General features: G+C 74.3%; 52 protein-coding genes and 1 pseudogene (1 of these 53 cut by a window edge). 23 read left to right on the top strand and 30 right to left on the bottom strand.

The features are described from left to right. Window positions 1-352: 352 nt before the first annotated feature. Entirely contained in the window at window positions 353-1,537 is a 1,185-nt protein-coding gene (locus IE287_RS23240; RefSeq protein ID WP_189851083.1) for a DUF3370 family protein, read from the top strand. A 967-nt stretch (window positions 1,538-2,504) separates the two neighbouring features. Continuing rightward, a complete protein-coding gene (locus IE287_RS23235; protein ID WP_189851082.1) occupies window positions 2,505-3,881 on the top strand; it encodes an alpha-amylase in 1,377 nt (458 codons plus the stop codon). A 137-nt stretch (window positions 3,882-4,018) separates the two neighbouring features. On the opposite strand, the pseudogene IE287_RS39490 reads toward IE287_RS23235, so the two are convergent. The 8 genes and pseudogenes from IE287_RS39490 to IE287_RS23195 form a co-directional block, all read right to left on the bottom strand. Then, window positions 4,019-4,207, bottom strand: a pseudogene (locus IE287_RS39490) (TetR family transcriptional regulator); the annotation flags it as partial. Between the two features lie 1,150 nt (window positions 4,208-5,357). Further along, window positions 5,358-5,558 carry a hypothetical protein gene (locus IE287_RS23225; protein ID WP_189851081.1) on the bottom strand — a complete coding sequence of 67 codons (201 nt, stop codon included), beginning with the start codon at window positions 5,556-5,558 and terminating at the stop codon, window positions 5,358-5,360. Next, on the bottom strand, window positions 5,555-6,526 hold the full coding sequence (locus tag IE287_RS23220) for a TerC family protein (RefSeq protein ID WP_189851080.1): 972 nt from the start codon (window positions 6,524-6,526) through the stop codon (window positions 5,555-5,557). Before IE287_RS23220 ends, IE287_RS23225 begins: the two co-directional genes overlap by 4 nt. 130 nt (window positions 6,527-6,656) lie before the next feature. Next, window positions 6,657-7,211 carry a hypothetical protein gene (locus IE287_RS23215; RefSeq protein ID WP_189851079.1) on the bottom strand — a complete coding sequence of 185 codons (555 nt, stop codon included), beginning with the start codon at window positions 7,209-7,211 and terminating at the stop codon, window positions 6,657-6,659. A 744-nt stretch (window positions 7,212-7,955) separates the two neighbouring features. Further along, window positions 7,956-8,744: an HTTM domain-containing protein gene (locus tag IE287_RS23210; protein WP_189851078.1), complete on the bottom strand. Its 789-nt coding sequence runs from the start codon at window positions 8,742-8,744 to the stop codon at window positions 7,956-7,958. A 77-nt stretch (window positions 8,745-8,821) separates the two neighbouring features. Next, window positions 8,822-9,304 (bottom strand): hypothetical protein, encoded by a 483-nt coding sequence (locus IE287_RS23205; protein WP_189851077.1) that lies wholly within the window; start codon window positions 9,302-9,304, stop codon window positions 8,822-8,824. Window positions 9,305-9,355: 51 nt separating this feature from the next. After that, window positions 9,356-10,126: a hypothetical protein gene (locus IE287_RS23200; protein WP_189851076.1), complete on the bottom strand. Its 771-nt coding sequence runs from the start codon at window positions 10,124-10,126 to the stop codon at window positions 9,356-9,358. A 240-nt stretch (window positions 10,127-10,366) separates the two neighbouring features. Beyond that, complete coding sequence (locus tag IE287_RS23195; RefSeq protein WP_189851075.1) at window positions 10,367-11,107, bottom strand: translation initiation factor IF-2; 741 nt, start codon at window positions 11,105-11,107, stop codon at window positions 10,367-10,369. 127 nt (window positions 11,108-11,234) lie between these two features. Between IE287_RS23195 and IE287_RS23190 the strand changes: the two genes are divergently transcribed. Beyond that, entirely contained in the window at window positions 11,235-12,071 is an 837-nt protein-coding gene (locus tag IE287_RS23190; protein ID WP_189851074.1) for an NAD-dependent epimerase/dehydratase family protein, read from the top strand. 46 nt (window positions 12,072-12,117) lie between these two features. On the opposite strand, the gene IE287_RS23185 is transcribed toward IE287_RS23190, so the two are convergent. After that, entirely contained in the window at window positions 12,118-12,663 is a 546-nt protein-coding gene (locus IE287_RS23185; protein WP_189851073.1) for a GNAT family N-acetyltransferase, read from the bottom strand. A 134-nt stretch (window positions 12,664-12,797) separates the two neighbouring features. Here IE287_RS23185 and IE287_RS23180 point away from each other — a divergent pair, with 134 nt between their 5' ends. After that, window positions 12,798-13,292 (top strand): MarR family winged helix-turn-helix transcriptional regulator, encoded by a 495-nt coding sequence (locus IE287_RS23180; RefSeq protein ID WP_189851072.1) that lies wholly within the window; start codon window positions 12,798-12,800, stop codon window positions 13,290-13,292. An 884-nt stretch (window positions 13,293-14,176) separates the two neighbouring features. On the opposite strand, the gene IE287_RS23175 is transcribed toward IE287_RS23180, so the two are convergent. Beyond that, complete coding sequence (locus IE287_RS23175) at window positions 14,177-15,109, bottom strand: NADP-dependent oxidoreductase (protein WP_189851130.1); 933 nt, start codon at window positions 15,107-15,109, stop codon at window positions 14,177-14,179. An 89-nt stretch (window positions 15,110-15,198) separates the two neighbouring features. On the opposite strand from IE287_RS23175, the gene IE287_RS23170 reads away from it, so the two are divergent. Then, complete coding sequence (locus IE287_RS23170; protein ID WP_189851071.1) at window positions 15,199-16,155, top strand: GlxA family transcriptional regulator; 957 nt, start codon at window positions 15,199-15,201, stop codon at window positions 16,153-16,155. A 67-nt stretch (window positions 16,156-16,222) separates the two neighbouring features. Here the strand turns inward: IE287_RS23170 and IE287_RS23165 are convergent, their stop codons facing one another. Next, complete coding sequence (locus IE287_RS23165) at window positions 16,223-16,930, bottom strand: substrate-binding domain-containing protein (RefSeq protein ID WP_189851070.1); 708 nt, start codon at window positions 16,928-16,930, stop codon at window positions 16,223-16,225. A 79-nt stretch (window positions 16,931-17,009) separates the two neighbouring features. Here IE287_RS23165 and IE287_RS23160 point away from each other — a divergent pair, with 79 nt between their 5' ends. From IE287_RS23160 to IE287_RS23120, 9 genes are all read left to right on the top strand, one after another. Continuing rightward, window positions 17,010-17,777: an IclR family transcriptional regulator gene (locus IE287_RS23160; protein ID WP_189851069.1), complete on the top strand. Its 768-nt coding sequence runs from the start codon at window positions 17,010-17,012 to the stop codon at window positions 17,775-17,777. Window positions 17,778-17,987: 210 nt separating this feature from the next. Continuing rightward, the gene (locus IE287_RS23155; RefSeq protein ID WP_189851068.1) at window positions 17,988-19,196 is read left to right on the top strand and encodes a 4-hydroxybenzoate 3-monooxygenase; all 1,209 of its coding nucleotides are present in this window, start codon (window positions 17,988-17,990) and stop codon (window positions 19,194-19,196) included. A gap of 53 nt (window positions 19,197-19,249) precedes the next feature. Beyond that, window positions 19,250-20,275: an amidohydrolase family protein gene (locus tag IE287_RS23150; protein WP_189851067.1), complete on the top strand. Its 1,026-nt coding sequence runs from the start codon at window positions 19,250-19,252 to the stop codon at window positions 20,273-20,275. 28 nt (window positions 20,276-20,303) lie between these two features. Continuing rightward, entirely contained in the window at window positions 20,304-20,993 is a 690-nt protein-coding gene (gene ligK / locus IE287_RS23145; protein WP_189851066.1) for a 4-carboxy-4-hydroxy-2-oxoadipate aldolase/oxaloacetate decarboxylase, read from the top strand. A 9-nt stretch (window positions 20,994-21,002) separates the two neighbouring features. Beyond that, on the top strand, window positions 21,003-21,923 hold the full coding sequence (locus tag IE287_RS23140; RefSeq protein ID WP_189851065.1) for an amidohydrolase family protein: 921 nt from the start codon (window positions 21,003-21,005) through the stop codon (window positions 21,921-21,923). 25 nt (window positions 21,924-21,948) lie between these two features. Next, entirely contained in the window at window positions 21,949-23,253 is a 1,305-nt protein-coding gene (gene ligA / locus IE287_RS23135) for a protocatechuate 4,5-dioxygenase subunit alpha (RefSeq protein WP_189851064.1), read from the top strand. Window positions 23,254-23,255: 2 nt separating this feature from the next. Continuing rightward, a complete protein-coding gene (locus IE287_RS23130) occupies window positions 23,256-24,230 on the top strand; it encodes a Gfo/Idh/MocA family oxidoreductase (protein ID WP_189851063.1) in 975 nt (324 codons plus the stop codon). A 183-nt stretch (window positions 24,231-24,413) separates the two neighbouring features. Further along, the gene (locus IE287_RS23125) at window positions 24,414-24,803 is read left to right on the top strand and encodes a VOC family protein (RefSeq protein WP_189851062.1); all 390 of its coding nucleotides are present in this window, start codon (window positions 24,414-24,416) and stop codon (window positions 24,801-24,803) included. Window positions 24,804-24,915: 112 nt separating this feature from the next. Further along, window positions 24,916-26,022 carry an amidinotransferase gene (locus IE287_RS23120; protein ID WP_189851061.1) on the top strand — a complete coding sequence of 369 codons (1,107 nt, stop codon included), beginning with the start codon at window positions 24,916-24,918 and terminating at the stop codon, window positions 26,020-26,022. A gap of 54 nt (window positions 26,023-26,076) precedes the next feature. On the opposite strand, the gene IE287_RS23115 is transcribed toward IE287_RS23120, so the two are convergent. The 4 genes from IE287_RS23115 to IE287_RS23100 all read right to left on the bottom strand — a co-directional run bounded on the left by IE287_RS23115 (window position 26,077) and on the right by IE287_RS23100 (window position 29,705). Continuing rightward, window positions 26,077-26,850 carry a glycosyltransferase family 2 protein gene (locus IE287_RS23115; RefSeq protein WP_189851060.1) on the bottom strand — a complete coding sequence of 258 codons (774 nt, stop codon included), beginning with the start codon at window positions 26,848-26,850 and terminating at the stop codon, window positions 26,077-26,079. An 84-nt stretch (window positions 26,851-26,934) separates the two neighbouring features. Next, window positions 26,935-27,333 carry an SH3 domain-containing protein gene (locus IE287_RS23110; protein ID WP_189851059.1) on the bottom strand — a complete coding sequence of 133 codons (399 nt, stop codon included), beginning with the start codon at window positions 27,331-27,333 and terminating at the stop codon, window positions 26,935-26,937. 91 nt (window positions 27,334-27,424) lie between these two features. Next, complete coding sequence (locus tag IE287_RS23105; protein ID WP_189851058.1) at window positions 27,425-28,906, bottom strand: chlorohydrolase family protein; 1,482 nt, start codon at window positions 28,904-28,906, stop codon at window positions 27,425-27,427. Between the two features lie 130 nt (window positions 28,907-29,036). Continuing rightward, window positions 29,037-29,705 carry an aspartate/glutamate racemase family protein gene (locus tag IE287_RS23100; protein ID WP_189851057.1) on the bottom strand — a complete coding sequence of 223 codons (669 nt, stop codon included), beginning with the start codon at window positions 29,703-29,705 and terminating at the stop codon, window positions 29,037-29,039. 384 nt (window positions 29,706-30,089) lie between these two features. Here IE287_RS23100 and IE287_RS23095 point away from each other — a divergent pair, with 384 nt between their 5' ends. Beyond that, window positions 30,090-30,692 carry an ankyrin repeat domain-containing protein gene (locus IE287_RS23095; RefSeq protein WP_189851056.1) on the top strand — a complete coding sequence of 201 codons (603 nt, stop codon included), beginning with the start codon at window positions 30,090-30,092 and terminating at the stop codon, window positions 30,690-30,692. A 12-nt stretch (window positions 30,693-30,704) separates the two neighbouring features. Here the strand turns inward: IE287_RS23095 and IE287_RS23090 are convergent, their stop codons facing one another. Beyond that, entirely contained in the window at window positions 30,705-31,346 is a 642-nt protein-coding gene (locus IE287_RS23090) for a TetR/AcrR family transcriptional regulator (RefSeq protein WP_189851055.1), read from the bottom strand. Window positions 31,347-31,447: 101 nt separating this feature from the next. Between IE287_RS23090 and IE287_RS23085 the strand changes: the two genes are divergently transcribed. From IE287_RS23085 to IE287_RS23075, 3 genes are read left to right on the top strand one after another with little or no spacing between them, the layout of a single operon-like run. Then, entirely contained in the window at window positions 31,448-32,851 is a 1,404-nt protein-coding gene (locus IE287_RS23085) for a flavin-containing monooxygenase (protein WP_229883663.1), read from the top strand. After that, on the top strand, window positions 32,848-33,693 hold the full coding sequence (locus IE287_RS23080) for an SDR family NAD(P)-dependent oxidoreductase (protein ID WP_189851054.1): 846 nt from the start codon (window positions 32,848-32,850) through the stop codon (window positions 33,691-33,693). Before IE287_RS23085 ends, IE287_RS23080 begins: the two co-directional genes overlap by 4 nt. Further along, window positions 33,690-35,063, top strand: a complete 1,374-nt coding sequence (locus IE287_RS23075) for an MFS transporter (RefSeq protein ID WP_229883662.1) — start codon at window positions 33,690-33,692, stop codon at window positions 35,061-35,063. Before IE287_RS23080 ends, IE287_RS23075 begins: the two co-directional genes overlap by 4 nt. A 6-nt stretch (window positions 35,064-35,069) precedes the next feature. On the opposite strand, the gene IE287_RS23070 is transcribed toward IE287_RS23075, so the two are convergent. Beyond that, entirely contained in the window at window positions 35,070-36,545 is a 1,476-nt protein-coding gene (locus IE287_RS23070; protein WP_189851053.1) for an MFS transporter, read from the bottom strand. Continuing rightward, window positions 36,542-37,750: a M20 metallopeptidase family protein gene (locus IE287_RS23065; protein WP_189851052.1), complete on the bottom strand. Its 1,209-nt coding sequence runs from the start codon at window positions 37,748-37,750 to the stop codon at window positions 36,542-36,544. The genes IE287_RS23070 and IE287_RS23065 overlap by 4 nt, the downstream gene beginning before the upstream one ends. Window positions 37,751-37,858: 108 nt before the next feature. Between IE287_RS23065 and IE287_RS23060 the strand changes: the two genes are divergently transcribed. After that, a complete protein-coding gene (locus IE287_RS23060) occupies window positions 37,859-38,986 on the top strand; it encodes an Lrp/AsnC family transcriptional regulator (protein WP_189851051.1) in 1,128 nt (375 codons plus the stop codon). Window positions 38,987-39,198: 212 nt separating this feature from the next. Next, window positions 39,199-39,735: a maleylpyruvate isomerase N-terminal domain-containing protein gene (locus IE287_RS23055; RefSeq protein WP_189851050.1), complete on the top strand. Its 537-nt coding sequence runs from the start codon at window positions 39,199-39,201 to the stop codon at window positions 39,733-39,735. On the opposite strand, the gene thpR is transcribed toward IE287_RS23055, so the two are convergent. Then, the gene (thpR, locus tag IE287_RS23050) at window positions 39,722-40,303 is read right to left on the bottom strand and encodes an RNA 2',3'-cyclic phosphodiesterase (RefSeq protein WP_189851049.1); all 582 of its coding nucleotides are present in this window, start codon (window positions 40,301-40,303) and stop codon (window positions 39,722-39,724) included. The two genes, IE287_RS23055 and thpR, sit on opposite strands and share 14 nt — an antisense overlap. 100 nt (window positions 40,304-40,403) lie before the next feature. Next, window positions 40,404-41,483: a hypothetical protein gene (locus IE287_RS23045; protein WP_189851048.1), complete on the bottom strand. Its 1,080-nt coding sequence runs from the start codon at window positions 41,481-41,483 to the stop codon at window positions 40,404-40,406. Window positions 41,484-41,627: 144 nt separating this feature from the next. Between IE287_RS23045 and IE287_RS23040 the strand changes: the two genes are divergently transcribed. Both IE287_RS23040 and IE287_RS23035 read left to right on the top strand, forming a co-directional pair. Further along, the gene (locus tag IE287_RS23040) at window positions 41,628-41,999 is read left to right on the top strand and encodes a PadR family transcriptional regulator (protein ID WP_189851047.1); all 372 of its coding nucleotides are present in this window, start codon (window positions 41,628-41,630) and stop codon (window positions 41,997-41,999) included. Further along, a complete protein-coding gene (locus tag IE287_RS23035; protein ID WP_189851046.1) occupies window positions 41,996-42,580 on the top strand; it encodes an HAAS signaling domain-containing protein in 585 nt (194 codons plus the stop codon). The genes IE287_RS23040 and IE287_RS23035 overlap by 4 nt, the downstream gene beginning before the upstream one ends. A 17-nt stretch (window positions 42,581-42,597) precedes the next feature. Here IE287_RS23035 and IE287_RS23030 read toward each other — a convergent pair whose 3' ends face one another. The 5 genes from IE287_RS23030 to IE287_RS23010 all read right to left on the bottom strand — a co-directional run bounded on the left by IE287_RS23030 (window position 42,598) and on the right by IE287_RS23010 (window position 50,130). Next, the gene (locus IE287_RS23030; protein WP_189851045.1) at window positions 42,598-42,768 is read right to left on the bottom strand and encodes a hypothetical protein; all 171 of its coding nucleotides are present in this window, start codon (window positions 42,766-42,768) and stop codon (window positions 42,598-42,600) included. Between the two features lie 130 nt (window positions 42,769-42,898). Then, entirely contained in the window at window positions 42,899-44,305 is a 1,407-nt protein-coding gene (locus tag IE287_RS23025) for a GH1 family beta-glucosidase (protein WP_229883661.1), read from the bottom strand. An 88-nt stretch (window positions 44,306-44,393) separates the two neighbouring features. Further along, complete coding sequence (locus IE287_RS23020; protein WP_189851044.1) at window positions 44,394-45,485, bottom strand: DUF1996 domain-containing protein; 1,092 nt, start codon at window positions 45,483-45,485, stop codon at window positions 44,394-44,396. Between the two features lie 144 nt (window positions 45,486-45,629). Continuing rightward, window positions 45,630-47,810, bottom strand: coding sequence for a discoidin domain-containing protein (locus IE287_RS23015; RefSeq protein WP_189851043.1), 2,181 nt, complete (start codon window positions 47,808-47,810; stop codon window positions 45,630-45,632). A gap of 127 nt (window positions 47,811-47,937) precedes the next feature. Then, on the bottom strand, window positions 47,938-50,130 hold the full coding sequence (locus tag IE287_RS23010) for a discoidin domain-containing protein (RefSeq protein WP_189851042.1): 2,193 nt from the start codon (window positions 50,128-50,130) through the stop codon (window positions 47,938-47,940). Window positions 50,131-50,321: 191 nt separating this feature from the next. On the opposite strand from IE287_RS23010, the gene IE287_RS23005 reads away from it, so the two are divergent. Then, entirely contained in the window at window positions 50,322-51,341 is a 1,020-nt protein-coding gene (locus IE287_RS23005) for a LacI family DNA-binding transcriptional regulator (RefSeq protein WP_189851041.1), read from the top strand. A 61-nt stretch (window positions 51,342-51,402) separates the two neighbouring features. Here the strand turns inward: IE287_RS23005 and IE287_RS23000 are convergent, their stop codons facing one another. From IE287_RS23000 to IE287_RS22980, 5 genes are all read right to left on the bottom strand, one after another. Beyond that, window positions 51,403-52,419: a phosphotransferase family protein gene (locus tag IE287_RS23000; RefSeq protein ID WP_229883660.1), complete on the bottom strand. Its 1,017-nt coding sequence runs from the start codon at window positions 52,417-52,419 to the stop codon at window positions 51,403-51,405. A 101-nt stretch (window positions 52,420-52,520) separates the two neighbouring features. Continuing rightward, on the bottom strand, window positions 52,521-53,888 hold the full coding sequence (locus IE287_RS22995) for a GH1 family beta-glucosidase (RefSeq protein WP_189851040.1): 1,368 nt from the start codon (window positions 53,886-53,888) through the stop codon (window positions 52,521-52,523). A gap of 35 nt (window positions 53,889-53,923) precedes the next feature. Beyond that, the gene (locus IE287_RS22990; protein WP_189851125.1) at window positions 53,924-54,763 is read right to left on the bottom strand and encodes a carbohydrate ABC transporter permease; all 840 of its coding nucleotides are present in this window, start codon (window positions 54,761-54,763) and stop codon (window positions 53,924-53,926) included. 37 nt (window positions 54,764-54,800) lie between these two features. Continuing rightward, window positions 54,801-55,793: a carbohydrate ABC transporter permease gene (locus tag IE287_RS22985; protein WP_189851039.1), complete on the bottom strand. Its 993-nt coding sequence runs from the start codon at window positions 55,791-55,793 to the stop codon at window positions 54,801-54,803. A gap of 11 nt (window positions 55,794-55,804) precedes the next feature. After that, a protein-coding gene (locus IE287_RS22980; RefSeq protein WP_189851038.1) for an ABC transporter substrate-binding protein crosses the window boundary here: on the bottom strand, window positions 55,805-56,226 show its end. Its footprint extends 889 nt past the window's final position; 422 of the gene's 1,311 nt are visible here — the last part of the coding sequence; its start codon lies off the right edge, out of view; the stop codon is at window positions 55,805-55,807.

Here is a 56,226-nt window from a genome sequence, read left to right as displayed (position 1 = left end):
GAGAGGCCGGGGCGAGGGCCACAGCGCGAGCAAGTGGTCCGTACCACTTGCGAGCTAGAGTTTGCTGAGGGTCGGCCTGCGCGTCAAGAGGCCGCAGCACGTTCTTCTTGCGGCCCGTGCCTTCGGAGCCTTCGCCCCCTCCCGCCGACCGGCGGGAGAACGTGACCGCAGGTCTTGCCTTTCCACACCGGGCCATGGGTTGATGTGCGCCGTCACCCCACCGAAGGGAACACTCCGCATGCCTCTCGTCCCCGGTCGACGACGTCTGCTGCTCGCCGCGCCGGCCGCTTTGGCCGCCGCGCTCACGGCCCGTACCACTGCCCTCGCAGCACCTTCTTCAGGTACGAACCACTTGTCGGGCGCTTCCGTGCCGGGCACCACCATCACCGAAGGCCAGTGGACGCCGGGCACGCCCACGGCCCCCGGCCCGACGGTCGTCAGGGAACTGCTGCGGCCGCTGCCCGGCTCCATGGCGGGCCCGGAACTCGTGGTGTCCAACAACCCGGAGACCGTCACAGGACCCGGCTGGCTCATGCAGCACGCACGCACCACCAGCACCCGCGGCGGCAGCGCCCGCGCCCTCTCCGGAACGTTCCCGCTGTACCTGTACCACCAGAACAGCACGGGCGGCACGGCATGGCTGCACGTCCTGGTCTCCAACCCCGGAACCTCCACCGTCACCGTGAGCGCCCGGGGTTCGGCGTGGACGAACGCCGACAAACCCCTGGTCCAGGATCCGGCGGAGCGCGCCGGTACGGGCCCCTACTACGCCACGTCGGCCGACTGGGTCACGGGGAGCCTGCGGAGCTACCTCTCCCCCACCTCGGTCGGGCCCAAGAAGGTGGTGCAGGCGGCGCGGATCCCGATGACCGGTTCGATCCTGGACGGGCTCCTGGAGATCACCGCGAGCGGCGGGGTGTACACGTACACCGTGGTCACCACCGACGGCAGCCTCACGACGGCGATCAACCTCTCCCAGACCGACGGCGCCGCCGCGCCGGGCAACATCATCGGCCAAACGGAGACGACGTACGGTCGTGAGGCCGGCGTCTACGGCGGCTCGCACTGGTCCACCGGTCGCACGACGATCGACGTCCCCGCGGCCGGCAGCCATCTGGGGCTGGCCCTGAACACCACCGTCCGCCAGGTCGCCGCCCTGGACCAGACGGTCCCGGCCACCGCCGCGCTGCGCGACTCCTCCCAGCGCAGCTGGGGCAATTACGGCGCCCGGTACTCCATCGAGCTGGCCCTGCGCAATCCGTCGGCGCAGCCGCGCACCGCGCGCCTCGTCTTCGGCTCCAACGTCACGGGCTCCGCCGACGTGCCCGGCAACACCTGGAACGGGGCGATGGCCGTCTCCGTCGACGGCGCCGCGCCCGGGATCCAGACGGTGTACGTACGCCCGACCGTCCCGCGCGACACGATCGGTACGTACGCACTGCCCGCCGGCACGACCCGGACCGTCACCCTCGACTTCGTCGTCCCCGGCCTGATCACCGCGGGTTCGCAGTTGCTGCTGGAGAGCGTGGCGGGGTAGCGCGCCGGAACGGGACGGCGCGCGACGAGGTGACCCCCGGCGCGCGCCGTCCCGTTCTGTTCCGTGCGTCGCCCGCAGCTCGTGACCGGGGTCCCGTTGTGGAGGTTGTCGTCGGGGACGCCGCTCACGACGCTGCGCCGGTAGCCGCATGCGAGGCGGGTTCCGGCAAGAGAACCGCGGTGCCGAAGGCCCACCCGCCTTTCGAGCGGGTGACCCCGATCCGTGCGGCCGAGCCGGGAGCGGCGGCCGCGGCGGGGACCGCCGCGTGCAGGCGGGCGAAGACGGCCTCGTTCGGTGTCGGCCGGACCGCGGACACGGCGCGGGCGGGTGCGGCGAAGACGAGCGCAGTCCGTGACCGCCCGTCCGGCCCGTCGGGAGGCGAACGGAGAAGCACCGAACGGCACCGGCCCCGACGTGCCGTGCTGCTGCCGGCGCACCGGCCCAAGGCCGTCGACCAGGCACGACGCCGGAATCGCGAAGCGGGCGGACAGGTTCACGAACCGCCCGCCCAGCGCTCTTCGGGAACACAGAGCGCACGCCTCACGAACGGCAGGGTCCGCCGGACGGCAGCACTGCGCGGAGCACGCACGGAACGAGCCGCCTGACAACACATCACCACAGGCTGTCGCACGGGGAAGAGGGCCGCTACGTCCGAGAAGCCCGCGGCGCGACCCGCGAACGGTCGGAGGTCAGGCGCGCGCCACCGGCAAGGCGTCCGTGCACACCAGCACGGGACGTGAACCCCTCCCCGGGGAGGTCGCCTCACGGGGCTGCGGAACGATGGACAACCGCGTCAGCGGAGATCTCGCTCGATACGTCCTCGCAGGCAGCAAACCCCTTTCGGATCAGTCGCCTTGAGGGCTCCAGAGGGTTGACCGACCCCTGGGGCACTCGTACGGTCACGACTGAAAATAGTTGCTGTCATTTTCGGCAACATCTTGCTCCATCGAAGCAAGCAGGAGGAAGCATGGCCCGAAAGCTCGTGGCCGCTGCACTCGCCCTCGTGGCGGGAGCCGCTGTGGCCGTCACGGGACCCGCCCCGGCCCAGGCCGCGCCGCCGGGGGTCAAGGACGTCACCGCGGTCCTCTTCGAGTGGAAGTTCAGCTCGGTCGCCAAGGAGTGCACCCATGTCCTCGGCCCCGCCGGCTACGGACTCGTGCAGGTCTCCCCGCCGCAGGAGCACATACAGGGCACCCAGTGGTGGACCTCGTACCAGCCCGTCAGCTACAAGATCGCCGGACGGCTCGGCAGCCGCACCGACTTCCAGAACATGGTCAACGCGTGCCACACCGCCGGAGTCAAGGTCATCGTCGACTCCGTGATCAACCACATGTCCGCGGGCTCCGGCACCGGCACCGGTGGCTCTTCGTACAGCAAGTACGCCTACCCCGGGGTCTACTCGACCCCCGACTTCGACAACTGCACGTCCCAGATCAGCAACTACCAGGACCGCTGGAACGTCCAGAACTGCGAGCTCGTCGGACTCGCCGACCTCGACACCGGCGAAGACTACGTCCGCGGCCGCATCGCCGCCTATCTGAACGATCTGCTCTCCCTCGGTGTCGACGGCTTCCGTATCGACGCCTCCAAGCACATGGCATCCGCCGACCTCGACAACATCAAGTCCCGGCTGAGCAACCCGAACATCTACTGGAAGCACGAGGCCATCCACGGAGCCGGCGAGGCTGTGCAGCCCAGCGAGTACCTGGGCTCCGGTGACGTGCAGGAGTTCCGCTACGCGTACGACCTCAAGCGCGTCTTCAACAACGAGCGCCTCGCCTACCTGAACAACTTCGGCGAGAGCTGGGGCTACATGTCCTCCGGCAAGTCCTCCGTGTTCGTCGACAACCACGACACCGAGCGCAACGGCTCCACTCTCAACTACAAGTCCGGCGCCGACTACACCCTCGCCAACGTCTTCATGCTGGCCTGGCCCTACGGCTCCCCGGACATCCACTCCGGCTACGAGTGGAGCAACATCGACGCCGGGCCGCCCAACGGGGGCACCGTCAACGCCTGCTGGCAGGACGGCTGGAAGTGCCAGCACGCCTGGCAAGAGATCAAGACCATGGTGGCTTTCCGCAACACCACCCGCGGCCAGGCAGTGGTCAACTGGTGGGACAACGGCTACCAGGCCATCGCCTTCGGCCGTGGCACCAAGGGCTACGTCGTGATCAACCACGAGTCCTACGGCATCAACAGGACCTTCGACAGCCAGCTCCCCGCAGGCAACTACCGCAACCTCCAGAACGGTGCCTGCGTCGCGGTGAACAGCAACGGCGACTTCACGGCCACCATCGCACCCCGGACAGCACTCGCGCTGCGCGCCGGCGCCACCTGCTGAACAACCACGGATCACCTTCCGACCCCCACCCCGAAGCGGCCGCCCGGGCTCCTCACCGGGCGGTCATCGTGCCTCTGCACGGCGATCACGCCCCTGGCCCCCCACGGGCAAGGGACAAACCCGCTGGACCCTGCGCCGGAAGACGACACGGCGCGGGTGAGCGCCTCGCCGGAGCGCCGGAAGACCTCCTCCGTGAGGGTCGACAGGAGGGCCGGTGAGGAGTCGAAGTACCGGTAGACGCTGGAGCGGGCCAGGCACGCGCGGGCGCCAACCGCCGCCGGCGTGACGGCGGCGGCGCCCTCGTCGACCAGGATGTCGGTCGCCGCCTCCTCGGAAAGGGCGGTCCGGCTCCCTTCACACCGCGCCGGACCCGTCGACGGTCCGACCACCGTGAATCCCGCAGATCCGGGCGACGCCCCTCACACCACGGCGACGCAAGGGGTGGGGCCGAGAATCACACGAGGCCCCGTCCTTCCTCTGGATGAGCGGCACGGCCGTCCAGGTCCGGTGGCCGCCGCTCGCCCGTCGCACCCGGGCCGCGGTTCCGCGCGACCCGCACGACGTCCTGGCGGAACCCTTGCGGATAAGGCTTCGGCACAACGGCGTCCTTCCCGCCTGCCCTACCAGGCAAGCCGGTTCAGATGCCACCCGATCGTGCGGCAGACCCGACATCAGGATTGCAGGCGACGAGCATGACGAAGAGGCTGGGAGGGAGCTTTCCCGGCGGGCCGAGTCCGTCGGCCCCGCGGCACTCGACACCACGGATTCGCGGATGAGGTCGGCGCGGCCGACCTGGCGGCCGTACTCCTCGACGAGGTCCGGGGGATGCGGCTGAGGTGGGGGCGTTCGCCTCCGCGGGTGGCGTGGGCGCCGGGCTGGTCGGGGCCGCCCGTGCGGAGCGCTTCGCCGACGGGGGCACGGGAGCGGGCCGTCGCCTCCTGCCAGAGGGCGAACAGTTCCCCGGGGGTGTCGTCGGGGGTGGACCTGTGGTCCCGGTCCGGGTCGCTCTCCCGGTCGGCGGTCGGCCGGGGGCACCGGCGGAGGTGCGGGGCCGGAGGCGCGCGAAGTCGCCGTCCTCGACGTGAGCGAGGTGCTTGAGCAGTCCGCCCGGAGTGACGGCGGACGCGCCGGCCGTCGCCCGGGACCCGGTCGCGTCCGGGCCGGAGCGCTTCCACGCCGGTGCCGCCCGCCGGCGTCGAGGCCGCCGAGGACGGCTGCCGCCTCGGTTCCGGCGAGCGGGGGGTTCGGGCCGGGCCTCCGCCGTGGACCCGATCATGGGCCCGGACCTCAGGGGCGCACGGCCGACGGGCGCCTGTCGCCCCCACGCGGATCCGCACGGGGCGGCGCGGGGCGGGTACGCGCGTACCCGCACGGGGCGGCTTGCACGGCGGGGCTCGCCGGGTCGCGGGGCTCGCCGGACAGCGCGGTCCGCCGGGTCGCGCGGTTCGCCCGCGCCGTGCCGTTCGGCCGTGCGCCTCAGCGCTCCCGCTTCCCCGTCTCCTCGGGGTTCACCAGATAGGCGGAGCAGTCGGGGTTGTGGCAGGGGCCGGGGGCCCACACGGGCACGAAGACGCCGAGCGTCTTGTGCCGCTTCTTCACGCTTCCGGTCAGGGGCTCTGCGCAGACCGGGCAGACGGCAGCCGCCCGAGGGCTCGTCTCGTGCTCGGTTTTACTCATTCTTTAATGATAGGGGGTGCCGGGTCTCCCTGGGCGGGCGGCGGCCGGCGGATGCTGAGGATCACGGAACCCGCGAGGACGACGACGATGACGGCGAGGCTGACCGGCGAGGGGATCTCGGGGACGGAATCGCTGATCATCTTGTGGGACGCCTGGAGGACGAGCTTCACGCCGATGAAGGCGAGGATGAACGCGAGGCCCTTGCTCAGGTAGTGGAAGCGGTCCAGGAGCCCGGCGAGCATGAAGTACAGCGCGCGCAGGCCGAGGATGGCGAAGGCGTTGCTGGTGTAGACGATGAAGGCGTCGTCGCTGACGGCGAGGACGGCGGGGACGCTGTCCACGGCGAAGATCAGGTCGGCCGCCTCGATCGCGGCCACCACCGCCAGGAGCGGGGTGGCCACCCGCCGGCCGGCTTCCTTGACGAAGAACTTCGTCCCCGCGTACTCGTCGCGGACCGGCACGACCTTGCGGAGCATCCGCACCGCGAAGCTCTTGCCCGGATCGAAGCTCTCCTCGTCGCCCTTGAGGAGTTTGTACGTGCTGTAGAAGAGAACGGCGGCGAAGACGAACAGCACGGCGGTGAAGCGGCTGACCACGGCCACGCCGAGGGAGAGGAAGATCCCCCGGAAGACGAGCGCGCCCATGACGCCGAAGAACAGCACCCGGTGCTGGTAGGCGCGCGGCACCCTGAAATAGGCGAAGATCACCGCGAAGACGAAGAGGTTGTCGACCGACAGGCTCTTCTCCAGCAGCCAGGCGGTGGTGTACTCCGTGCCCGCCGTGGTGCCCAGGACGAGGAAGACGACCCCGCCGAAGACCAGGGCCAGACCCACCCACAGGCCGCTCCAGGCCGCGGCCTCCTTGAAGCCGATGACGTGCGCGGTGCGGTGGGCGAGCAGGTCCACCGTCAGCGACACGACCACCGTCGCGGCGAACGCTCCCCACAGCCAGAGCGGGACTTCGGGCACACCTCTCCCTTCCCGGCAGTCGTCACCGGCGGATGCACGCCCCTCTATGGAATTCTGTGTCCTTTTCCTCCCCGCGGCGATCCGGAGGGGAGGACCGGTCCCGGCCGGGAGGACCGGCCGGGACGGAGGATCAGCCCCGGCGGGGCGGGCCGCCCCGCCCGCGGCGGCCGCGCGGAGGACGCTGGCTGCGGCGCGCGGCGGAGACGTCGTCGGCGTCGGTCGGCTGCGGGGAGGAGAAGGTGGCCTGCATGATCGCGGGCGGCACGGCGCGGGCCGGCGCGGGGGCGGCGCCCCCGGCCGGCGGAGCGGCGCCGGGGACGATCGTGGCGTGCGGGATGTGGGGGGCGCAGGCCTGGCAGACCTCGGTCAGGGTCCAGACGTCGCCCACCGCGCGGTTGTGGAGGAGGACGAGCAGGGTCCGGCCCATGCAGGTCACCCGGGTGCTGTGGTGGCGGCACTCGGCCGCGCCGCAGGCGCAGACGGCGTCGGGGCGCGGGGTGGCGGAGCGCGCGTGGGCCCGGACGTGCTGGTGCGCGAAGTCGCGCAGGGCGTTGAGGTCCTTGGAGCGCGGGGGCATCCGGCACGCGGTGGTGCTGCACACCACGGTGGCGGAGCGGTCGGGGTGTCCGGTGAGGCGGACGGTCCAGGTCCTGCCCGGTGGGCGAGATCCGGGGAGACTGCTCACTTCGCAAGTCCGTTCGATCGGTCGAGGAGTGACGGTTCTGTCCGCCCTCCGGGGTACGGGGTGGGGTGGCACCTGCGGTCGTACGGGCCCCCGGCCGAGCCTCCTGCGCGCTCGCCGCCGGACTCCGACGCCCCGCCGGCCGGGCTCGTCGCTGCCGTACCGGCCGGGGTCCAGACTACGGCCCGGCCCGGCCCCCGCCTAAGGGGGCGTCCCCATCGGTCCGGCCGCGCGCCCGTACGCGGGCGGCACGAGGGGACGGCTCTGCCGCGGGTTCACGTCGTGACGCGTCCTGCCGCCTTCCGGCTTCGGGCACCCGTTCCACGGGGCGGCGTGCCGCACGACGGCGTCGCGCGCACCCGAGCCCTGTCGCCTCGGGAGGGCATGCACCCGTAGGGGCGGACGGGGGTGCGGGCCGTGCCGGCGAGGGCCGGAAAGCGTCGGGGTTCGCGTTCGTGGCACCGGTGGAGACTCCGGCGGCCGGCACCGCGGCGGGACCGGATCGCCGGGGGAAGCAGCTCCGGCCGGAGCCCGATCTCCGTGTCGTCACCCGGCACGGAGGGGAGAACGGGTTCTGCCGATTCACCCGAATCGGCGGAGGAGCCGTCCCCTTCGACCACCTCGGACTCCGGTGGTTCCGTGCGTGCCGTTCCGACCGCGACATGATGACGCGCTCCGTCGGGAGGAGCTCACCGGTGCAGGGGCTCGATGATGCCGCCGCGGGCCGAGGAGGGGATCCCGGCCTTCTCAGTACAGCGTGCAGTAGACGACGCTCGGATAGGTCGCGGTGAACGCCCAGACGAAGGTGTTCAGCCTCATGGTGACCAGGATTCCGAGATGCATCACCAGCGCGAGCGCCAGGAGCCCGTACGTGACGCGCGGCTCGCCCACGAGGACGAGGGGGAAGGCGCACTCCAGCGCGATCACCCCCCACCCCGCGAGCCATGCCGCCCTGGGACGGGAGGCGACGACCGGACCGAGGCGGCGGTTTCCGTAGATCTTGGTGCCCAGGATCCCGCCGAGCGCCCGGCCGCTTCGCCACACCGGTGAGATCAGTTTGGCGAAGCCCGCGACGAAGTACGCGCAGCACGCCTGTGCCGTCACGAACCAGAGGAAGGAGCGCTGCGAGCCGTCGGTGCCGATCACCGCGGCGCAGAACGCCGCGACGAAGATGATCAACGAGAGCTGGTCCGCACCGTCGCTGCCGTACGGGGAGCGCGCACCGAGAAGAACCGAGGTCACCGCCACGACGCCGAGGGACAGAACGGCCGGAACCAGATCCCCGATCACCGTCGCCGTCGCCGCCGCCAGCCGCAGCACCACCAGCACGAGGACGTTCGGGTACCGGAAGACCAGATCCACGGCTCGCTCGGTGCGACGGGTCAACCGCCACGTCCGGCAGGATCGGCCGACCGGCCAGCCCGCGATCGCGTGGTCGGCCAGCAGGGCGGGGCGCGTGAGGTACTCCCAGGAAGAGATCACCACGCCCACGCCACCGATCGCGAGGGTGAGGCGTACCGCCAGTTCAGGGTTCACGAGGTCCGCTCCACGAATCGTCCTGGTGCTTGCGCCGAGGGAACATGCGTCTTCCGCCACGGGGATCCGACGGGGGATCAGTCGATCTCGTGCAGGGAAGAGACGAAGGCCACCGCGGGAACGGCCTCCTCGTAGGCAGAGCTCTTCTGGATGACGAGAGCGAACTGGGTGGCACACGCCTCCTCGGAACAGGGCTGCGCCGACACGTGCGCCAGGAGCGCCAGGTAGGGCGCCGACAGCTCGATCTCCTCCGGCCGGCCCACCCGGGACGCCAGCTCCAAGAGGCTCTGGGCCGCGTCGAGCAAGGCTTTGGCGTGCCGCCGGGCGGGATTCCAGACGGTGCACAGCGGCTGGCCGGTGGCATCGGCCCCGCCCAGCTCCCGCCACTGCGTGAGCCGGCCGTCGGCCGTACGGCAACGGCGGAGCAGTACGTAGTCCTGCGTACCGGGAGTCGGGGCGAAGAAGGTCCACAGCGGGATGAGACCGAACACGTCGTGCCTGCGGATCGCCGCCGCCACCCGCGACCGCCCCTGGCACACCAGGGTCAGGACGATCCACACGGAGCACACTGCCGCGAACCCGAGGCCGGCTGCCTCACGCATTCCGGTGCCTCACGCGTGGTGGTGGCCGAGCAGCTCGCGGCGCCGGTTCAGGAGCTTGCGGGCCGAGGCGGTGGGGCCGAGCTTCTCGATCTCCTCGGCCGACAGCGGAGCGTCCTGTTCGCTCGCACCCATCACCAGGCAGTAGTACGTCGCGTGAGTGATCTGTGCGAGCTGCTCCACGAATCCGGTCCAGGTGTCGCAGCAGTCGGCTCGGAGCGTGAGGTTCATTTCCAGCTGGTCGTCGGGCACCTGGTCCACCGCGGCGCGCTCGGCTTCGGTGAGCGGGGGCATGTGGCGAACCGCCACGGCGGCCAGACGGGCCGTGGTCCCCGGGACCAGGTGCTCGACCAGAGTCAGTTCGCCGGGTGACAGGCGGCCGCCGTTGTAGGGGTTCTCGATCGCCACCAGGCCCGCCTGGGGCGAGGGGAAGACGTGTGTGGCGAGCGTCCGGGCGCCATAGCGGATCGTGGCGAAGCTCTCCGCTTCGCGGAGCAGCCGGTAGGCACGGTAATAGCTCACCTTCTCGCGGGCGCGGAAGAGATCGGAGATCTCCTGCGCGAGCCGGAGGTCCTCCCCGGTGCGCTCCAGGACGGCCCCCCTGATCCGATCGAGCAGGGGCGCGCCCTCCCGGTCCAGGAACACCATGACGGATCCCGGTGGCGTCAGCATGCGCCGGGTGGGATCGCTCGGGACGTAATCGATGATCTCGATGCTGCTGGTCCGGAGTTCCCGCTCCTCCAGTTCGTCGGCTGCGAGTTGCAACGCCGTTGACCTGTCCATACGAGCAATCCGTTCTCCGAGGGCGTGGTGGGGACCAGTCTCGGCTCCCGGGGCCCGTCGTCCCTGCCCGGCGTACGCCGCCCGCACGGAAATTCACTTCACCGGACCACTTCGGCGGGCCACGGGGGCGTCATCGGCGGAGCCGCGCGGCAGGGAGCCGGCGGGGGGCGTGGAGTGCGAGGAGCGCCTCCCCCTCCTTCTGCGCCCTCTCCTCCTCTCCCCTCCCCTCCCCTCCGTCGCTCAGTGCGGTGCGGGCTGCGGGTGGAGGGCGTTGCCGGTGCCGCAGCCGCCCTCGCCGGGCATGCGCTGGATGCGGGGCGGGACCCACGCCTCGGCGGCGCCGGGGCCCACGCTGCCGAGGAGGCAGTCCTGCGGGTCGAAGCCGTTGCCCGGCAGCGACAGCACGACGCCGACCCGGTCGCCCTCCGCCTCGACCTCGGTGCGGACCGCGGGATCGAGGTCCAGGGCGGCGACCGCCCGCCGCACCTCGTCCTCGTCCACCCGCCCGTCCCGGGCCGCACCCGCCAGTTTCGCCTCGACCGCGCCGCTCGGCGGCAGTTCGGGCGGCGGGGGCGGCGGGGCGAAGCGCAGCGGGGAACCGTCCGGGCAGTCCACGTCGCGGGGTTCCTCGCGCCACTCCGACGCGGGCGAGACCCGCACCTCGAAGCAGCGGCGCACGATCACCTCGTCGACGTCGAACCAGGGGTCGTAGGCGGAGCCCGAGGTGCGGACGACCACGTGGACGCCGTCCCCGGCGTGCGTCTCGGTGCCGGTCACCCGCATCACCTCCACCCCGTCGAGGAGGGACGCGGACCGGCCGACCTCCTCCGCGGTGCGCGGGCGCTGCCCGTAGAGCCGCTCACCGGCCTTCCGTGCCGCCTCGCGCGCGGCGCCGGTCGCGTCGTCCTCGGAGTTCTGCAGCGCTCCGCAGCCGACGGCGAGCGTCAACAGCGGCGCGAGCAGGAGCAGTCGGCGCCTCACGTGTCCCCCCGTCGTCCGGCCCCGCGTCGGCGGACGGCCGTCCGCTCACCCGGGCCGGAGGGGTGAGCGTACTCACCCGCTCCGACGGCCGGCCGGGCGGGCGGGCGGATCTTCTACGCTGGTCCGCATGCGGGTACTCGTAGCGGGCGCCACGGGCGCCGTGGGCCGTCAGCTCGTCCCCCGTCTGGAGGCGGCGGGGCACGAGGTCGTGGGCGTCTCGCGGCGCGGTCCGCACCCGGTGGACGTCCTGGACGCCGGGGCGGTGCGGCGGGTGGTCGCCGAGGTGGCGCCCGACGCGGTGGTGCACCAGCTGACGGACCTGGGGGCGGCGGACGGCGCCGCGAACGACCGGCTGCGGACCGAGGGGACCCGGAACCTGGTCGACGCGGCGCGTGCGGCCGGCGTCCGCCGGATCGTCGCGCAGTCGATCGGCTGGGCGTACGCACCGGGCGAGGGCCCCGCCGACGAGTCCGTCCCGCTCGACGGGACCCGGGAGTTCCCCAGGGCCCGGATCGTCGCGGGGGTGCGGGCCCTGGAGAGCACGGCCGCCGAGCTCCCGGAGGCCGTCGTCCTGCGGTACGGCATCCTCTACGGTCCGGGCACCTGGTACGCACCCGGTGGCGCCGTCGCCGCCGCGCTCGCCGGGGCGGCGGACGCCCGGTTCCTGGGCAGCACCACGGCCGACGCCTCGGTGAGTTCCTTCGTCCACGTCGCGGACGCGGCCGACGCGGCGGTACGGGCCCTGGCGTGGCCCGTCGGCGCGTACAACGTCGTGGACGACGACCCGGCCCCCGCCCACGACTGGCTGCCGGTCCTGGCGGGCGCCCTGGGCGTCCCGTCCCCGCCGCGCCGGCCGGGCCGGACGCCGTGGGCCCGCGGTGCCCTGAACGCCCGCGCGCGGGAGGCCGGCTGGTCCCCGTCCCACCCGTCCTGGCGGACCGGCTTCGCACACCAGGGCACGTAGGGGCCCCGGCCCGGTCCGAGGCCTCCGCCCCGCTCCGGGGCCCGTGTCACGCGGGGAGCGGCTTCACCATCGTGTCGGAGTCCACCCCCGACTCCACGGTCTCGAAGCCCTCGTCGGCGTAGAGGCGGTGGGCGTGGTTCGCCCGCTCGACGCTCAGGCTGAGCCGCGTGTGGCCGTGCTCCGCCGCCCGCCGGGCCGCCTCGGCCAGCAGGGCCCGGCCGACTCCCCTGCGGCGCCAGGCGGCGGCGACGCCCAGCGTCAGTTCCGGCACGTCGGGGGCCACGAAGCCGTATCCGGGATCGTCGTGCGGGAACAGGCGCAGCCAGACCGCGCCGATCGGCCGTCCGTCCGGGGCGACCGCGACGAGCCCGAGGTCTCCGGCCCTGGGCCACCCCTCGACGTAGTGCGCCGTCCTGCGTTCCGCCAGGACCCGGGCGCGGGTGACCGCCTCGCGCCCGGGATCCCAGTTGGTCGCCTCCATCAGCATGTCGACGAGGAACTCCGCGTCGCCGCCCGTGGCCTTCCGCAGCGAGAATCCCGCGCCGTCGCCGTCGCCCGTTCCGATGCCGTTGTCGCTTCCGTTGTCGCTCATGGCCGCGATCCTCGCCGAGAGGCTTCCGTCCGCACCGCTCGGCCGCAGCTTTCCGGACAGGGCGCGCGCGTGCCGTCCGCGCCGCCCCCGGCGGGGAACCCCTCGTGCCTCAAGGGGGTTGTACCTTCATGATCATGGAACCGCCGCAGGGCACCCCCACCGACCAGGCCCCCGCCGACCCGGCCGTCACGGACGACATGCCGGCCAGCCAGCCGATCGGTTACTGGAGCGGCCTCGTCCACTCCGCCGTCACCAGGCACCTGCGGGACGTCCTGGCGCGCGTCGACGTGACGCAGCCCCAGTACTGGGTGCTGAACCGCGTCCACGGCGGTGCGGCGGCGCCGAGCCGCGAGGAGGTGGCCGCCCAGCTGACTCCCCTCGCCGACGGACCGCACGACATCCCCCGGGTGGTCGACCAGCTGCTCCACCGCGGCTGGCTCCGCGTCGACGCCGGGTCGCGCCTCCGCCTCACCGACGAGGGGGAGGCCGCCAGGGTGCGGCTGCGGGCGCTGGTGACCGAGCTGCGGTCCGTGATCCACGAGGGCGTCACCGACGAGGAGTACGTGGCCGCGCTCACGGTGCTGCGCACGATGGCGGCCAACGCCGAGCGCGCGTCGTCCGCCGGCTGACCCCGACGCCGGGACCGCCGCCCCGGCGCGAACGGCACGCCGGGTCCGCGCCGGGGCGTGGCGCCCGGGTCCGGACGGGCCTGCGGTGCGCCGGGGGGCCGCTCGGCCCACGGGAACGGGATCCTCTCCCGGCCGCCCGGCGGCATCGCCCTCCCGCCCCCCCGCCCATGGCGGCCGGCGCCCGGCGCCCGGGCGGGAACGCCGGCCACGGCCCTCGGGCACCGGAGCACCGGGCCGGGCCGCACGGGACCGCGCCGATGGGAAGCACGACGGCCCGGCCGGGCCCGGCGTGCGCGGTCTCGCCCTCTCTCTTGACCGCGGACTCGCCCGGCGGCGGCATCCGCACCTGTTCGCGGGCGACGGCGTGCGCCGGCGCGGCGCGGTCCGCGTCGAGCTCCACCCTCCAGGTGCCGCTCTCGGCACCGCCCCGACCGGCCGGTCCCGGGGCCGTCCGGACCCCGGCGGCCTCCGCCCCGCGCACGGCCCCGCCCTCCAGGCCCTGCGCGGCTCCGGCGCGACCGGCGGCGAGCCGGCCGAACGCCCCGGGGTCACCCGGCAGGCCGCCGGCCGGATCGTCGGCCGCCCGGAGGAGCGGGGGCGCGCCGGGCGCCGCCCCGCGCGCGGAGGGCGCGAGCTCGTCGTCCCGACCGGCAGGGCGCGGGAGCACCTCGCCGCGGCCGGAAGGATCCGGCACGGGGCGGAGGCGCGGCCGGCCGGGCTGCCCCGCGAGGGCGGCCGCCGGGTCCCGCGCGCCGAACGCGCGGCGCCGATCCGCGCCCCGGCCGAGGACGCGCTCCCTCGTGGCGCCCCCTCCGGCGAGGTGGCACGGGGGGCGGGGAGCGGGGGCCGCGGGGACGGCACCCCCGCGCGGCCGCCCGCCCGGCTCACGTCATCGTCAGGACGATCTTGCCGGTGGTCCGGTTCGTCTCTCCCAGGGCGTGCGCCTCGGCCGCTTCCTCGAGCGGGAAGACGGCCTCGACGTGGGCGCGCAGGGCGCCGGCCGCGACCAGCCCGGCGACGGCGTCCATCCCGGCGTGGTCGGCCTCGACGAGGAGGGTCTCCACGCGCACCCCGCGCGCCGCCGCCTTCGCGGCCTCGTCGGTGTCGCCGCCCGGCAGGATCGAGACGAGGACGCCACCGGGGCGCAGGACCTCGAGGGAGCGGGTGCGGGTGTCGCCCGAGAGCGGGTCGAGCACCACGTCGACGTCCCGGACGGCGTCGCGGAAGTCGGTGGTGCGGTAGTCGATCACCTCGTCCGCGCCGAGCGCGCGCACGAAGTCGTGCTTGGGGGCGCTGGCGGTGCCGATGACGTACGCGCCCCGGGCCTTCGCGATCTGGACGGCGAGGTGGCCCACTCCGCCGGCGGCCGCGTGGACCAGGACGCGCTGCCCCGCGCGGACGCCGGCGGTGTCGACGAGCGCCTGGTAGGCGGTGAGCGCGGCGAGCGGCAGGGCGCCGGCCTGGACGTGGTCGATGCCGGCGGGCTTGAGGGCGAAGGCGCGGGCCGGGCCCGTCACGTACTCGGCGTGGGAGCCGACGCCGTGCGGGTAGGGCAGCATCCCGAAGACCTCGTCCCCGGGCTTGAAGAGGGTGACGCCGAAGCCGACGGCCTCGACGACGCCGGACACGTCCCAGCCGAGGACGAGCGGCGTGCGGTTCAGGAAGAGGCTCTCGGCGCGGTGCTTCCAGTCGGTCGGGTTCACACCGGCGGCGCGGACGGCGACGAGGATCTGGCTCGGTCCCGGCACGGGCCGCGGCAGGACGACCTCCTTGAGCACCTCGGGGGTGCCGAGGACGTCCTGGCTGATGGCGCGCATGGTGGCGTGGTTCGTCATGCGTCCCAGCCTCGCCCGGGGGCCCGGGGTCGTACCATGGCATGAATGCCAACTTCCGACGGGATCGTGCCATGACCGCTGTCCACCGCGTCGTCGTCCTCGCCCTGGACGGCGTCTACCCCTTCGAGCTCGGCATCCCGAGCCGTGTCTTCGGCGCGCTCCAGGACCGCTACGAGGTCCTGACCTGCTCCGTCGACGGCGGCCCCGTCGCCACGAACGCGGACTTCTCCGTCACCGTGGGACACGGGCCCGAGGTGCTCGCGACGGCGGACACGGTGATCCTGCCGCCCTTCGACCTCTCCCGCCTCTCGCGCGAGCTGCCCCCGCGCGTGGGCGAGGCGCTCGCGGCCGTCCGGCCCGGGGCGCGGATCGTCTCGATCTGCACGGGTGCCTTCGTGCTGGCGGCCGCCGGGCTGCTCGACGGGCGTCCGGCGACCACCCACTGGGCCGTCGCCGACGTCTTCCGGTCCTGGTATCCCGAGGTGGCGCTGGACCCGGACGTGCTCTTCGTGGACGACGGTTCCGTGCTGACCTCGGCGGGGGCCGCCTCCGGCGTCGACGTCTGCCTGCACCTCGTGCGGCGGGACCACGGCACCGCCGTCGCCAACCACGTGGCCCGCGCCTGCGTCGTACCGCCGTGGCGGGACGGCGGCCAGGCGCAGTACATCGAGCACCCGGTGCCCCCGGAGTCCGCGCACGGCACCTCGGCCACCCGCCAGTGGGCGCTGGAGAACCTGCACGAGCCGCTGACGCTCACCGAGCTCGCCGGGCACGCCCGGATGAGCCTGCGCACCTTCGCGCGCCGGTTCACCGAGGAGGTCGGGACGAGCCCCGGCCGCTGGCTGATCCAGCAGCGGGTGGTCCGGGCCCGGCACCTCCTGGAGACCACCGACCTCGCCGTCGACGACATCGCCGGGCAGGTCGGCTTCGCCACCGGCACCTCGCTGCGCGAGCACCTGCACGCGGCGATCGGCGTCTCGCCGCTCGCCTACCGGCGCACCTTCCGGGGCGCGGCCCCGGCCGTCTGAGGGCCCTCGGGTCCGGCGGGACGGACGGCGCCGCCCCTCCGCTGCCCCGCCCTCCCCTCGCGTCCCGTCAGGCGCGCCCGTCCGGTTCCGCCGGGGTCATCCCCCGCGCGCCGGCGAGCTGGGACGCCTCGTCGGAGGCGAGCAGGCCGAGTGCGGCGAGGGCGCGTCCGGGAGCGGTGGAGGAGGTGAGGACGCCGGCGCTGAAGAGCGAGGTGACGGCCGCGTCGCCAGGCAGCGGGCCGACGACCGCGACGCCCGGAAGGTCCATCAGTTCGCTGTGCTGCTGGAAGGCCAGGTCGGCGCGGCCCTCGGTCAGGAGGCTGCCCGCGGGCACGCCCGGGGGTGCCTGGACGAGCCGGCCGGCGAGGGCGGCGGCCAGGCCGAGGCGGTCGAGCAGGGCGAGCAGGGCGGTGCCGCTGGGTCCCGTGGAGTAGGCGACGGACCGGGCCGACACCAGGGCCGCGCGCAGGTCGGCGACGGAGTCGAGGGCGGGGAGGGGGGTGCCGTCCGGCACGGCGGCGACGACCTGGGAGACCCACAGCGGGCGGACCGTGCCGGGGACCAGGAGTCCGTCCCGGGCGAGCGCGGTCACGGCCCCGTCGGCGAGGACGAGGAGGTCCGCCCCGGCGCCCTCGCGCACCCGGCGGGCGACCTCCACGCCGCCGGCGGACTCGAAGCGCACGGGGATCCCGTGCGCGGTCCGCAGGCGGTCGCACAGGTCGGCCAGGATCGGGCGGGTCGCCATCGAGGACAGGCCCACGAGTTCGCGGTGCACGTCGACTCCTCACGTCACGGGGAAAGGGATGGGGCGGGCACGGCCCGGTGGCACGGCGCGGGTCTGCGAGACTGGCGGCGTGAGCACGACCCGGAGCACGGCGGCGGGAAAAGTCCTGGAGGTCCTCGCGGCCTTCGACCGCGAACATCCCGCGCAGACACTATCCGAGATCGCCCAGCGCACCGGCCTGCCCGTGAGCACCACGCACCGGGTGGTGGGCGAACTGGCCGCCTGGGGAGCGCTGGAGCGCCGCGAGGACGGGGCGTGGCACGTGGGGCTGCGGCTCTGGGAGATCGCCTCCGGGTGTCCCCGGACCCAGATCCTGCGGGACGTGGCCCTGCCCTTCATGCAGGACCTGTACGAGGCGACCCACGAGAACGTGCAGCTCGCGGTGCGGGAGGGCACCGAGCTCGTCTTCGTGGAGCGGATCGCCGGACACCGGTCCGTGGAACTGCTGACGGGGGTCGGGACCCGGTTCCCGATCGGGTCCACCGGGATGGGGCGGGTGCTCCTCGCGCACGCGCCGGCGGACATCCAGCAGGAGGTCCTCGACGCGCCGCAGCGGGCGTGGACCCCGCACACCGTCACCGATCCGGGGACGCTGCGCGCGCAGTTGGACCGGATCCGGCGCGAGCAGGTCTTCGTCAGCGACCGGCAGCTCTCGGAGAGCACGGTGGCGGTGGCCGCGCCGGTGCGGATCGGGCGGACCGGCCCGGTGAGCGCCGCGCTGGGGATCGTGTTCACGGCCCGGGGCGCGGGCGGGGCGCGCGGGCTGCGCGAGCCGCTGCTGCGGGCCGCGTACGGGATCTCGGACGAGCTCGGCAGGCGGACCCGGACGACGGACTGAGTCGCGGGGTGGGTTCCCGACCGGTTTCCGGGGTGGGTCCCGGCCCGGTTTCCCGACCGGTTTCCCGACCGGTTTCCGGGGTGGGTCCCCGACCGGTTTCCGGACCGGTTTCCGCCTGACGGAAACGCCGCAGACCAAGGGACGGGCGGGCTGGCAGCGTTCGGACCGTTCCGAGCCGTTCGGGACGCTCACAGCTGCTTGGGAGATGCCATGGCCGACGTTCCCGTCGACTCCGTCGCCTCGGTTCCGGTCGCGATCGTCGGGGCCGGCCCGGCGGGGCTGATGCTGGCTCACCTGCTCGGCCGGGCCGGGGTCGAGGCGGTCGCCGTCGACACCCGCACGCGGCGCGAGATCGAGACGACCCAGCGGGCCGGGATCCTGGAGGCCGACGTGGTCCGGGACCTGGTCGAGACGGGGGTCTCGGACCGCGTCCTGCGGGACGGGGCCGAGCACGAGGGCATCGAGGTCCGGTCGGCCGGCCTGCCGCACCGCATCGACTTCAAGGAGCTCGTCGGCGCGTCCACCTGGCTCTACCCCCAGACGGACGTCTTCGCCGACCTCGCCGACGCGCGCGAACGCGACGGCGGCACCGTCCACTTCGGGATCCGCGGCACCGAGGTCCTGGACGTCGCGACCGACGCCCCCCGGGTGCGCTACACGGCACCCGACGGGACCCGGCACGAACTGCGGGCGCGGTACGTCGTCGGCGCGGACGGCTCGCGGAGCATGTGCCGCGACCTGGTGCCGGAGGACCACCGGGTGCGGTACGGCACGGAGTACCCCTTCGCCTGGTTCGGCATCCTCGCCGAGGCGCCGGCGAGCGCGCCCGAGCTGGTCTACGCCCGCTCCGCGCACGGCTTCGCGCTGATCAGCCGGCGCACCGAGTCCGTGCAGCGCATGTACTTCCAGTGCGCCCCGGACGAGTCGGCCGCCGCCTGGTCCGACGACCGGATCTGGGAGACGCTCCAGGCGCGGGTGGCCGGAGAGGACGGCTTCCGCCTGGAGGAGGGGCCGATCACCGAGAAGACGGTGCTGCGGTTCCGCTCCTTCGTGCAGGAGCCGATGCGCTGGGGCTCGCTGCTGCTCGCCGGGGACGCCGCGCACACGGTGCCGCCGACCGGCGCCCGCGGGCTGAACCTGGCGCTGCACGACGTGAAGGTCCTCGCGGACGTGCTGCCGCGGGCGCTCGGCGGGGCGGGCGGGAGCGCGCTCGCGGAGTACGAGCCGCGGGCCCTCCAGCGGGTGTGGCGGGCGCAGAACTTCTCGTACTGGATGACCCGGCTGCTCCACACCGCCCCCGGCGCCTCGGCGTTCGACCTGCGGCGCCAGGCGGGCGAGCTCGACAACGTGGTGGGCACGCGCGCCGGCCGGACCTACCTCGCCGAGCAGTACACCGGCTGGCCCACCCCCACCCGCTGACCACCCCTGCGGCCCGGACGGCCCAGCCCCCCTCGACGACCCACGAGGTTCCCATGATCATCGACTGTCACGGTCACTTCACCACCGCCCCGCCGCAGCTCGCCCGGTGGCGCGACCGGCAGATCGCCGCGGCCGAGGGCCGCGGACCCGCCCCCGACCCCGACGAGCTCGTCATCACCGACGACGACCTCCGCGCCGCGATCGAGGCCAACCAGCTGCGTCTGATGGACGAGCGCGGCAGCGACCTCACGGTCTTCTCTCCGCGGGCCAGCTTCATGGCCCACCACATCGGCGACTTCGCCGTCTCCTCGGTGTGGGCGCGGATCTGCAACGACCTGGTCCACCGGGTCGCCGGCCTCTACCCCGACCGCTTCGCCACCGGGGCGATGCTGCCGCAGTCACCGGGCGCGGACCCCGCCACCTGCCTGCCCGAACTGACGCGCGCCGTCGAGGAGCTGGGCGCGGTCACGGTCAACCTCAACCCCGATCCGTCGGGCGGCCGGTGGACCGCGCCGCCGCTGACCGACCGCAGCTGGTACCCGCTGTACGAGGCGATGGTCGCGTACGACGTCCCGGCGATGGTCCACGTCAGCACCTCCTGCAACCCGGCCTTCCACACCACCGGCGCGCACTACCTGAACGCCGACACCACGGCCTTCATGCAGCTCGTGCAGGGCGACCTGTTCGCGGACTTCCCGACGCTGCGGTTCGTGATCCCGCACGGCGGCGGCGCGGTGCCGTACCACTGGGGCCGCTTCCGCGGTCTGGCGACGGCGCTCGGGAGGCCGGACCCGGAGACGCTGCTCGACAACGTCTTCTTCGACACCTGTGTCTACCACCAGCCCGGCGTCGACCTGCTGACCCGCGTGGTGCCCAGCCGGTCCCTCCTCTTCGCCAGCGAGATGATCGGCGCGGTCCGCGACGTCGACCCGCGCACCGGCCACCACTTCGACGACACGCGGCGGTACGTCGACGCGACCCCGCACCTGTCGGACGCGGAGCGCGCCGCCGTGTACTCCGGCAACGCCCTGCGCGTCTACCCCCGCCTCGCCGCGCGCCTCGCCGCGGCCGGCCGCTGACCCCCGCCCGCCAGGAAGAGGAGCACCCATGGAACACACCGAGATCGGCGTCGTCCGCACGAAGATCGACCGGGCCGACCCGGCGGCCGTCGCGGAGCTGTCGGGGTTCGGCGTCGCGACGATCCACGAGGCGATGGGCCGGGCCGGCCTGATGCGCCCCTACCTGCGCCCGGTCTACCCCGCGGCCCGGATGTGCGGCACGGCCGTCACCGTGCTCCTCCAGCCCGGCGACAACTGGATGCTGCACGTCGCCGCCGAGCAGATCCGGGAGGGGGACGTCGTCGTCGCGGCCTGCACGACCGAGAGCGAGGACGGCTTCTTCGGCGAGCTGCTCGCCACCTCCTTCCGCGCCCGCGGCTGCGCCGGCCTGGTCATCGACGGCGGCGTCCGCGACGTCGCCGACCTGGAGGGGATGGACTTCCCCGTCTTCTCCCGCGCGGTCAACGCCAAGGGCACGGTCAAGGCCACCCTCGGCTCGGTCAACGTGCCCGTGGTCTGCGGCAACGCCCTCGTCCGCCCCGGCGACGCGGTCGTCGCGGACGCCGACGGCGTCGTCGTGGTGCCGCGCGAGCGGGCCGCCGAGGTGGCCGCCGCCTCCGCCGCCCGGGAGGCGAACGAGGAGGGCAAGCGCGCGCAGTTCCGCGCGGGCAGGCTCGGCCTGGACCTGTACGGCATGCGCGGCCCCCTGGCCGAGCTCGGACTGCGGTACGAGGACTGAGGGCCGGCGATGACGACGAGTTTCGAGAGGACTCCCGGCTGGCTGGACTGGTACGCCGGTCCGAGCCGTCCCGGGTTCCGCCTCCCCGAGGGGGCCGTCGACGCGCACTGCCACGTCTTCGGCCCCGGCGACGAGTTCCCGTACGCGCCCGAGCGCAAGTACACCCCCTGCGACGCCTCCAAGGAGCAGCTGTTCGCGCTCCGCGACCACCTCGGCTTCACCCGCAACGTGATCGTGCAGGCCACCTGCCACGGCGCCGACAACTCCGCCCTGGTCGACGCGCTGCGCGCCTCCGGCGGCCTCGCCCGGGGCGTGGCGACGCTACGCCCCGACGCCACCGACGCCGAGGTGCGGGAACTGCACGAGGCCGGCGTGCGCGGCGTGCGCTTCAACTTCGTCAAGCGGCTCGTCGACGCGGCCCCGCGGCAGGAGCTGCGGGAGGTCGCCGAGAAGATCGCACCGTACGGGTGGCACGCCGTCGTCTACTTCGAGGCGGCCGACCTCCCGGACCTGCGGGACTTCCTCCTCTCGATACCGGTGCCACTGGTCGTCGACCACATGGGCAGGCCGGACACCACGAAGGACCCGGAGGGGCCCGGCTTCGAGGCGTTCCTGGACTTCCTGCGGGCCAGGAACGACATCTGGTGCAAGGTCACCTGCCCGGAACGGCTCTCGGCGAGCGGTCCGCCGGCCCTGGACGGGGAGCGGAACGCGTACGGCGACGTGGTCCCCTTCGCCCGGCGGGTGGTCGAGGAGTTCCCCGACCGGGTCCTGTGGGGCACCGACTGGCCGCATCCCAACCTCACCGACCACATGCCCGACGACGGGCTGCTCGTGGACTTCGTCCCGCACATCGCTCCGACGCACGGGCTCCGGCAGAAGCTCCTCGTCGACAACCCGACCCGCCTGTACTGGCCCGAAGCGGACTGACCCCCACCACGATTGGAGTTCCGGCATGACGCTGGACAAGACCTACAGGCTGGTGCCGGGGACCACGGTCTTCGACTCCGAGCAGTCGGCCAAGGGCTACCACCTCAACCAGTTCTGCATGTCGCTGATGACGGCGGAGAACCGTGCCGCCTACCTCGCCGACGAGCGCGCCTACCTGGACGCGTGGCCGCTGCGGGAGGAACAGAAGCGGGCGCTGCTCGACCGCGACCTCAACGCGGCGATGCGCGAGGGCGGCAACATCTACTTCCTCGCCAAGTGGGGCGCCACACTGGGCTTCTCGTTCCAGCAGATGGCGGGCTCCATGACCGGGATGACCGAGGAGGAGTACCGCGCCATGATGGCCGGCGGCGGCCGCCCGGTCGAGGGCAACCGCATCGACCACGCCGTCCTGGAGGCCGCCCACGCCCCGAAGACGCCGGCCGGACACGCGGCGGTCACCGCCGCCGTCTTCACCTCGCACGTCCCGGCGATCGGCGCGGCGATGGACCACGACAAGACCCACGAGCCTTACTGGCGGCCGGTGTTCGAGGGATACGAGTACTCCAGGGCGTGGGAGCGGGAGAACGTCCCCGACGTGGTCTTCCTGGTCTACAACGACCACGCCAGCGCCTTCGACCAGTCGCTGGTCCCGACCTTCGTCCTCGGCACCGGCGCCTCCTACCCCGTCGCCGACGAGGGGTACGGGCCCCGCCCCGTGCCCGCCGTCGAGGGCGACCCGGACCTGGCCGCGCACATCGCGCACTCCCTCATACGGGACGACTTCGACCTCACCCTCGCGCACGAGATGCCCGTCGACCACGGTCTGACCGTGCCGCTGTCGCTGATGTTCGGCGACGTCGGGGCGTGGCCGTGCAAGGTCATCCCGTTCCACGTCAACGTGGTGCAGTACCCGGTCCCCTCCGGCGCCCGCTGCTTCCGGCTGGGCCGGGCGCTGCGCAGGGCGATCGAGTCGTACGACCGGCCGCTGAAGGTCCAGGTGTGGGGCACCGGCGGCATGAGCCACCAGCTCCAGGGGCCGCGTGCCGGACTGATCAACCGGGAGTGGGACAACGCCTTCCTCGACCGGCTCGTCGAGGACCCCGCCGGCCTGGCCGGGGTCCCGCACCTGGAGTACGTGGAGGAGGCCGGCTCCGAGGGCATCGAGCTGGTCATGTGGCTGATCGCGCGCGGTGCGCTGGGCGACGTCGACGGCGCCGGCGGGATCGAGGTCAAACACCGCTTCTACCACGTGCCGGCGTCCAACACGGCCGTCGGCCACCTGATCCTGGAAAACCGCCCGCGGGCCGAAGAGCCCGCCGTGAAGGAGTGAGCATGACTGACGACCGGACCCTGCGGATCGCCCTGGCCGGCGGCGGCGCCTTCGGCGCCAAGCACGCGGCCGCGCTGCGGCGGATCGAGGGCGTCGAGGTCGCCGCCGTCGTGAGCAGCAGCCTCGACCGCGCGCGGAAGTTCGCCGCCGAGCAGGGCATCGGCCACGCCGCCGCCTCCCTGGACGAGGTGCTCGCGAGGGACGACGTCGACGCCGTCGTCCTCGCCACCCCCACCCAGCTGCACGCCGCGCAGACCCTGGCCTGCCTGGAGGCGGGCAAGCACGTGCAGGTCGAGATCCCGCTCGCCGACTCGCTCGCCGGCGCCGAGGCGTGCGTGGCCGCGCAGGAGCGCACCGGGCTCGTCGCGATGGCGGGCCACACCCGCCGCTTCAACCCCAGCCACCAGTGGGTGAAGCGGCGCGTCGACGCCGGCGAGTTCCACATCCAGCAGATGGACGTGCAGACCTACTTCTTCCGCCGGGAGAACCTCAACGCGCTCGGCGAGGCGCGTTCCTGGACCGACCACCTGCTGTGGCACCACGCCGCGCACACCGTCGACCTCTTCGCCCACCAGACCGGGTCGCCGATCGTGCAGGCCCACGCGATGCAGGGGCCGGTCCACCCAGAGCTGGGCATCGCGATGGACATGTCGGTCCAGCTGCGCGCGGCGAACGGCGCCCTCTGCACCCTGTCGCTGTCGTTCAACAACGACGGACCGCTGGGCACGTTCTTCCGCTACATCGGCGACACCGGCACGTACGTCGCCCGGTACGACGACCTGTTCACCGGCAGGGAGGAGCCGATCGACGTCAGCGGCGTCGACGTGTCGACGGACGGCATCGAGCTCCAGGACCGGGAGTTCGTCGCCGCGATCCGCGAGGGCCGCGAGCCCCGCTCCTCCGTCGCCCAGGTGCTGGCGTGCTACCGGACGCTGGCGGCGCTGGAGGAGCAGCTCGGAGCGGTCACGGCCCCGTGACCGGGCCGTCGTCCGGCGGGATCGGCACGGAGCGCCGCGGACGGGCGGGCCGAGACGCGGGTCCGGCGGCGGGGGGCCCGCCGCGACCGCCGGCCCCGACGCCCCGACGCCCCGACGCCCCGGCGGCCCGGGGCCGAGCGGAGCGGGTGGCGACGGGAGCGGCGGTCGGGCAGGATCACCGGCATGATCTCGATGGTGCAGAACGTGGCGGTGGACTGTGCGGACGCCTATGGGCTGGCGCGGTTCTGGAGCGAGGTGACCGGCGCTCCGCTGGATCCGGACGACGCGCCCGGCGCCCGCGAGACGCAGGTCCTGCTGCCCGGGGGCCCGGTCCTCTACTTCAACGAGGTGCCGGAGCCGAAGACGGTCAAGAACCGGATCCACCTGTGCCTGCGCCCGTCGTCCACCCGTGACGCGGAGGTCGAGCGCCTCCTGGCCCTCGGCGCCACCCTCACCGGCGACCACCGGAACGCCGACGGCACCGGCTGGGCCGTCCTGTCCGACCCCGAGGGCAACGAGTTCTGCGTCCTGCGCAGCGACTCGGACCGCGCCGGCCACCCGGCCCGGGGGTAGCTCCCGGGCCCGTCGCCGCCCGTCCGACGGGCGCCCCGGTCCACTCCCGGCGGCCGGGGCATGGACGGGGCGAGCCGGGGCAGTCGCCGGATGACCAGGAGAGGGGACCGGCATGGCACTCGCATCGGATCCCGGCCGGGGCGGGTCCCCGGTGAGCGCCCACAACGAGTGGGACCCCCTGGAGGAGGTCGTCGTCGGGCGCCTGGAAGGAGCGCGGTTCCCCTCCCGCCATCCGGCCGTCACCTGCAACGTGCCGCGGGGCGTGGGGCGGTTGCTCGGGCTGGCCGCGGGGCGGCGCTACCCGAGGGCGATGCTGGGACCCGCGCAGGAGGAGCTGGACGGGTTCGTGGAGCTGCTGCGGTCGCTGGGCGTCGTCGTGCGCCGCCCCGACCCGGTGGACCAGCGGCGCAGGTTCGGGGCACCCGGCTGGTCCTCGCGCGGGTTCTGCACGGCCTGCCCCCGCGACAGCATGCTCGTCGTCGGCGAGGAGATCATCGAGGCGCCGATGGCCTGGCCGTGCCGCTACTTCGAGACGCACGCCTACCGGTCCCTCCTCCAGGAGTACCACCGCCGGGGCGCCCGCTGGACCGCGGCGCCGAAGCCGCGGCTGACGGACGCGCTCTTCGACCCCGGCTACCGGACGCCCGGTCCGGGCGAGGCGATGCGCTACCTGCTGACGGAGGCCGAACCGGTCTTCGACGCGGCGGACTTCGTACGCGCCGGGCGCGATCTGTTCGTCACCCGCAGCAACGTCACCAACCTGTCCGGCATCGCGTGGCTGCGCCGCCACCTCGGTCCCGGCTACCGGATCCACGAGATCGAGAGCCGCTGCCGGACCCCCATGCACATCGACACGACCTTCCTGCCGCTGGCGCCCGGCAAGGTCCTCGTCAACCCCGAGTACGTGGACGTGGACCGGCTTCCGGAGGTGCTGGACTCCTGGGAGGTGCTGGTCGCCCCCGAGCCCGACCCGATCCGGAACCCGCTGCTCGGCATCACGTCGATGTGCGGGCGCTGGCTCAGCATGAACGTGCTGATGCTCGACGAGAAGCGCGTCGTCGCGGAACGGCACCACACCGGCATGCTCCGCGCCCTGGAGGGCTGGGGGTTCGAGCCCGTGCCGTGCGGGCTGATGCACTACGCGCCCTTCGGGGGATCCTTCCACTGCGCCACCCTCGACGTCCGGCGCCGGGGCACGCTCCGGTCCTACACCTTCTGATCCCCGGGGAAGGACCGGTCTCCTCGTCCGGACGAGGAGACCGGCGGCCGGGTCCTAGATGCGCGAGTTGCGCAGCGACTGCCAGGTCGCGCCGGCCAGGGCCCGCGTCGCCCGCGGGACCGACAGGTGCTCGTGCTCCCGGTACAGGGCCCAGTTGTACTGCACGAGGGACAGCTTGTTGGAGGACAGGGAGCCCGCCTGGTGGGCCCGGTACACCGCGAGCGGCTCCGTCAGTCCGCGCGCGTCGGCGCCGTCCCGCATGATCGACAGCCACAGGGCGTAGTCCTGGCGCTTGCGCATCTCCGGCATCAGCCTCGTGCCCAGGACCTTGCGGTCGTACATGGCGGTGAGGGCGCCGATGTGGTCACGGACCAGCATCGCGCGGTAGTCCACGTGCTCCCGCGCCTCGACCACCCGCCCGTTCGGGACCCAGTCCGTGCTCTCGCCGGCGTGGTCGGCGTCCATCTTGAAGTACGAGGTGAACGTCAGGGGCGCGGTCCCCGCGGCGGCGAAGGCGAGCTGCTTCTCGGTCTTCTCCGGGAGCCACATGTCGTCGCTGTCGAGGAAGGCGACGTAGTCGCCGCGGGCCCGCTCGATCGCGAGGTTGCGGGCCCGGCCGGCGCCGCCCTGCTCGGGCGCCGACTCCACCAGGACGCGCTCGTCCTGCGCGGCGAACGCGCGGAGCAGGTCCATGGAGTCGTCGGAGGACCGGTCGTCGGTGATCAGCAGCTCCAGGTCGCTGTGGGTCTGCGTCAGTACCGACCGGACGGCTGCGCCGAGGGTGGCCGCCGAATTGAACACGGGCATCACGACAGACACCAGGGGCACAGCAGATCTCCTTGCCAGACCGGGAACGAGGCTCCATTCAAGCACCGTGACCGGGGAGGAACCCAATGCGGACGGTCCCGGCGGTCACGGCCCCGGGGCTTCCGCCTGCCGGGCGGTGGGGCGGAGCGGCTCCGGGGGCGTCGGCGCAGGTGGGTGCGGACGGCCGTCCCCGGGGGCGCAGGCGCGCGGCCTGATGTGCCGCAGCGGGACCCAGCCCTCCGTCCCGGCGCGGACGGCCGGTCGGGAGCCGGTGCCGGTGCCGGCGGTCACGTGGTACCAGTCGCCGGACCGGCGCAGGACCGTGACGGCGTCGCCGGGGCGGAGCCGTCCCAGGGCGGGGCGGGCACCGCTCGGAGCGGTACGGAGGTGAACCGTTTCGCCGGCTTCGTGGCCACAGGGGGCGGAGCCTTCGGGGGCCGCGGGGGCGACGGCCGCCAGGACCACGGCCGTCAGGACCACCCCGAGCATCGACGTCATGCGCATGCCCGGGAAACCGCCCGCGCCCCGCCGGGTCACGGGCCCGGCGGCACGACCACCCCGACGGGGGACGGGGCCCGGTCCCGGGCGGCCGGTCTCAGGCGGCCGGTCCGGGCGAGCCCGGGGCGGGGAAGGAGTCCGGGAAGAGCTCCTCGGTGGCGCGGTGGCGGTAGTCGCGGCCGGCGTAGGCGTTCTTCATGCGGTCGAAGAGCCCCTGGGCGCGGGTGCGCCAGGCCGTCTCGTCGACGCCCGGGACGCGGCCGGCCGCGAGGACCGTGCGGCCGTCGATCACCACGGTGTCGACGTCCGCGCCGGAGGCGTTCATCAGGAGCGTGCGGATCGGGTCGTCCACCGGGCCCGTGCGCGGGCCGTCCAGGCGCACCACCACCAGGTCGGCGAGGGCGCCCGGGGCGAGGCGGCCGAGGTCGTCGCGGCCCAGGGCCCTGGCGCCGCCGAGGGTGGCCGCGCGGTAGTAGTCGGCGGCGCTGCCGGCCTCCGGGCGGCCGGTGGTCAGCTTGGACAGGTTGGTGCCGTAGTCCATGTTGCGGATCATGTCCGGCGGGAAGGAGTCCGTGCCCATCGCGATGTTCACCCCGGCCGCGCGGTAGCGGTCGAAGTCCTCCAGCGCGGCGCCGTAGCGGACCATCGTGTGCGGGCAGTGCACGATCCCCGCGATCCGGGCCAGCGCGTCCAGCTCCCCCGCGTAGGGCGCCTCGACCTGGCTGTGGCCACCGATGTAGACCGCGTGCGGCACGAGGAGCCGCCGGCCCAGGAGGCCGGTCTCCTCCAGCAGGCCGAGCGGGGTGGTGCCGTGGCGGCCCGCCAGTTCCTCCCGTTCGCCCGTGCCCTGGAGGCAGTGGAGCCGTACCGGGCAGTCCAGCTCCTCCGCCGCCCGCGCCGTCGCCCGCATCAGCTCCGGCGTCAGCGTCTCGATGCGGCAGGGCAGGAGCGCGCCCCGGATCAGGCCGTCGTGGGCGCCGTCGACGTCGCGGACGAAGCGCACCGCCTCCGCCAGGCCCTCGTCCCCCCGTTCGGGGCGCCAGTGGATCGCCCGCTCCCCGTCGGGGGTGACCACCGGGACGCCCGCGCGGTAGCTCGGACCCAGGTACATGCGCAGACCGATGCGGGCCGCGCTGTCGGCGACGCTCACCAGGTCGTCGTACGTCTCCGCCCATTCCCCGTGGGTCTCGGCGGCGATGGGCATCGCCGTGGTGATGCCGTTGCGGACGAGCTGGGTGAGGGCGTACGCGCGGAGGAAGGCGCGGTCCTCCGCGTCGAACACCGGCACCGGACCCCGGAGCGCGTACTCCTCCGACCACTGCAGGCCCCGGCCGTCCGCGTGCCAGGTGTCGAGGAGCGCGTGGTCGATGTCCGCCAGCGCGTCCAGGTCCACGAAGCCCGGGCCGACCAGCGCCAGGCCCGCGTCGAGGACCTCGTCGCACGCGGCGGGGTCGTGACCGTGCCCCACGTGGACGATCCGGTTCCCCTCGTACACCACCTGGGCGTCGCGGAGCAGGACGTGGTCGTCGGTCCCGGGGTCGTAGCCGATCACGTGGCTCGCGGTCACGAGGGTCTTCATGCGGGCGCTCCGAAGGCGGTCGAGGGGGGTGAGGGGGGTGAGGGGAAACGGCGGGAGACAGGGGAGACGGGGGCAGGGAGGCCGCGAGGGGTGGGCGGGGGCGGTCGCCGTCCGGTTCCGTGGCGGGCGGTCACCGCAGGAGGCGCAGGACCTCTCCGGCCGCCGCCGGGATCGGGCCGACGACGGGGACCGGGAAGCGGTGGCGGAGGGCTTCGGCGGCCTCGCCGAGGGGGCCGCCGCCGATGACGACCGCCTCGGCGCGGTCCCGGCGCACGCAGAGGTCGACGGCCTCGGCCAGCCGGTCCATCATCGCGGCCGGGTCGGCCGCGAGCCGCCGGGGCTCGCCGGTGGTGAGGCGGACGCCGGTGTACTGACGGGACCAGCCCAGGCGCGCCGCGCGGGCGTCGATCGCGGCGGCCAGGCCCGGGGTGGTGGTGGCGATGCCGAAGCGGCGTCCGCCCACGCCGGCCGCGCGCAGGGCGGCCTCGGCGATGCCGACGACGGGGACGGAGGTGCGGGCGCGGAGCTCCTCGACCCCGGGGTCGCCGAACGCGCCGACGACGACGGCGGCCACGCGAGCTCCGTCGGCTCCTCCGAGGAGGCGGTCCGCCGCGTCGAGGACGTGCGGGACGGAGGCGCGCAGGAGCTCCTCGTCGACGAGCATCGGCGGGCCGGCGGCGACGGTGACGCCGCGGACCTCGTGGCCGTCCCGGGGGCACAGGGTGCGGCGGGCGATGGCCGCCATCATCCGTGTGGTGGCCTCGTCGGTGTTGGGGTTGATCAGGGCCACGAGGGCCATCCGCCGGTCTCCTTGTCGGTCGTTTCGGCGCCGCCGGTGGCGACGGGCCGGCGGGCGGGCTCCGGGCGGGCGGAAGCGGCCGATCGGGTCTGCGGGGCCAGGGCGCCCGACCGACGGTATACCAGACCGAGGAGGCCGGGGTCGTCCGATCGGCCGACCCGGCGGTCCGCCGGACGGGGCCGCGGAACCGGCCGCCGGGCCGACCGCGCGGGGCCGGGGACGCGTCCAGGATGGAGGCCGGGACGGAACGGCGTGACAGCCTCCCGGGGCGTCCGGACCACCCGGGGCGTCCGGGGCGGGATCTCCCACCCCTTTCCCCTTTCCCGCCCCCACCCTTCTCGCCTTCCCGCCCACCCCTCCCCGGGCCCGTAGAGAGGACCCCCCATGCCCCCTGCCGACCTGGCCCTCCGGGCCGCCGTGCGGCACGACGACGCCGGCGCCGTGCGCGCGGCCCTCGCCGGCGGCGCCGGCCTCGAACGCCGTGACGAGCACGACCGCACCCCGCTGCTGCTCGCCGCGGCGGCGGACCGGGTGGCGGCCGCCGGGGCGCTGGTCGCGGCCGGCGCCGACCCGAACGCGCGGGACGACCGCGAGGACACGCCGTGGCTGATCACCGGCGTGACCGGCAGCGTCCCGATGATGCGGGTGCTGCTGACCGCCGATCCGGCGCCCGACGTGACGCTCACCAACCGCTTCGGGGGCACGAGCCTCATCCCCGCCGCCGAACGCGGCCACGTCGACTACGTGCGGGCCGTGCTCCGCGCCACCGACATCGACGTCGACCACGTCAACCGGCTCGGCTGGACCGCCCTGCTGGAGGCGGTGATCCTCGGGGACGGCACCGCCGCCTACCAGGAGATCGTGGAGCTGCTGATCAGCGCGGGCGCCGCTCCCCACCTCCCGGACCACGACGGGGTCACGCCGCTGCGGCACGCCGAGCGCCGTGGCTTCCGGGAGATCTCCGGGCTGCTCGGCGCCGTCCGCTGACGCGGGCCGGGGTCAGCCCTCGCGGTCCAGGACCCCGGTGACCACGGCGTGCAGGTGGCGGCGGAAGCGGTCGAGGGTGGGGAGGTCGCGGGGGCCGAGGCGGCGGCCCGACGCGTCGATGACACCGGCCTGGCCGAAGGAGTGGGCGGTCCACACGATGGTGAAGACCAGCAGCTCCACGTCGGCTCCGGCTCCGAGGCCCGCGCGGTCGAGGACCGCGCGCACGGCGGCGGCCACCTCGGCGACCAGGGGTCCGGCGAACTCGGTCTCGATCTCGGCGAGTTCGGCGCCCTCGTCGAGCCAGCGGCGCATCCACAGGGCCGGGACCTCGGGGTGGTCGAGGCAGAAGGCCAGATAGGCGTCGACGAAGGCGAGCAGTCCGGCGCGGGTCTCGGCCGGGGTGGCGCCGCAGGCGGACAGCTGGTGGAGGGCGGCGGTGACGGCCTCCCGCTGCGCCAGGTGGGCGCGGCGCATCACGGCCCGGTACAGCTCGGGCTTGGCGCCGACGTGGTAGGCGACCGTGGCGATGTTGAGCCCGACCGCCTCGCCGATCGCACGGGTGCCGGTGGCGTCGTAACCGCGCTCGGCGAAGAGCCGGGTGGCGGCCGCCAGGATGCGTTCGCGGCTGTGGCCGTCGTCGGGCTGGCTGCTCATGCGCCCGAGGCTACCCGACGTCACCGACCCCTTTCAATCAGCTGCCGGAGCACGAAAAGCCTGGTCAGAGACGATTGCACAGCTCTCCATCATTCGATTGAATGAGCGCCCTCGACGAAGGGAGGGCGGGCATGGGCCCGACGAGGGTGGCGGTGGTCGGTGCCGGTGCGGCGGGGCTCGCCGCGGCCAAGGCACTGCTCGACGAGGGCCTGGACGTCACCGTCCTGGAGCGGGGCTCGCGCCCCGGCGGCCTGTGGGCCGGGGACGACGCCGGCGGGGACTCGCCGGCCTACGACAGCCTGCACCTGAACACCAGCAAGGGGCGGACCGAGTTCGCCGACTTCCCGATGCCCGCGCGGTGGCCCGACTACCCGTCGGCGGCGCGGGTCGCCCGCTACCTCGCCTCCTACGCCGACGCCTTCGGGGTCACCGGGCGCCTCCGCCTCGGCACCGAGGTCACCGCCGTCCGGCGAGCCGGGGCGGTCTGGGAGGTCACGGCCGGCGGGGCCACGGAGCCGTACGACGCGGTCGTGGTGGCCAACGGGCACAACCGGGACCCGAAGTGGCCCTCCCCCGCCTACCCCGGATCCTTCGACGGGACGCAGCTGCACGCCCACGCCTACCGCTCCCCCGAGGTCTTCGCGGGGCGGCGGGTGCTCGTCGTCGGGATGGGCAACTCGGCCATGGACCTGGCCGTGGACGCCTCGTACGTCTCCGCCGGGCCGGTGCTGCTGTCCGCCCGGCGCGGCACCCACGTCGTCCCCAAGTACCTCTTCGGCCGGCCCGCCGACGCGACCGGCGGGGCCCTGGCCGTGCTCCCCTGGCGGATCCGGCAGACGGTCGCGCAGGCCGCGCTGCGGCTCGCGGTCGGCACGCCGGAGCGGTACGGGCTGCCGCGCCCGTCCGGCGGCCTCTTCCAGGACCACCCGACGATCAGCGACACGATCCTGCACCGGCTCACCCACGGGGAGGTCGTCGCCCGTCCCGGCGTCGAGCGGCTCGACGGCCGCCGGGTGGTCTTCTCCGACGGCACCGCCGACGACGTCGACGTGATCGTGTGGGCCACCGGATACCGGGTCACCGTCCCCTTCCTCGGCCCCGAATGGCTCGGCGACGACCCGGAGGCGCTCCCGCTCTACCAGCGGGTCTTCCACCTCGACGAGCCGACGCTCGCCTTCGTCGGCCTCATGCAGTCCACCGGCGCCGCGCTGCCCGTGGTGGAGGCGCAGGGGAAGCTGGCCGCCGCGTACCTCGCCGGGCGGTACGCGCTGCCGTCGCCGGAGGACCAGCGGGCCTCCGTCGCGCGCGCCCACGCCGCCGCCGTCCGCCGGTGGGGGCGGAGCCGGCCCATGATGCGGGTCGACTTCGACCGGTACGTGGCCGCGCTCCCCCGCGAGGTCCGGGCGGGCGTCCGCCGGGCGGCCCGCGGGGCCGCCGTCCTCACCCCGCCCCCGGACCCCCGCCCGAACCCGCACCCGGACCCGAAGGCGCAGGCCCCCGCATGACGCTCCCCTTCCTCGACCGGCGCCACGACCCCCGCGGCCGGCGCGTCCTCGTCACCGGCGCCTCCGGCACCATCGGCCGGGCGCTCGGCGAACGGCTGGCGCGGGCCGGCGCGCACGTCGTCGGGCTCGACCTGCGGCCGGCCGGCGACGAGCCGTTCCCCGTGCTCGCCTGCGACGTCACCGACGACGCGGCCGTGGCCGCCGCCGTCGCCGAGGCGCTGACGCTGCTCGGCGGGCTCGACGTCCTGGTGAACAACGCGGGGATCGGCGGGCCCGCGCCCGCCGAGTACGCCCCGGGGGACGAGGTCCGCCGGCAGCTGGAGATCAATCTGCTCGGCACCTGGCGGGTGACGGCCGCGTGCGTCGACGCGCTGGTCGCGGCGCGGGGGCGGGTGGTGATGGTGGCCTCCCGGATGGCGGTGATGCAGCTCCCGCTCGCCGCCGCGTACGGGGCGTCGAAGCGGGCGATGGTCGCCTACGCGGACGCCCTGCGGCTCGAACTGGGCACCCACGTGGGCGTCAGCTGCGTCTATCCGTCCGCCGTGCGCAGCCCCATCCACGACTCGACCCGGGCCGCGGGGCTCTCCCTGGAGGGGATGAGCGTGTACGAGCCGCTGGACGGCGTCGTCGGCGCGATCGAGCGGACCGCGCTGGCCGTCCGGCCGCGGCGGGACGTGACGACGACCCGCAAGGGCGCGGTGGAGTTCTTCCTGGCCCGTCATCTGCCGGCGCTCACCGACCGGATCGTGGCGCGGACGCTCTCCGCGCGGGCGGCGGCCGGTGCCTTCGAGGGGGCCGCCCTGGCGGCGGGGGTCGTCGAGCGGAACGGGGGCCGGGCGTGAGCGCCCCGGTGCCCGCCGCCGGGGCCGCCGGAACCGCCGGGCCCCCGCCCCGGGCGGGGCGGGGCGCGCTCGCGCTGTACGCCTCCGGTTCGGTCGGCATGGGCGTGTGGGTGACGGTGCCCGGGCTGCTGCTGCTCTACTTCCTGACCGACGTCCTGGGCGTGCCCGCGTTCCTGGCGGGTCTGACGCTGCTGCTGCCCAAGGTGGTCGACGTCGTCGTCCACCCGCTGCTGGGTTCGCGGTCCGACCGGGAGGCGCGCCGGTTCGGGCACCGGCGCCGGATGATGCGCGCCGGGGTGCTGCTCGGGGTGGCGATGGTGGCGCTGTTCAGCGTCCCGCCGGCGCTGACCGGCGTGCCGGCGGCGCTGTGGGTGGGGTGCTGGTTCACGGTGGGCAATCTGCTCTTCGCCGGGTTCCAGGTGCCGTATCTGACGACCCCTTCGGATCTGCGGGTCGGCTACCACGAGCGGACGCGGGTCTTCATGTTCCGCATGGTGCTGCTGACGCTGGGGCTGCTGGGCGCGGGGGTCGCCGCGCCGGCCATGGTCGCGGCCGGCGGCCGGGGCGACTACGCGCTGATGGCGGTGGTGCTCGCGGCGGTGATGGGCGTCTCGGCGGCGGTCGCGCTGATCGGGGTGCGGCGGCTCACCGGGGCGTGCGGCTTCCGGGTGCCGGACGGGCGGGCGGGGCACGCGGCCCTGGCCGACCTGCGGGTGGCGTGGCGGGACCGGGACTACCGGGCGCTGGTCGTCTCGTACCTGTTCACGGGGACGACGACGCACCTGTTCCTGGCGGCGCTGCCGTACGTGACCGCGTACCTCTTCGAGGACACCCGGCTGACCGCGCTGTTCATGGGGCTGTTCCTCGCCCCGGCGCTCTTCGCGAGTCCGCTGTGGACGGCGTGGTCGCGGCGGTTCGGGAAGCAGCGGGGACTGCTGCTGTCGCAGGGGGTGTTCGCGGCCGGGTCGCTGGCGCTGCTGCCGGGGACCTCGCTCGGCGGGGCGGCGGGGGTCGCCGTGGCCGGCACCGTGGTGATGGTGATGGGCGTGGCCTTCGCGGGGCTCCAGCTCTTCGCGTTCTCGATGGTGCCGGACGCCGTCGCGGCGGCGGAGGCGGCCGGTTCCTCGAAGGCGGGGGCGTACACCGGGGTGTGGACCGCGACGGAGGCGACCGGCACGGCGATCGGCCCCTACCTGTACTCGGCGGTGCTGGCCCTCGGCGGGTTCGCGGCGGGTACCGCCGCCGAGCCGGCGGCCCAGTCCGGTACGGCGCTGGGCGCGCTGCTCGTCGGCTTCACCGTGGTCCCGGCGGCGCTGATGGCGGTGGCGCTGTGGTTCCAGCGGCGCTGCGCGCTGGACCGGGCGGTCTGAGCGGGGTCAGGCGTCGCCCGGGGCGGCGGGCGCCCGGTCGGCGGCGGGCGGCTGCGGTGCGCCGGCGGGCGCGCTCCGCCGGGCGACGAGGGTGAGGCCGGCCGCGAGGAGGGCGAGGACCGCGCAGAGGAGCCAGACCGTGACGTACGCGGACTCGGTCGGGGTGGCGTCGGCCGGCGGGGCCGAGGCGGTGAGGATCGCGGCCGTGACCCCGCCGGCCACCGCGCCGCCGAGCGTCTTCACGTTGTTGTAGAGGGCGGTGGTGACGCCCGTGCGGGAGGGGTCGCTGGCCTCCGCGATGACGGTGGGCATGGCGCCGAGGGCGAGGCCCAGGCCGAGGCCCGCGAGGACCTTGGCGGCGACGAGCTGCCAGATCGCCGTGTGCAGGACGGCGGTGGTGAGGAAGCTCGCGGCGACGAGGGCGAAGGAGACGGCGAGCGCGGGGACGTAGCCGGTCCGGCCGGCGATGCGGGCGGTGAGCGAGGAGGTGACGACGGCGGTCGCCGCGGCCGGGAGCGCCACGAGGGAGAGCGAGAGGGCGGAGAGCCCGAAGCCGTATCCGGTGGTGGCGGGGTCGGCGGCGAGGAAGGTCGCGTCGGGTGCCTGGCCGCCGAAGTAGACGACGCCGAAGACGAAGGCGCAGAGGAAGAACGGGGCCACCCGGCGGTCGGCGAGCGCCCGGACGTCCACCAGGGGTTCGGCGGTGCGCAGTTCGACCCGGGCCCAGACGGTGCCGAGGAGGACGGCGAGGCCCAGCTGGATCAGGGCGGGGAGGCCGGGGCCGTCGTCCTGGGCCGCGGCGAGGCCGGAGAGGAGCAGCAGCACGGCGGCACCGAGCAGGACGGCTCCCGGGACGTCGAGCCGGCCTCGGGCGAGCCGCCGGGACTCGGGGATGGCGAGGAAGGAGACGGGGACGCAGGCGAGGGCCAGGGCCGCCGGGACGAGCAGGGTGAGGCGCACGTCGTCGGTGAGGGCGTGGACGGCTCCGGTGAGGACGCCGCCGAGGAGGGTGCCGAGCGCGAGCGCGCCGACGAGGCGGGCGATGGCGGAGCGGGCCGGGCCGAGCGGCAGCCGGTCGCGCACGAGGGCGATCTCCAGCGGCAGCAGGGCGGCGAGCGGTCCCGTGAGGACGCGGCCGAGGAGCAGGACCTCCAGGTTCGGCGCGAGGGCGACGAGGAGGGTGCCGACGGCGACGGTGGCGAGGGACCAGCGCAGGACCCTGCGGTGGCCGTGGAGGTCGCCGAGGCGGCCGAGGACGGGGACGCTGACGGCGGCGGCGAGCAGCTGGGCGGAGATCACCCAGGTCAGGTCGGCGTCGCGGATGCCGAGCTCCCGGCCGATCTCGGGCAGCAGCGGCGCGATGCCGCCCTGGAGGAAGCCGCTGGTCAGCTCGAAGAGGACGAGCAGTCCGACGACGGCCCGGACGGATCCGGTGCCGGTGGTGTCCGGCCGGCCGGGGGCGGGGCGGTCGGTCGTGGTCATGCGGGCTCCTCGGCGGCTTCCTGGAGGCGGCGGGCGGCGAGTTCGGCGAGCAGGACGGCGGCGTCGAGGACGGCGTGGTCGTCGAAGACGGCCTGGGGCGAGTGGTTCATGGGGGCGGTGGCCGGGTCGCGGTCGGGCGGGCAGGCGCCGATGCCGAGGTAGGCGCCGGGGACCTCGCGCAGGACGAGCGAGAAGTCCTCGGAGCCGGTGAGCGGGCGGGGGGCCTCGAAGGCGTGGGCGTCGCCGAGGAGTCCCCGGGCGGTGCGGAGCGCGAACGCCGCCTCGGCCGGGTCGTTCTCGGTGACCGGGTAGTTCTCCCGGTAGTCGAGGTCGGCCTCGACGCCGTGGGCCGCGGCGACGCCCCGGACGACGCGCTCGAAGCCGGCGCGGACGGCGGCCTGGGTGGCAGGAGAGAAGGACCGGACGGTCGCCTCCAGGACGGCCGTCTCCGGGATGACGTTCCCGGCGGATCCGGCGTGCAGGGATCCGACGGTGAGGACGGCCGGGTCGAAGACGTCGACGGTGCGGGTGACCATCGTCTGGAGGGCGGTGACGATCTCGCAGACGGCGGGCACGGGGTCCTTGGCGGAGTGCGGCGAGGAGCCGTGGCCGCCGGAGCCGCGGACGGTGAGGGTGACGGAGTCGGAGGCGGCCAGCATGGGGCCCGGGCGGACGGCGGCGTAGCCGGTGGGCAGCAGGGTGGAGGTGACGTGGAGGGCGTAGGCGGCGATCACCCGGTCGCCCGCGGCGTCGAGGACGCCCTCCTCGATCATCAGGCCGGCGCCGCCCATGCCCTCCTCGCCGGGCTGGAACATCAGGACGACGTCGCCGGCGAGTTCCTCGCGGCGGCCGGCGAGGAGCCGGGCCGCGCCGACGAGTCCGGCGGTGTGGAGGTCGTGGCCGCAGGCGTGCATGCGGCCCGGGTGCCCGGAGGCGTACGGGACGCCGGTGTCCTCCTGGACGGGGAGGGCGTCCATGTCGCCGCGGAGCAGGACGGCGGGGCCGGGGCGGCCGCCGCGCAGGACGGCCGTGACGGAGGTGAGCCGTTCGCCGAGGGTGATCTCCAGGGGCAGTCCGGCGAGCGCGTCGAGGACCTTGCTGCGGGTGCGGGGCAGCTCCAGGCCGAGCTCGGGCTCGCGGTGGAGGTCGTGCCGCAGGGCGATGAGGGCGTCGGCGTGAGCCAGGACGTCGCTGTGCGTGAACATGTCGGGTATGGTGCCGATCCGCCCGATGAACGGAGTGCTCCTGCAGGGTTCCACCGCTCGGGGCTGATCGTTTGCGCGAATGCGCCGTTTCGGGAAGGGGTGGTGGGCTTGCTCGACGAGCTGGACTATCTGCTGGTGACCGCCCTCCAGGTGGCGCCGCGCGCCGACTGGCAGACCGTCGGCGAGGCCCTGGGGCTCGACGCGTCGACGGTGGCGCGGCGCTGGGCGCGGCTGACACGGGCCGGGAACGCCTGGATCAGCGTCCACCCGGCGGTGCGGGCCCAGGCCCCGGCCGTGGTGGCCTTCATCGAGGTGGACTGCGCGGCCGGCCGGCTGCACGAGGTCGCGGCCGAGGTCGCCGAGGATCCGCACGTCTTCAACCTGGAGCACGTCAGCGGCGGCCGGGACCTGCTGGTGACCGCGGTCTTCGCCGACCAGGCCGAGCTGGCCCGGTACGTGGGCTTCCGGCTGGGCGCGCTGGACGGGGTGGCCGCCTCCCGCACCCAGGTGGCGACCACCCTCCACACCGAGGGGAGCCGCTGGCGGCTGGACCGGCTGACCGAGGAGCAGCGGCGGCGGCTCGCGGGCGCGGAGCGTCCGGCTCCGGCCCGGCCGGCGGGCGGACGGCTCCTGGAGGAGCGGGACCTGGAGCTCGTGCGGGTGCTGAGCGAGGATCCGCGCCGGTCCGCGGCGCGCCTGGCGGAGCGGACCGGGCTCAGCCCGACGACGGTCCGGCGGCGGCTCGACCGGCTGGAGGCGGAGCACGCGCTGGTGTACCGCTGCGAGGTGGCGCGGGCGCTGTCGGGGTGGCCGGTGTCGGTGTCGCTGTGGGCCACGGTCCCGCAGAGCCGGGCGCCGCGGCTGGCGGAGCGGATCAGCGCGCTGCGGGAGATCCGGCTGTGCGCCTCGCTGTCGGGGCCGTACAACCTGCTGCTGGCGGCGTGGCTGCGGTCGGTGGACGACATCGCGCCCTTCGAGTCCCGGCTGGCCGAGCGGTTTCCCGAACTGGCCGTGACGGACCGGGCGCTGACGCTCTGGCCGATGAAGCTGGGCGGGCACCTGCTCGATCCGCGGGGGCGGCACCTGCGGGCGGTGCCGCTCGGGCGGTGGAGCGACGCGCGGTCGGAGGCGGCCGAGGCGGCGCTGCTCGACCGCCTGCGCGCGCCGCGTCCGGCGCCGCGTCCGGCGGCGGGGACGGCGGCGGGGCCGGCGACGGGGTCGGCGGGCGGCGGCTGACGCGGCGGGGCCGTGCGCCGCGACTCGTCCGGCACCTCCACCCCTCCGTCCCTCCGCCCCGCCCCTTCGCCCCTTCCTCCGCCCCGCCGTCCGCTCCTCCGTCCGGGCGGAGGTTCCCGGACAGTTCCCGGTTCGTGAGGTGCGGGGGTCTGTCGCCCGGTTTCTACCGAGCGGTGACGTGCGGGCCCGTCCACAGCCTCGGGGGAACACGCATGGGTGCAGTCACGGCTTTCGATCCGGTGGCCGAGCACGCGCGGACGCGCGTCGCGCTGGAGGCCGCGATCGGGCGGCTGGTGGAGACGGTGGGCGCGGTCGGCGACCTGGATGCGCCGTCCGGGGTCCCCGTCTGGTCCGTCGGGGACGTCGGCGCCCATCTCGCCGCCGTGTACCTCGCCTTCGGGGCGGCCGTCCCCGGCGGCGGAGTCGCCGCAGGGGACGAGCCCGTCGACTGGGACGCCGTCCTGGACGGGCGGGAGGCGGCCTTCGGGGAGCGGATCGCCGCCGTGAACGCGCTCTCCGTCGGGCTCGTCGCGGGCGCGGAGCGGGCGCGCCTCGGCACGGTCCCGGCCGAGCGGGGCGCGGCCTTCCTGCGGGGTTCGGCGGGGCCGGCGCCCGCCACGCCCGTCCCCGCGCCCTGGTACGGGCCGGGGCGCACCGTCCCGCTGGCGGCGGCGACGGGCCTGATGCTCGGCGAGACCCTGGTGCACGGCCTCGACATCGCGCGGGGCGCGCCCGTCAGGCCCCGGTGAACGGCCAGGAGTCGATGTCGCGGTAGCGGACCGGGGCCGGGCCGCGGGCGTGGCCGCTGCCGACGAGGTGGAGCCGCGCGGCCGGCCAGCTCCGCCCCTCGAAGCCGTCGAGGACGGCGGCCCCGGCCGGGACGCCGTCGAGGTCGCCGCGGCGGGCGCGGGCCAGGGTGAGGTGCGGGCGCAGCGGGCGCCCCTCGTAGGGGATGCCCGCTTCCTTCACCAGGCCGCGCACCTCGTCGGCGAGGCGGTGGAGGCCGGGCACGTCACCGGCGATGCCGCTCCACAGGACCCGCTCGTCGAAGTGGCCGCCGCCCCGGAGGGCGAGTCCGAGGGGGCGGCGGGCGGCGGCGAGCTCCGCGAGGGGGGCGTGGAGGCGGTCCGCCAGGCCGACGGGCAGCTCGCCGAGGAAGGCGAGGGTGACGTGCCAGTCCTCGATGCGGTTCCAGCGCATGCCGGGGTGGGCCGCGTAGGCCGGGGCCAGGGCCCGGGCGAGCTCGTCCTTGGCGTCGTCGGGCGGGGCCAGGGCGACGAAGACGCGGATGGTGGCGGGCCGGATCGTGTCGTTCACAGGAGTCTTCGTACCGTGCCGGGCGCGGGGGCGTGCGGCCGGGGCCCGGTCCGGGGGCGGCGCCCCCCCCCGGACCGGGCGGGGCGTCGGCCCGCGCGGTTCACCAGTCGCCGTCGGCGATCGGCGCGCCGCCGGGCGGCGGCGGGGGCGGGCCGAGCGGCTTGATCTGGTGCGGGGCCGGCGGGGCCCACGGGTCGAGGTCGTCGCCGAGCCACTCGCCGACGGGCTTGACGTCGGCCAGCGTCCCGGAGGGGGCGAGGTCGGTGCCGTCGGCGTCGAAGTAGTCGTACCAGGGCAGGCCGGCGCGCGTGTAGGCGGCGCGGTCGGCGGGGGACGGCGGCGGCTCCTCGCCGGTGATGCGGCGCCACTCGGGCGGGGTGACCAGATGGACGAAGACGCGGGCCTGGGCGGTGTCGGACCAGTCGCGGGCGGGCCGGTCGTCCTCGTACACCTCCTGGCGCATGGTGCCGCCGGCGCCGATGCCCATCGCGGCGGCGGCCGGCGGCGGTCCCCCGGGGGCGGCCATCGGCATCGGCGGCGGGGCGCCGTAGCCGCCGAACGACGGCGCGGGCGGCGGGCCGGCGGCGAGGATCCCGGCCCGCTCCTCGGCCTGGCGCCGCCGCTCCTCGGCGAGCCGGCGCTGCTCCTCGCGCCAGGCGGCGCGCGGCTCCGGGGCGAGCGGGAAGGCCTGGAGCTGGAGGCCGCCGACGGTCTCCTCGCCGGTGACCTGGCCCTCGACGGTGGCGCCCATGCCGAGCGGGACGGCGACGAACTGGCGCACCGTGCCCCGGCCGGAGTTGATGCCGTCGAGCCACGGCTGGCGGGGCAGCACCACGTAGTTCTGCGGTCTCCGGGAGAGCCGGCCGGTCCACTTCCGGCCGGAGACCGCGCAGACCTTCCCCACGCCGACCTGGAGCGCGGTGGGCTCCGGGCTGCCGGCGAAGCTGAGCCACATCGCCTCGCGGAGGTAGACCGGCATCATCACCCCGCCCTTGGCGCGCCACTGCTCGGGGACGGTGTCGGGGTGGTCCTCGACCCGGCGGAGCGGGAAGGTGCCGAGCCCCGGGGGCAGCCGGTGGGTGCCGGTCTCCGGCAGCCGGAGCGTGCGGATGAAGCGGACCCGCACGCCGTCCCCCAGCAGCAGGGTGTCCCCCTCGATCCTCGCCTCGTTGGCGGTCACCACGTCTCCCCTCGTCTCGGCGTCACGTCATCTGCTCCCCCGTAACACGATCGGCCGGAGCGGCCGGTTCCCGCCGGGCGGGGGCGGGGTGCGACGGTGCGGCGCGGCTTGTCGAAGCCGTCCGGCGGCAGTATCTTGCATTGCATGGTTCCTGGTAACGCAATGAACGAGGCCGGGGGCAGGGTCTCCAGCCAGCTCCGCAAGGGAGTGCTGGAGTACTGCGTCCTCGCGCTGCTCAGGGACGAGCCGAAGTACGGCGTCGAGCTCCTCACCGAGCTGTCCGCGGTCAGCGTGATGACCACCAGCCAGGGCACGATCTACCCCCTGCTGTCGCGGCTGCGGCGGGAGGGGTTCGTCGACACCGAGCTGCGCGAGTCCCCCAGCGGGCCGCCGCGCCGCTACTACGCCCTGACGGCCCTCGGCACGGCGGCCCTCGCCGAGTTCGCCGGGGCGTGGCCGCTCTTCCGCGACGCCGTCGACCACTTCCTCACCGACCCACAGGGGGACACCGCATGAACGCCATCGACCACCCGCTCGTCGCGGCCTACCTCGACTCCGTGGCCCGCGAGACCGCCGAACTCCCGGCCGACCGCCGGGCCGAGCTGCTCGCGGACCTCCGCGAGCACGTCGAGGTGAGCGAGGCCGCCGACGACGACGCGATCCGCGCGGTCCTCGACGGACTGGGCGAGCCCCGCACGGTGGCCGCCTCCGCGCTCGCCGAGGAGGGACCGCGCACCGGCGCCACCACCACCGCCGCGGTCCTCGCACCGGTGGGGCCGCTCTCCGGCCGCCGGGCCGCCCGGCTGATCGCGGCCCTGCCGGCCCTCGGCGGCCTGCTGATCCTGGGCTCCCCCTTCGCGGGCGCCCTGGTCCTGGCGATCGGGCTGGCGCTGCTGTGGAAGACCCCGCTGTGGGACGCCCGGCACAAGCGGATCGGCACGGCCACCTCCGTGGCCGTGCCGCTGCTCCTGCTCCTCGGCGGGCTGCTGCTCGCCGGCGGCCGGATCGGCCCCCTGGAGCTGCTGCTGCTCGGCGTGTTCCTGGTCGGCGTGCCGGCCGCCGGCGCCCTGGTCCTGCTGCGGGCGCTCCGCGACTGACGCGCGGCCGGGGGAGGCTACTCCTCGCGGCGGAAGTCGGCCTCGGCGCGTTCCGCGTCGAGGTCGGACTGCGCGTGGGCGTAGAGGTCGTGGACGAACGCCCTGGCGTCGTCCGGCGAGATGCCGACGCCGAGGCGGAGCAGTCGTCCGGTCCAGGAGGCGAGCGGGTCGCCCTGCGCTTCGGCCATGACGTCTCCTTGGGTCCTGCGCGGTCCCGGGCCCGGGCCGCGGGAAGGGGACGGCGGGCCGGCGCCGCCCGGCGGCCGGGACCGCCCTCCTCCCATCGTCCGCCGCCCCGGTGCCGGCCGCAATCGCCGGTCAGGCCCGGCCGCGCACCCGGTGGGCGGTGTCGCGCAGCCAGCGGGCGCTGCGCTTGGGCGTGCGCCTCTGGGTCGCGTAGTCGACGCGGACCAGGCCGAAGCGCTGGGCGTAGCCGTAGGCCCACTCGAAGTTGTCGAGCAGCGACCAGGCGAGGTAGCCGCGGACGTCGGCGCCGGCCTCGCGGGCGCGGGCGACGGCCGCGAGGTGCGCGGAGAGGTAGGCGGTGCGCTCCCGGTCGTCGACGTACCCGTCGGCGTCCGGGACGTCGTCGTAGGCGGCGCCGCTCTCGGTGATCACCATGGGGGTGCCGGGGTAGTCGCGGGCGATGCGCAGCAGGAGCTCGGTCAGGTCGTGGGGCATGACCTCCCAGCCGAGCCCGGTGACGGGCAGCCCGCCGTGCGGGAGGCCGCGGGTGACCGGCAGGCCCCGGGCGTCGACGTCCGCGCCGTTCTCGTCCGTACCCGAACTGCGCATCGAGCGGTAGTAGTTGACGCCCAGGGTGTCGATCGGGGTGGAGATGGCGGCCAGGTCACCCTCGCGGACGGGGATCTCGATGCCCTGCGCGGCGAGGTCGGCGATCAGGTCGTCCGGGTAGCGGCCGCGCAGGATCGGGTCGAGGTAGAAGCGGAAGCCGAAGGCGTCGGCGCGGCGGGCGGCCTCGCGGTCGGCGGGGGCGTCGGTGGCGGGGGCGCTGGTGCCGAGGAGGTGGGTGACGGCGAGGTCGAGGGGGCGGCGGGCGTCGGCGCGCAGCCGGCGGGCGGCGAGGCCGTGGGCGAGGTGCAGGTGGTGCACGGCGGCGACGCCGTCGGCGAGCGAGCGTCCGCCGGGCGCGTGCACGCCCTCGACGTGGCCGAGGACCGCCGAGCAGAAGGGCTCGTTGAGGGTGGTCCAGTGGGCGACGCGGTCGCCGAGCCGGTCGTGGACGAGGGCGGCGTAGTCGGCGAAGCGGTGGGCGGTGTCCCGGGCGGTCCAGCCGCCGGCGTCCTGGAGCTCCTGCGGCAGGTCCCAGTGGTAGAGGGTGAGCCAGGGGGTGATCCCGCGGCCGAGGAGTTCGTCGACCAGCCGGTCGTAGAAGGCGAGCCCGGCCGGGTTGGCGGGGCCTCGGCCGCCGGGCTGGACCCGCGGCCAGGCGACGGAGAAGCGGTACGTGTCGAGGCCGAGGTCCGCCATGAGGGCGACGTCCTGGGGCATCCGGTGGTAGTGGTCGCAGGCCGTGTCCCCGGTGTCGCCGTTGTCGACGGCGCCGGGCACGCGGCTGAAGGTGTCCCAGATGGAGGCGGTGCGGCCGTCCTCGGCCGCGGCCCCCTCGATCTGGTAGGCGGAGGTGGCGGCGCCGATGCGGAAGCCGGCCGGGAGGCGGGCGATCAGGGCGTCGTCGTCGGGGAAGCGGTCGTCGGCAGGCACGTGGGGACTCCGGGCGGGAGGCCGCGCGGGGGCGGCCCGGACGCCGCGACGGGCGTCCGGGCCGCCCCGTGCGGGGTGGGCGGGGGTGTCAGGGCAGGCGGTGGTCGGCGTTCAGCACCGTGCCGCGCTCGGGGCGGTAGAGGTCGAAGCCCCGGGTGTCGCACTGGAGGCCGCCGTTGATGCAGTGGTCGACGAGGGCCTTGAGGGTGCGCTCCTCCCACGCGTTGAAGAAGTCGTAGTGGAAGGAGTAGCCGCGGCCGCTCGCCAGGCGGACCTGGCTCATGTCTCCGTTGACCGGCCACGCCATCTTGAACTCGATCATCGGCAGGGCGACCGGGTGGGAGGCCGGGCACATGTTGTCGTTGGTGCCGGGCTTCACGACCGGGTACGCCATGTGGCTCTTGTGGTCGGGGGTGTCGAGGTGCAGGCCGTTCCAGCAGCTGGGGGCCTGCATGCGCAGGTTGAGCTGGACGTCGGGCCGGCTCGGACAGTTCGCCGGGATGTCGGTGTTGAAGAAGCTGTCACCGCACTCCCAGCCCTCGACGAAGCCCTTGTGGCTGCGGAACTCCTGCTCGGTCTGCATCGGGTTGCCGACGACGAAGCGCAGTCCCTTGGGGAAGGGCCGCACGCTGCGGTAGTCGGTCACGCCCGCCTTGTAGTAGATGACCTGCGGGCCCCCGGGCAGGATCTTCTGGTCGCCCTTGTACAGCGAGGGCATCCAGTACGCGGAGGCGTCCGCGGGCGCCTTGCAGGTGGTGGTGCCGCCGTAGAGCGAGGCGGTGGTGCTGGCGGCGTCGGTCGAGGTGTTGCCCATGAACGTGTGGTCGTGGGACTTGCCGAACTGGCCGGGGTAGACGATCGGGTCGTCCGGCGCGGTGTGACTGGCGGAGCAGCCGGCCTGGAACTCGTGGTGGTAGGCCGGCGGCGGGGTCTCCGTGGACGGCGTGACGCCGGTGACCGGCGGGACGGCGGGGATGTACCCGTCGCCGTCGGCGTCGTCGCCCGAGGCCTGGGTGGAGGCGGCCATCTGGTGGCCGACGTGCTGGGCGGCCGCGGCGACGGCCGGCGGGATGCCGCCGTCCGGGTCCGTGGCCTGGGCCATCGTGCCGAAGCCGAGGGCGCCGGCGATGAGGGCCGTGCTGACGAGGAGTACGGAGAGCCGCTTCGGACTCGATCTCATGGGGATCTCCTGCCCATGGGGGGTGGTGTCGCGTGGACGCCACGCGACCGGGGTGGTGGACGGCTTGCGCCCCGTGCGGTGGTGCGGGGGTGGCGGGGCACCTGCGCGGAGCCCGGCCACCCCCCGTTCATGGGGTCCGGCCCGTCAGCTGTAGACGCCGAACTCGTGCAGCGAATAGCCCCAGCCGGTGCCGCGGGCGGTCAGCTGGAGCTTGACGTACCGGGCGGTGGTGGCGGTTTCGATGGTGTCGATGTCCCCGTTGCCGGTGGTGGTGGTGTGGATGGTGCGCCAGGTGTTGCCGTCGTCGGAGACCTGGACCTCGTAGGACTTGGCGTAGGCCGGGTCCCAGACGAGCTGGAGCGTGCGGACGGGCTTGGCCGAGCCGAGGTCGACCTGGATCCACTGCGGGTCGCTCCAGTCGCTGGCCCAGCGGGTGGAGGCGTTGCCGTCGGTGGCGTTGGAGGCGGGGCAGGGGCAGTCGCCGTAGGACGCCTGGGCGGAGGAGGCGGTGGTGGGCCGGCCCTGGGCGATGTTCGTGCCGGTGACGGGCGGGGCGACGACCTTCACGGACTTGGTCTCGATGCCGGCGTTGCCGCGGCCGTCCTCGGCCTGGACGTACACCTTCCACACGCCGAGCTTCTCGGGCGCGGTGACGGCGAAGGTGTTGTTGCCCAGGGAGCGGTACTGCGCGTCGATCAGGCGCTTGTCGCCGTTGGCGTAGTTCCCGCTGAGGTAGATCTTGGGGGTGATCGGGTCGCCGTCGGGGTCGCGGATGTCGGCGCGGACGGTGAACTCGCGGCCGGCCGGGGCCGCCGTGGGCGTGCTGACGGTCATGTTCGTGATGACGGGCGGGGTGTTGTCACCGGCGGTGGACCCGGCGTAGGCCTTCTTGACGGCGTAGTACGACAGGCGCTTGAGGCCGTCGGGGAGCAGGTTGAACCAGACGCCGCCGAAGTCGTGTTCGAGTCCGTAGTGGAACATCGTCGCGCCCAGGGCCACGCCCTGGTGCCCGGTGATACACCCCCACGCCTTGGTGTAGGCCTCGGCCTTCTGGACGTCGGTCGGCTCGTCGGGGATGCCGTTGATGTCGTCGGGCACCTCCCACTCGCCCGCGTTGCCCGTCTCGGTGATGAGGTACGGCTTGTCGTACCCGCCGTCGATCCAGTCCTGGCGCACACCGCAGAGGTCGCCGTAGGCGTTCATCGAGTACAGGTCGAGGTCCGGGGCGTTGCGCTTGTAGTAGGGCCAGGCTCCGGTCCACGCGTCCGTGGAGGTCACCGGGTGGTCCGGGTCGATGGAGTGGATCTTCTTGGCCACGTCGTTGACGAAGGAGGTGTACGCGTTGCGCTGGGCTTCGAGTTCGGCGCCCGAGTAGCAGTTCTGCAGGCCGAGGACGGACTCGTTGCCGACGTTCCACATGAGGGTGGCCGGGTGGGACTTGTAGGTGTCGACCCACTTGGCGAACTCGGTGAGCATGGTGTTCTTGTACGCCGTGTCGGTGACGTAGTTGACACAGCCGCCGGAGCCGGGGCCGCCTCCGGGCTGGAGCCAGAAACCGTTCATCACCTTGAGTCCCTGGGCGGCCGCCGCGTCGAGCAGGGGCTTGCTGGAGGCGTCCGTCCCCCAGGTCCGGACGGTGTTGACGCCCATGGACCTCAGGTCCGGCATGTACCGGGGGGCGTCGGCCATCGCCGGGCCCCAGGTGAGGCCCTTGACGGTGTAGGGCCGGCCGCCGACGGTCAGCTGCCAGTTGCCCTGGCTCCCGGTGACGCGGACGGCGCCGCCCTGGGGCGGGGCGCCGCCCTCCTCGCCGTAGACCTTGAACTCCCAGAGGGAGAGGCCGTATCCGCCGGAACGGGTGACGCCCTGGAGGCGGACGTGCCGGCCGGTGCCGGAGACCGCGATCTCGTCGGTGCCGCCGTCGGAGCCGGTCACGGTCTTCACCGTGCGCCAGTCGGTGCCGTTGTCGGAGAGCTGGATGTCGTACGCGGTGGCGTGGGCGGCCTCCCAGTTCAGCACGATCCGGCTGACGGTGGCGGTGCGGCCGAGGTCGACCTGGATCCACTGCCCGTCGCTCCACTGGCTGGCCCAGCGGGTGCCGGGGTCGCCGTCGACGGCGGCGGAGGCGGGGAAGCCGGCGCCCTCGGTGGAGGAGGCGGTGGCCGTCCTGCCCTGCGAGAGCAGGGCCTCGGCGGCGGAGGCGGGCGCGGCGGTGAGCGCGGTCAGCGAGCCGGCGAGCAGGGCGCCGAGCGAGACGATCGAGGCGGCGGTGCGGGTGCGGGGGCGGATCGGCCGGACGGGTCCGGCGGTGGTGTGCGCGGGCATGACGGCTCCCTTACGGGCGCGAGGGGGAGGAGGAGGTGCCTTCCGGGCGGCGCAGCGGGACGGATCGCCGCCCGGAAGGGGTGGGAGGGCCGGGGCGCGGCGGCGGGCGCCGCGCCCCGGCGGGTCGTCACGGGAAGCTGACGACGGTGGAGGGCACGGTCGAGGTGCCGGCGGGGATGGTGGACGCCCCGGTGTCGTTGATGACGTGGTTGTAATGGCCCATGCCGCCGAGGGACACCACCAGGAGGCTGTGGAACTTCACCCCGGGCTTGACGGGGGCCTTGAAGCCGTGGTCCTGGACGATGGTCGGGTCCACGTTGTAGTTGCAGTAGCTGCCGAGTCCCCACGCCTCGTGGGTGTTCACCGAGTCGTCGACGCGGTAGGCGGCGTAGCCCTTGGTGGCGCCGTTCTGGATGGCGGCCTGGTTCGGGGCGTCGTACGCCTTCTCGTTCTGGTAGAAGATCGTGCGGCCGCGCTCGCCGTACCACTCGACGTCGTACTTGTTGAAGTGCTCGACGAAGAGGCCGGTGGCGAGGACGTCGTCGCCGTAGACGCGGACGCCGTAGTCGGCGCGGTTGGTCTCCCAGCCGACGCCGTCACCGTGGTCGGCGCGCCAGACCCAGGTGTGGTCGACGACGACGTCGTCGCTGTGGACGACCATGCTGGTGGTGGCCTTGCCGGGGCCGGCGCCGCCGATGCGGATGTAGACGTCCTGGACGGTCGTCGGGTTGGCGGCGTGGTCGGCGGCGGAGTTCTGCGGGCCGAGCTCCAGGAGGACCGGCGAGTTGACCGGGCCGGCGTCGATGAGGAAGCCGGCGAGGCGGACGCCGTCGACGTCGGCGACCTTCATGGCGGCGACGCCGTTGTCCGGGATGACGGTGGCGAGGCCGAGGCCGAGGACGATCGTGTTGGCGCGGTTGATCTCGATCGGCCGGTCGACGTGGTAGACGCCGGGCGTGAAGAGCAGGTGCAGGCCCTGCTGGACGGCCTGGTTCATCGTCGCGGCGGTGGTGCCGGGCTTGACGACGTAGAACTGGCTGAGCGGGATCTTCTCGCCCTGCGGGGTGCCGTTGGCCCAGGTGGTGCCGCGGGCGTTGGTCCGCTTGGCCGGGGAGAAGACCTTGTACTGGTTGTCCTCCCAGATCAGGTACGGCTTCTCGCGCGAGATCGGGGTGGTGTCCAGGGTGGTGTAGCGCGGCTCGGGGAAGGAGGTCGCGGGCGCGCCCTCGGTGCCGGAGAAGGTCTGGTTCCAGACGCTGTTGGACCAGCCGCCGATCGAGCTGTCGCGGGTGTACCACTGCTGCTGCGAGTAGTTGCCGACCTGGCCGTCGATCTTGGAGTCGGCGATGTAGCCGCCGGAGGCCCAGCCGTAGCCGTTCGGGGCGAGGTTGAGGTTGCCCTTGACGTGCATGCGGCGGAAGGCGGAGGCCTGGGAGACGGCCCAGCGGTCGGTGCCGTTGACCGGGTTGAGGGTGAGGCCCTCGGCTCCGCGCCAGAAGTTCTGGGTGGCGTTGCCGTTGAACCAGCCGGCGTCGACGGTGACGTCGCCGTTGATGCTGGTGTCGCCGGGACGGACGCCGAGGCCGGCGATCTGGGTGTAGAAGCCGAGCTGGGCGTTGAGGCCGTTGTACGTGCCGGGCTTGAGGAGGAAGGCGTGGCGGCCCGCGCCGAACTGGGCGGACTCCTGCTCCTGGAAGACGGCGTCCAGCTTGGCCTGGAGGCCGGGCGTGGACGGGTCGTAGACGTGCACGTTGGGGCCGAGGTCGCCGCCGCCGGGCAGCGTCGGGCCGGTGCCGTCGGTGGAGCCGTACACCTGGAACTCCCAGAGGGAGTAGCCGTATCCGGTGCCTCTGGATATGCCGTTCATGCGGATGTAGCGGCCGGAGCCCGAGAGGGTGACCTCGTCGGTGCCGCCGTCGCCGGCGGAGACGGCGGTGACGGTGCGCCAGTCGGTGCCGTTGTCGGACGCCTGGATCTCGTAGTTCTTGCCGTAGGCGCCCTCCCAGGTGAGGACGGCGCGGCTGAGCTGCTTGCTGCCGCCGAGGTCGACCTGGAGCCACTGGGGGTCCTGCCACTGGCTGGACCAGCGGGTGCCGAGGTCGCCGTCGACGGCCGCGGAGGCGGGGTAGATCGTGCCTTCGAGGGAGGAGGCGGTGGCCGTCTTCCCCTGGGAGAGCAGGGTCTCGGCGGCCTGGGCCGCGGTGGTGGGGACGACCGCGAGCAGGGTGCCGGCCAGGGAGGCGACGAGTGCGCCGACCGTGGAGCGGCGGAGGGGGGATGCGGGGCGCCGGCGTGCCGGCGGGGACCCAACGGAGGACATGGATCTCCTCGGTGATACGTGACGGACACATGGGAGAGCGCTCTCCCGAAACATTGCACGGGGGGCGAGTTCACGGTCAAGTCATGTGACACGACTTTTCTTTTGACTTGCATTAAGCATCGATCGGATCTGCCGGGGGCGCGTCGCCCGCTGCACGTCCACCGGACACACCGCACCGATAAAGTGCGTGGATGGGGAATCGAGGACCGACGCTGGAGGACGTCGCACGCGAGGCGGGGGTGTCACGCGCGACGGTGTCCCGCGTGGTCAACGGCGTGCGGAACGTGGCACCGGAGATCCAGGAGGCCGTCCGCGCGGCCGTCGCCAGGACCGGCTACGCGCCCAACCAGGCGGCCCGCTCCCTGGTCACCCGGCGCACCGGCGCGGTCGCCCTGGTCCTGTCGGCGACCGGCGGCTCCTTCACCGCCCGGCTCTTCTCCGACCCCTTCTTCGGACGGGTCGTCGACGGGGTGCTCCCGGTGCTGCGCGAGCGCGCGGTGCAGCCGGTGCTGCTCGTCGCCGAGTCCGAGCCGGCCCGTCTCCAGCTCGTCGATTACCTGCGGCGCGGCGGCGCCGACGGGGCCGTCGTGGTGCCGCTCGACGAGGAGGACCCGCTGCCCGGCATGCTGGTCGCGGCCGGGCTGCCGACGGTCCTCTTCGGACGCCCGCGCCCCGGGGTCCGCTGCGGCTGGGTCGACCTCGACAACGCCGCGGGCGCCCGGCTCGCCGCCGAGCACCTGTGGGCCTCCGGACGGCGGCGGCCCGCGACCATCGCGGCGCCGGTGTCGGCGCCGACCGCGCGCGAGCGGCTCGACGGCTTCACGGCCGCCCTCGCCGCCCTCGGAGCCGGACCGGTACCGGTCGAGCGGGGCCGCTTCACCGAGGAGAGCGGCCGGGACGCGATGGCCCGCCTGCTCGACCGGCACCCGGACATCGACGCGGTGTTCGCGGCCAACGACCTGATGGCCCGGGGCGCCTGCCGTCACCTCGCGGAGCGGGGCGTCGCCGTGCCGGGGTCGGTCGCCGTGGTCGGCTTCGACGACTCGGTGGCGGCGCGGGACTCCGCTCCCCCGCTCACCACGGTGCGCCAGCCGGTGGAGGAGATGGCGGCCGCGATGACGGGGCTGCTGCTCGAACAGCTCGACGCGGGCGCGCCGGGGACCGGTGCGAAGGTCTTCGCACCGGTCCTGGTGGTCCGGGAGTCGGCCTGACCCCCGCCCGCGGTGCGTCCGCGCGCCGGTCCGGCACCGTGCCGGGCCCGGGCCCGGCGGCTCACTCCCCCAGGGCGTCCAGCAGGGCGAGCTGCTCCTCGATCCGCCCGGCCGACCAGGTGTCGAGCCGGGCCGCGAACTCCCCGCCGTAGGCGCGCGGGACGGACTCCACCCGCATGACCAGGGCGAGGTAGACCCGGTAGAGGGCCAGCCGGATCCGGGCGCCGGCGTCGAGGACCGGGCCGGGGGCGACCGAGCGGTAGCCGGCCAGGAGGTCGGGGTCGTCCTCGGCCGCGCCGAGCGGGTCGAGTCCGACGAACTCCGCCAGGGGGTCTCCGAAGAAGGCGCGTTCCCCGTCGATGAGGCCGCCGAGGCGCCACGGGCCGTCGCCGGTCCGGTCGAGGACGATGTTGCCCGCCCAGGCGTCGAAGTGGACGAGCGCCGGGCGGTCCGCCTCGGCCAGCCGCCGGACGAAGCGGCCGGGGAGGCCGGCGAGGAGACCGGCCGGGACGGGCAGGGCGACGCCGAACCGCGCCGCGTCGGCGAGGACGGCGTGCAGCATCGCGGTGAACGCGCCGGGCCAGTCGGACGCGGAGAGTCCGGCGGCGGGCTGCGGATACCCGTGGGCCGGGCCGGTGACGGAGGCGACCCGGGCCAGCTCCTCGCCCAGCCGGTGGCGCAGCCCGGCCGCGTCGGCGGGGGTGAGTCCCGCGCGGGCGGCCTCCCAGGTGGTCCCCTCGACATAGGTGAGGAGCAGCCACTCGGCGGGGACGCCCGGGCCGGGCGGCTCGTGGTGGAGGACGGCGGGGACCCGGGCCCCGGCCCGGGCGGCGAGGCGGTGGAAGAGCGCCTCGGTGCCGAGCAGGCCCCGCTCGTGGGTGAGGGCGGGCGCGCTCGCCGCGGGGGCGGTCTTGAGCACCAGGCGCCGTCCGTCGTCGAGCTCGATCAGCTCCGCGGAGTTGTGGAGGCCGCCGTCGAGGGGCGTGCTCCGCACGGGTGTCACCGGGCCGAGGGCGCGGCGCAGCCGCCCGGCGGCGCCGGGCCCCGGACGGGCGTGCGGAAGGGCGGGGTCGGGCACGGGTCTCCTCTCCGTGGGGCGGGGGGCGGCCCGCCCCCGGCGCGGAAGGCCGCCCCACCGGTGGTGGGGCGGCCTTCCGGGCGGGCGCGGGGGTCGGCGGTTCAGCCGCGCAGGTCGCGGTGGGCGCGGATCAGCTCGGCGTACCGCCGGCCGCTGGTCTTCACCGTCCGCTGCTGGGTGGCGTAGTCGACGTGGACCAGGCCGAAGCGCTTGTCGTAGCCGTACGCCCACTCGAAGTTGTCCAGGAGGGACCAGGCGTAGTAGCCGGCGAGCGGGGCGCCCTTGCGGACGGCGCTCGCGCAGGCGGCGAGGTGCTGCTCCAGGTAGCGGGTGCGGTCGGGGTCGTGGACGGCGCCGTCGGGGCCGACCGCGTCGGGGAAGGCGGAGCCGTTCTCGGTGACGTACAGCTCGCGGACGCCGTACTCCTCGGTGAGCCGCAGCAGCAGGCTCTCCAGGCCCGCCGCCTCGATCTGCCAGTCCATGCCGGTGCGGGGCACGTCGGGCAGGCGGACCTCGCGGGCGTGGGGGACGGGGCCCTCGGGGTCGTCGGCGACGGTGACCGGGAAGTAGTAGTTGAGGCCGTGCCAGTCGAGCGGGGCGGCGATCGTCTCCAGGTCGCCCGGCTTCTCGGGGAGTTCGACCCCGTACAGCTCGCGCATGTCGGCGGGGAAGCCGCGGCCGTACACCGGGTCGAGCCACCAGCGGTTGCTGTGGCCGTCCATGCGGCGGGCGGCGGCGATGTCCTCGGGCCGGCTGGAGGCGGGCTCGACGGTGGAGTGGTTGGTGACGAGGCCGACGCGGGCGCCGGGCGCGGCGGCCCGGATGGCGGCGGTGGTGAGGCCGTGGCCGAGGAGCAGGTGGTACGAGGCGCGGACGGCGGCCGTCAGGTCGGTGAGGCCCGGGGCCATCCGTCCCTCCAGGTGCCCGATCCAGGCGGAGCAGAGCGGCTCGTTGAGGGTCGCCCAGCGGTGGACGCGGTCGCCGAGGCGCTCGGCGACGACGGAGGCGTACGCGGCGAGGTGCTCGGCGGTCTCGCGGGAGGTCCAGCCGCCGCGGTCCTGGAGGGCCTGCGGCAGGTCCCAGTGGTAGAGGGTGACGGAGGGGGTGATGCCGGCGTCGAGGAGGCCGTCGACCAGGCGGTCGTAGAAGTCGAGTCCGGCGGCGTTGACGGGGCCGTCGCCGCCGGGGACGACGCGGGGCCAGGCGATCGACATCCGGTAGGTGTCGGTGCCGAGCTCCTTCATGAGGGCGATGTCCTCGGGCCAGCGGTGGTAGTGGTCGCAGGCCGTGTCGCCGTGGTCGCCGTTGTCGATCGCGCCGGGGACGCGGGAGAAGGTGTCCCAGATGGACGGGGCGCGCCCGTCCTCGGCGACGGCGCCCTCGATCTGGTAGGCGGAGGTGGCCGTGCCCCAGGCGAAGGAGGGCGGGAAGGCCGCCAGGTCGAGCGGCGCGGCGGTGGGGTCGGACACGGGGTGCCTTTCTTCGGTACGGGGCTGGGAGGACGTCACTTGACCGCACCCGCGGTGAGGCCTGCGACGAGGTAGCGCTGGAGGAGCAGGAACCCGACGACGACGGGGACGCTCACCACGAGGGAGGCGGCCATCACCTGGTTCCAGTAGACGTCGTTCTGGGTGGAGTAGCCCTGGAGCCCGACGGCGAGCGTGCGGGTGGTGTCGTTGGTCATGACGGAGGCGAAGAGGACCTCGCCCCAGGCGGTCATGAAGGCGTAGACGGCGACCGCGACGATGCCGGGCCGGGCGGCGGGCACGATGACGCGGAAGAGCGCGCGGATCGGCCCGCAGCCGTCGACCTTCGCCGCCTCGTCCAGCTCGCGCGGGATCGAGTCGAAGTACCCGGTGAGCATCCAGATGGAGAAGGGCAGCGAGAAGGTCAGGTAGGTGAGGATCAGGCCTTCGCGGGAGCCGAAGAGGGCGATGCCGGTGGCGTTGCCGATGTTGACGTAGATGAGGAAGAGCGGCAGCAGGAAGAGGATGCCGGGGAACATCTGCGTCGACAGGACGGTGACGGTGAAGACCCGCTTGCCGCGGAAGGAGTACCGGCTGACGGCGTACGCGGCGAAGATCGCGACGACCACGGAGAAGACGGTGGCGGCGCCGGCGACGACGATCGAGTTCACGAAGTAGTCGGCGAGCGGGATGGTCTCCCAGATGTCCGCGTACGGCCGCAGGGTGAGGGCCGACGGGATCCACTCGAACTTCCCGGAGACGTCCTCCAGCGGCTTCAGCGAGCTGGAGATCATGACGTACACGGGCAGCAGGACGAAGCCGGTGAGCAGGGTGAGGACGATCCGCCGGGTCCAGAGGAAGGAGCGGGGCGGGGCCATCGGGGAGCGCGGGCGGGACGGGCGCCCGTGGGCGGCCTCAGACATCGGAGGTCTTCCTTCCGCGGGTGGTGAGCAGGAGGTAGACGCCCGTGACGACGAGGAGGAAGAGCAGCAGGAGCACGGACATGGCCGAGCCGGTGCCGAAGTTCCACGTCTGGAAGGACGACTGGTAGATGTGGAGCGAGATGAGGTCCGCGGCCTCGGGCGCCGCCTCGCCGAAGAGCACGAAGGGCGTGTTGAAGTCGTTGAAGGTCCACAGGAAGAGGACCAGGACGAGGACCTGGTTGACCGGGCGCAGGGACGGCAGGGTGATGTGCCGGATCTGCTTCCAGACGCCGGCCCCGTCGAGCGACGCGGCCTCGTACATGTCCCGGGGGATGTTCTGGAGGCCGGCCATGACGGTGAGGAAGGCGAACGGCCAGCCCTTCCACACCGAGACGGCGAGCAGGGCCCAGAAGCTGTTGTCCCCGATGAGCCAGAAGGCGGGGCTGTCGCCGATGCCGAGCTGGTCGTGGAGGACGTGGTTGATGAGGCCGTTGTCGCGCTGGAACATGAACGCCCAGGTGATGACGGCGGCGTAGACGGGCAGGGCGTACGGGACGAGGAAGAGGGTGCGCAGGACGCCCCGGCCGCGGAAGTTCTCCTGGAGGAGGATCGCGGCGGCCGTGCCGAGGAGCCAGCAGAGGCCGACGGACAGCACGGTGAACTGGCAGGTGGTCAGGAAGGACTTGAGCAGCGACTGCCCGACGGCCGCGTCGAAGTCGAGCGAGACCGAGAAGTTGTCCAGTCCGGACCAGGGGGCGCTCGCCCAGTCCCGGATGTAGAACTGGGTGAGCTCCTTGAAGCTCATGGCGACGCCCATGAGCATCGGCACGAGGTGGACGAGGAGTTCGAGGACCAGGGCGGGCAGGAGCAGCAGGTAGGGCAGTGCGAGACGGCGACGCCCGGAGCGGCGTGCGGTGCGCGCCCCTCCGGGTGTGGCCTTGCGCACCGCCGGCTCCCGTGCGGGGGTGACGGCGGTCTGGGTCATGGGGCTGGTGCCTACTTCTTCGGCATCTGCTGCTGGGCCTTGTCGAGCTTGGCCTTGACGGACTCGGTGGTGACGGGCCGGCCGGCGGCGGCGTCGGCGAAGAGCTCCTTGACGGCGGTGCCGACGACGGTCTCGAACTGCGACTCCTCCGGGACCTGCGGGAGGGCGGCGGCGCTGGAGGCGAGGGTGTCGCGGATGACGGCGAGGGACGGGCCGGAGAAGGCCGGGTCCTTCTGGGCCGTCTTGACCGGCGGCACGGAGCCGTAGGTCTTGTTGAGGGCGGTCTGCTCCTCGTCGCTGGTCATGAACTTCACGAACTTCAGGGCGCCGTCGAGGTTCTTGGTGTTCTTGAAGACGGCCATGTTGATGCCGGCGACCATCGAGTTGGTGGCGGTGCCGGTGCCGGGCTTGCCGGAGGGGACGGGGGCGGGGA

The organism is Streptomyces omiyaensis, from assembly GCF_014650895.1.
GTDB classification, from domain to species: Bacteria; Actinomycetota; Actinomycetes; order Streptomycetales; family Streptomycetaceae; genus Streptomyces; species Streptomyces omiyaensis.
The sequence above is the reverse complement of the archived record's forward strand: the minus strand, read 5'-3'. Positions and strand labels throughout refer to the sequence as shown.

Bases quoted from the DNA above. Each gene is read 5' to 3' on its own strand.
- IE287_RS23235 (WP_189851082.1), top strand. From the start codon at position 2,505: ATGGCCCGAAAGCTCGTGGCCGCTGCACTCGCCCTCGTGGCGGGAGCC.
- IE287_RS23015 (WP_189851043.1), bottom strand. From the start codon at position 47,810: ATGCCCGCGCACACCACCGCCGGACCCGTCCGGCCGATCCGCCCCCGC.
- IE287_RS23040 (WP_189851047.1), top strand. From the start codon at position 41,628: ATGGTTCCTGGTAACGCAATGAACGAGGCCGGGGGCAGGGTCTCCAGC.
- IE287_RS23110 (WP_189851059.1), bottom strand. From the start codon at position 27,333: ATGCGCATGACGTCGATGCTCGGGGTGGTCCTGACGGCCGTGGTCCTG.
- IE287_RS23005 (WP_189851041.1), top strand. From the start codon at position 50,322: ATGGGGAATCGAGGACCGACGCTGGAGGACGTCGCACGCGAGGCGGGG.
- IE287_RS23130 (WP_189851063.1), top strand. From the start codon at position 23,256: ATGACTGACGACCGGACCCTGCGGATCGCCCTGGCCGGCGGCGGCGCC.
- IE287_RS23170 (WP_189851071.1), top strand. From the start codon at position 15,199: ATGACCGCTGTCCACCGCGTCGTCGTCCTCGCCCTGGACGGCGTCTAC.
- IE287_RS23010 (WP_189851042.1), bottom strand. From the start codon at position 50,130: ATGTCCTCCGTTGGGTCCCCGCCGGCACGCCGGCGCCCCGCATCCCCC.
- IE287_RS22985 (WP_189851039.1), bottom strand. From the start codon at position 55,793: ATGACCCAGACCGCCGTCACCCCCGCACGGGAGCCGGCGGTGCGCAAG.
- IE287_RS23080 (WP_189851054.1), top strand. From the start codon at position 32,848: ATGACGCTCCCCTTCCTCGACCGGCGCCACGACCCCCGCGGCCGGCGC.
- IE287_RS23070 (WP_189851053.1), bottom strand. From the start codon at position 36,545: ATGACCACGACCGACCGCCCCGCCCCCGGCCGGCCGGACACCACCGGC.
- IE287_RS23100 (WP_189851057.1), bottom strand. From the start codon at position 29,705: ATGGCCCTCGTGGCCCTGATCAACCCCAACACCGACGAGGCCACCACA.
- IE287_RS23185 (WP_189851073.1), bottom strand. From the start codon at position 12,663: ATGAGCGACAACGGAAGCGACAACGGCATCGGAACGGGCGACGGCGAC.
- IE287_RS23095 (WP_189851056.1), top strand. From the start codon at position 30,090: ATGCCCCCTGCCGACCTGGCCCTCCGGGCCGCCGTGCGGCACGACGAC.
- IE287_RS23190 (WP_189851074.1), top strand. From the start codon at position 11,235: ATGCGGGTACTCGTAGCGGGCGCCACGGGCGCCGTGGGCCGTCAGCTC.
- IE287_RS23085 (WP_229883663.1), top strand. From the start codon at position 31,448: ATGAGCGCCCTCGACGAAGGGAGGGCGGGCATGGGCCCGACGAGGGTG.
- IE287_RS22990 (WP_189851125.1), bottom strand. From the start codon at position 54,763: ATGGCCCCGCCCCGCTCCTTCCTCTGGACCCGGCGGATCGTCCTCACC.
- IE287_RS23120 (WP_189851061.1), top strand. From the start codon at position 24,916: ATGGCACTCGCATCGGATCCCGGCCGGGGCGGGTCCCCGGTGAGCGCC.
- IE287_RS23180 (WP_189851072.1), top strand. From the start codon at position 12,798: ATGGAACCGCCGCAGGGCACCCCCACCGACCAGGCCCCCGCCGACCCG.
- IE287_RS23105 (WP_189851058.1), bottom strand. From the start codon at position 28,906: ATGAAGACCCTCGTGACCGCGAGCCACGTGATCGGCTACGACCCCGGG.
- IE287_RS23030 (WP_189851045.1), bottom strand. From the start codon at position 42,768: ATGGCCGAAGCGCAGGGCGACCCGCTCGCCTCCTGGACCGGACGACTG.
- IE287_RS23200 (WP_189851076.1), bottom strand. From the start codon at position 10,126: ATGGACAGGTCAACGGCGTTGCAACTCGCAGCCGACGAACTGGAGGAG.
- IE287_RS23140 (WP_189851065.1), top strand. From the start codon at position 21,003: ATGACGACGAGTTTCGAGAGGACTCCCGGCTGGCTGGACTGGTACGCC.
- ligK (WP_189851066.1), top strand. From the start codon at position 20,304: ATGGAACACACCGAGATCGGCGTCGTCCGCACGAAGATCGACCGGGCC.
- IE287_RS23150 (WP_189851067.1), top strand. From the start codon at position 19,250: ATGATCATCGACTGTCACGGTCACTTCACCACCGCCCCGCCGCAGCTC.
- IE287_RS23225 (WP_189851081.1), bottom strand. From the start codon at position 5,558: ATGAGTAAAACCGAGCACGAGACGAGCCCTCGGGCGGCTGCCGTCTGC.
- ligA (WP_189851064.1), top strand. From the start codon at position 21,949: ATGACGCTGGACAAGACCTACAGGCTGGTGCCGGGGACCACGGTCTTC.
- IE287_RS23020 (WP_189851044.1), bottom strand. From the start codon at position 45,485: ATGAGATCGAGTCCGAAGCGGCTCTCCGTACTCCTCGTCAGCACGGCC.
- IE287_RS23125 (WP_189851062.1), top strand. From the start codon at position 24,414: ATGATCTCGATGGTGCAGAACGTGGCGGTGGACTGTGCGGACGCCTAT.
- IE287_RS23090 (WP_189851055.1), bottom strand. From the start codon at position 31,346: ATGAGCAGCCAGCCCGACGACGGCCACAGCCGCGAACGCATCCTGGCG.
- IE287_RS23065 (WP_189851052.1), bottom strand. From the start codon at position 37,750: ATGTTCACGCACAGCGACGTCCTGGCTCACGCCGACGCCCTCATCGCC.
- IE287_RS23175 (WP_189851130.1), bottom strand. From the start codon at position 15,109: ATGCGCGCCATCAGCCAGGACGTCCTCGGCACCCCCGAGGTGCTCAAG.
- IE287_RS23035 (WP_189851046.1), top strand. From the start codon at position 41,996: ATGAACGCCATCGACCACCCGCTCGTCGCGGCCTACCTCGACTCCGTG.
- IE287_RS23055 (WP_189851050.1), top strand. From the start codon at position 39,199: ATGGGTGCAGTCACGGCTTTCGATCCGGTGGCCGAGCACGCGCGGACG.
- IE287_RS23155 (WP_189851068.1), top strand. From the start codon at position 17,988: ATGGCCGACGTTCCCGTCGACTCCGTCGCCTCGGTTCCGGTCGCGATC.